Source organism: Arthrobacter terricola (assembly GCF_004354015.1).
GTDB lineage: Bacteria > Actinomycetota > Actinomycetes > Actinomycetales > Micrococcaceae > Arthrobacter > Arthrobacter terricola.
Genome location: NZ_SMRU01000032.1, coordinates 1 through 57,671, shown reverse-complemented (window position 1 = coordinate 57,671; position 57,671 = coordinate 1). Strand labels below are relative to the sequence as shown.

General features: G+C 61.7%; 51 protein-coding genes and 2 pseudogenes (1 of these 53 running past the window's edge). 27 read left to right on the top strand and 26 right to left on the bottom strand.

Going from position 1 to position 57,671, the window contains the following annotated elements; all coding sequences use genetic code 11:
* Window positions 1-467, bottom strand: the 5' portion of a protein-coding gene (locus tag E1809_RS21615) for a TIGR04255 family protein (protein ID WP_165962448.1). The gene continues 301 nt to the left of window position 1, outside the view; only the first 467 of its 768 coding nucleotides appear in the window; the start codon lies at window positions 465-467; the stop codon falls past the left edge of the window.
* A gap of 447 nt (window positions 468-914) precedes the next feature.
* Between E1809_RS21615 and E1809_RS21610 the strand changes: the two genes are divergently transcribed.
* The gene (locus tag E1809_RS21610) at window positions 915-1,205 is read left to right on the top strand and encodes a hypothetical protein (RefSeq protein ID WP_133206305.1); all 291 of its coding nucleotides are present in this window, start codon (window positions 915-917) and stop codon (window positions 1,203-1,205) included.
* Between the two features lie 168 nt (window positions 1,206-1,373).
* On the opposite strand, the gene E1809_RS21605 is transcribed toward E1809_RS21610, so the two are convergent.
* Window positions 1,374-1,877 carry a tyrosine-type recombinase/integrase gene (locus tag E1809_RS21605; RefSeq protein ID WP_235835715.1) on the bottom strand — a complete coding sequence of 168 codons (504 nt, stop codon included), beginning with the start codon at window positions 1,875-1,877 and terminating at the stop codon, window positions 1,374-1,376.
* Window positions 1,878-1,883: 6 nt separating this feature from the next.
* On the opposite strand from E1809_RS21605, the gene E1809_RS27525 reads away from it, so the two are divergent.
* A complete protein-coding gene (locus tag E1809_RS27525; RefSeq protein WP_235835714.1) occupies window positions 1,884-2,591 on the top strand; it encodes a hypothetical protein in 708 nt (235 codons plus the stop codon).
* Between the two features lie 1,608 nt (window positions 2,592-4,199).
* Here the strand turns inward: E1809_RS27525 and E1809_RS21595 are convergent.
* From E1809_RS21595 to E1809_RS21570, 6 genes are all read right to left on the bottom strand, one after another.
* Complete coding sequence (locus E1809_RS21595; protein ID WP_205754292.1) at window positions 4,200-4,769, bottom strand: hypothetical protein; 570 nt, start codon at window positions 4,767-4,769, stop codon at window positions 4,200-4,202.
* Between the two features lie 640 nt (window positions 4,770-5,409).
* Entirely contained in the window at window positions 5,410-6,981 is a 1,572-nt protein-coding gene (locus tag E1809_RS21590; protein ID WP_133206302.1) for a glycoside hydrolase family 32 protein, read from the bottom strand.
* Window positions 6,982-7,106: 125 nt separating this feature from the next.
* Window positions 7,107-9,281 (bottom strand): glycoside hydrolase family 36 protein, encoded by a 2,175-nt coding sequence (locus E1809_RS21585; protein ID WP_133206301.1) that lies wholly within the window; start codon window positions 9,279-9,281, stop codon window positions 7,107-7,109.
* A 109-nt stretch (window positions 9,282-9,390) separates the two neighbouring features.
* Window positions 9,391-10,257, bottom strand: a complete 867-nt coding sequence (locus tag E1809_RS21580; protein WP_133206300.1) for a carbohydrate ABC transporter permease — start codon at window positions 10,255-10,257, stop codon at window positions 9,391-9,393.
* On the bottom strand, window positions 10,254-11,228 hold the full coding sequence (locus E1809_RS21575) for a carbohydrate ABC transporter permease (RefSeq protein WP_235835713.1): 975 nt from the start codon (window positions 11,226-11,228) through the stop codon (window positions 10,254-10,256). The genes E1809_RS21580 and E1809_RS21575 overlap by 4 nt, the downstream gene beginning before the upstream one ends.
* Before the next feature lie 59 nt (window positions 11,229-11,287).
* Window positions 11,288-12,616: a sugar ABC transporter substrate-binding protein gene (locus E1809_RS21570; protein WP_133206299.1), complete on the bottom strand. Its 1,329-nt coding sequence runs from the start codon at window positions 12,614-12,616 to the stop codon at window positions 11,288-11,290.
* 427 nt (window positions 12,617-13,043) lie between these two features.
* Between E1809_RS21570 and E1809_RS21565 the strand changes: the two genes are divergently transcribed.
* Window positions 13,044-14,072: a LacI family DNA-binding transcriptional regulator gene (locus E1809_RS21565; protein WP_133206298.1), complete on the top strand. Its 1,029-nt coding sequence runs from the start codon at window positions 13,044-13,046 to the stop codon at window positions 14,070-14,072.
* A 36-nt stretch (window positions 14,073-14,108) separates the two neighbouring features.
* Here E1809_RS21565 and E1809_RS26875 read toward each other — a convergent pair whose 3' ends face one another.
* Entirely contained in the window at window positions 14,109-14,282 is a 174-nt protein-coding gene (locus tag E1809_RS26875; RefSeq protein WP_165962446.1) for a hypothetical protein, read from the bottom strand.
* 522 nt (window positions 14,283-14,804) lie between these two features.
* Here E1809_RS26875 and E1809_RS21560 point away from each other — a divergent pair.
* From E1809_RS21560 to E1809_RS21545, 4 genes and pseudogenes are all read left to right on the top strand, one after another.
* Window positions 14,805-15,046, top strand: a pseudogene (locus tag E1809_RS21560) (recombinase family protein); the annotation flags it as partial.
* A gap of 44 nt (window positions 15,047-15,090) precedes the next feature.
* Window positions 15,091-15,822, top strand: coding sequence for an arsenate reductase ArsC (locus E1809_RS21555; RefSeq protein ID WP_235835711.1), 732 nt, complete (start codon window positions 15,091-15,093; stop codon window positions 15,820-15,822).
* The gene (locus tag E1809_RS21550) at window positions 15,819-16,241 is read left to right on the top strand and encodes an arsenate-mycothiol transferase ArsC (protein WP_133206297.1); all 423 of its coding nucleotides are present in this window, start codon (window positions 15,819-15,821) and stop codon (window positions 16,239-16,241) included. The genes E1809_RS21555 and E1809_RS21550 overlap by 4 nt, the downstream gene beginning before the upstream one ends.
* 38 nt (window positions 16,242-16,279) lie before the next feature.
* Window positions 16,280-16,615 carry a hypothetical protein gene (locus tag E1809_RS21545; protein ID WP_133206296.1) on the top strand — a complete coding sequence of 112 codons (336 nt, stop codon included), beginning with the start codon at window positions 16,280-16,282 and terminating at the stop codon, window positions 16,613-16,615.
* 569 nt (window positions 16,616-17,184) lie between these two features.
* On the opposite strand, the gene E1809_RS21540 is transcribed toward E1809_RS21545, so the two are convergent.
* From E1809_RS21540 to E1809_RS21505, 8 genes are all read right to left on the bottom strand, one after another.
* Window positions 17,185-18,735 (bottom strand): sigma-54-dependent Fis family transcriptional regulator, encoded by a 1,551-nt coding sequence (locus E1809_RS21540; protein WP_165962445.1) that lies wholly within the window; start codon window positions 18,733-18,735, stop codon window positions 17,185-17,187.
* A 106-nt stretch (window positions 18,736-18,841) separates the two neighbouring features.
* Window positions 18,842-19,057: a hypothetical protein gene (locus E1809_RS21535; protein ID WP_133206294.1), complete on the bottom strand. Its 216-nt coding sequence runs from the start codon at window positions 19,055-19,057 to the stop codon at window positions 18,842-18,844.
* A 299-nt stretch (window positions 19,058-19,356) separates the two neighbouring features.
* Complete coding sequence (locus E1809_RS21530; RefSeq protein ID WP_133206293.1) at window positions 19,357-19,833, bottom strand: hypothetical protein; 477 nt, start codon at window positions 19,831-19,833, stop codon at window positions 19,357-19,359.
* Between the two features lie 251 nt (window positions 19,834-20,084).
* Window positions 20,085-20,330, bottom strand: a complete 246-nt coding sequence (locus tag E1809_RS21525) for a hypothetical protein (RefSeq protein ID WP_133206292.1) — start codon at window positions 20,328-20,330, stop codon at window positions 20,085-20,087.
* A gap of 142 nt (window positions 20,331-20,472) precedes the next feature.
* Window positions 20,473-21,786 carry an MFS transporter gene (locus tag E1809_RS21520; RefSeq protein ID WP_133206291.1) on the bottom strand — a complete coding sequence of 438 codons (1,314 nt, stop codon included), beginning with the start codon at window positions 21,784-21,786 and terminating at the stop codon, window positions 20,473-20,475.
* Between the two features lie 229 nt (window positions 21,787-22,015).
* Complete coding sequence (locus E1809_RS21515; protein WP_133206290.1) at window positions 22,016-22,783, bottom strand: glucose 1-dehydrogenase; 768 nt, start codon at window positions 22,781-22,783, stop codon at window positions 22,016-22,018.
* Window positions 22,780-24,567, bottom strand: a complete 1,788-nt coding sequence (locus E1809_RS21510) for an oxidoreductase (protein ID WP_133206289.1) — start codon at window positions 24,565-24,567, stop codon at window positions 22,780-22,782. Before E1809_RS21510 ends, E1809_RS21515 begins: the two co-directional genes overlap by 4 nt.
* Window positions 24,560-25,498, bottom strand: coding sequence for a dihydrodipicolinate synthase family protein (locus tag E1809_RS21505; RefSeq protein WP_165962444.1), 939 nt, complete (start codon window positions 25,496-25,498; stop codon window positions 24,560-24,562). The genes E1809_RS21510 and E1809_RS21505 overlap by 8 nt, the downstream gene beginning before the upstream one ends.
* A gap of 111 nt (window positions 25,499-25,609) precedes the next feature.
* Here E1809_RS21505 and E1809_RS21500 point away from each other — a divergent pair, with 111 nt between their 5' ends.
* Window positions 25,610-26,479 (top strand): LysR family transcriptional regulator, encoded by an 870-nt coding sequence (locus E1809_RS21500; RefSeq protein WP_133206287.1) that lies wholly within the window; start codon window positions 25,610-25,612, stop codon window positions 26,477-26,479.
* A 116-nt stretch (window positions 26,480-26,595) separates the two neighbouring features.
* Here the strand turns inward: E1809_RS21500 and E1809_RS21495 are convergent, their stop codons facing one another.
* On the bottom strand, window positions 26,596-26,895 hold the full coding sequence (locus E1809_RS21495; protein ID WP_133206286.1) for a YciI family protein: 300 nt from the start codon (window positions 26,893-26,895) through the stop codon (window positions 26,596-26,598).
* Between the two features lie 346 nt (window positions 26,896-27,241).
* Between E1809_RS21495 and E1809_RS21490 the strand changes: the two genes are divergently transcribed.
* The 9 genes from E1809_RS21490 (at window position 27,242) to E1809_RS21450 (ending at window position 38,471) form a co-directional block, all read left to right on the top strand.
* Window positions 27,242-28,705: an aldehyde dehydrogenase family protein gene (locus E1809_RS21490; RefSeq protein WP_133206285.1), complete on the top strand. Its 1,464-nt coding sequence runs from the start codon at window positions 27,242-27,244 to the stop codon at window positions 28,703-28,705.
* 88 nt (window positions 28,706-28,793) lie between these two features.
* The gene (locus tag E1809_RS21485; RefSeq protein WP_133206284.1) at window positions 28,794-29,141 is read left to right on the top strand and encodes a cupin domain-containing protein; all 348 of its coding nucleotides are present in this window, start codon (window positions 28,794-28,796) and stop codon (window positions 29,139-29,141) included.
* A gap of 17 nt (window positions 29,142-29,158) precedes the next feature.
* Window positions 29,159-30,487: a flavin monoamine oxidase family protein gene (locus E1809_RS21480; RefSeq protein WP_133206283.1), complete on the top strand. Its 1,329-nt coding sequence runs from the start codon at window positions 29,159-29,161 to the stop codon at window positions 30,485-30,487.
* A gap of 40 nt (window positions 30,488-30,527) precedes the next feature.
* Entirely contained in the window at window positions 30,528-32,039 is a 1,512-nt protein-coding gene (locus E1809_RS21475) for an APC family permease (protein WP_133206282.1), read from the top strand.
* A 911-nt stretch (window positions 32,040-32,950) separates the two neighbouring features.
* A complete protein-coding gene (locus E1809_RS21470) occupies window positions 32,951-33,721 on the top strand; it encodes an SDR family NAD(P)-dependent oxidoreductase (RefSeq protein WP_165962443.1) in 771 nt (256 codons plus the stop codon).
* 577 nt (window positions 33,722-34,298) lie between these two features.
* Window positions 34,299-35,453: a PucR family transcriptional regulator gene (locus E1809_RS21465; RefSeq protein WP_165962442.1), complete on the top strand. Its 1,155-nt coding sequence runs from the start codon at window positions 34,299-34,301 to the stop codon at window positions 35,451-35,453.
* The gene (locus E1809_RS21460) at window positions 35,446-36,201 is read left to right on the top strand and encodes a VOC family protein (RefSeq protein WP_133206279.1); all 756 of its coding nucleotides are present in this window, start codon (window positions 35,446-35,448) and stop codon (window positions 36,199-36,201) included. The genes E1809_RS21465 and E1809_RS21460 overlap by 8 nt, the downstream gene beginning before the upstream one ends.
* A 115-nt stretch (window positions 36,202-36,316) precedes the next feature.
* Window positions 36,317-37,519, top strand: coding sequence for an aromatic ring-hydroxylating oxygenase subunit alpha (locus E1809_RS21455; RefSeq protein ID WP_165962441.1), 1,203 nt, complete (start codon window positions 36,317-36,319; stop codon window positions 37,517-37,519).
* Window positions 37,509-38,471 carry a PDR/VanB family oxidoreductase gene (locus E1809_RS21450; RefSeq protein WP_133206277.1) on the top strand — a complete coding sequence of 321 codons (963 nt, stop codon included), beginning with the start codon at window positions 37,509-37,511 and terminating at the stop codon, window positions 38,469-38,471. Before E1809_RS21455 ends, E1809_RS21450 begins: the two co-directional genes overlap by 11 nt.
* A 287-nt stretch (window positions 38,472-38,758) precedes the next feature.
* Here E1809_RS21450 and E1809_RS21445 read toward each other — a convergent pair whose 3' ends face one another.
* The 3 genes from E1809_RS21445 to E1809_RS21435 are packed head-to-tail and all read right to left on the bottom strand — an operon-like array spanning window position 38,759 to window position 42,540.
* Window positions 38,759-40,201 carry an FGGY family carbohydrate kinase gene (locus E1809_RS21445; protein ID WP_133206308.1) on the bottom strand — a complete coding sequence of 481 codons (1,443 nt, stop codon included), beginning with the start codon at window positions 40,199-40,201 and terminating at the stop codon, window positions 38,759-38,761.
* Window positions 40,202-40,241: 40 nt separating this feature from the next.
* Window positions 40,242-41,687 (bottom strand): FGGY-family carbohydrate kinase, encoded by a 1,446-nt coding sequence (locus tag E1809_RS21440; RefSeq protein WP_133206276.1) that lies wholly within the window; start codon window positions 41,685-41,687, stop codon window positions 40,242-40,244.
* 13 nt (window positions 41,688-41,700) lie between these two features.
* Window positions 41,701-42,540, bottom strand: a complete 840-nt coding sequence (locus tag E1809_RS21435) for a class II fructose-bisphosphate aldolase (protein WP_133206275.1) — start codon at window positions 42,538-42,540, stop codon at window positions 41,701-41,703.
* A 352-nt stretch (window positions 42,541-42,892) separates the two neighbouring features.
* Between E1809_RS21435 and E1809_RS21430 the strand changes: the two genes are divergently transcribed.
* The 5 genes from E1809_RS21430 (at window position 42,893) to E1809_RS21410 (ending at window position 48,777) form a co-directional block, all read left to right on the top strand.
* Complete coding sequence (locus E1809_RS21430; protein WP_133206274.1) at window positions 42,893-44,275, top strand: ABC transporter substrate-binding protein; 1,383 nt, start codon at window positions 42,893-42,895, stop codon at window positions 44,273-44,275.
* A gap of 75 nt (window positions 44,276-44,350) precedes the next feature.
* Entirely contained in the window at window positions 44,351-45,280 is a 930-nt protein-coding gene (locus tag E1809_RS21425) for a carbohydrate ABC transporter permease (RefSeq protein ID WP_133206273.1), read from the top strand.
* Window positions 45,277-46,158: a carbohydrate ABC transporter permease gene (locus E1809_RS21420; protein ID WP_133206272.1), complete on the top strand. Its 882-nt coding sequence runs from the start codon at window positions 45,277-45,279 to the stop codon at window positions 46,156-46,158. Before E1809_RS21425 ends, E1809_RS21420 begins: the two co-directional genes overlap by 4 nt.
* Before the next feature lie 284 nt (window positions 46,159-46,442).
* Complete coding sequence (locus E1809_RS21415) at window positions 46,443-47,438, top strand: alcohol dehydrogenase catalytic domain-containing protein (protein ID WP_133206271.1); 996 nt, start codon at window positions 46,443-46,445, stop codon at window positions 47,436-47,438.
* 34 nt (window positions 47,439-47,472) lie between these two features.
* On the top strand, window positions 47,473-48,777 hold the full coding sequence (locus tag E1809_RS21410; protein ID WP_133206270.1) for an MFS transporter: 1,305 nt from the start codon (window positions 47,473-47,475) through the stop codon (window positions 48,775-48,777).
* 64 nt (window positions 48,778-48,841) lie between these two features.
* Here the strand turns inward: E1809_RS21410 and E1809_RS21405 are convergent, their stop codons facing one another.
* On the bottom strand, window positions 48,842-49,624 hold the full coding sequence (locus E1809_RS21405) for a GntR family transcriptional regulator (protein WP_133206269.1): 783 nt from the start codon (window positions 49,622-49,624) through the stop codon (window positions 48,842-48,844).
* Window positions 49,625-49,932: 308 nt separating this feature from the next.
* Between E1809_RS21405 and E1809_RS21400 the strand changes: the two genes are divergently transcribed.
* Together E1809_RS21400 and E1809_RS21395 are read left to right on the top strand one after the other, a co-directional pair.
* Entirely contained in the window at window positions 49,933-50,697 is a 765-nt protein-coding gene (locus tag E1809_RS21400) for a class I fructose-bisphosphate aldolase (RefSeq protein ID WP_205754291.1), read from the top strand.
* 44 nt (window positions 50,698-50,741) lie between these two features.
* Window positions 50,742-52,082 carry an FGGY family carbohydrate kinase gene (locus E1809_RS21395; RefSeq protein ID WP_133206267.1) on the top strand — a complete coding sequence of 447 codons (1,341 nt, stop codon included), beginning with the start codon at window positions 50,742-50,744 and terminating at the stop codon, window positions 52,080-52,082.
* Window positions 52,083-52,265: 183 nt separating this feature from the next.
* Here E1809_RS21395 and E1809_RS27800 read toward each other — a convergent pair whose 3' ends face one another.
* On the bottom strand, window positions 52,266-52,397 hold the full coding sequence (locus E1809_RS27800; protein WP_268908730.1) for a hypothetical protein: 132 nt from the start codon (window positions 52,395-52,397) through the stop codon (window positions 52,266-52,268).
* A 243-nt stretch (window positions 52,398-52,640) separates the two neighbouring features.
* On the opposite strand from E1809_RS27800, the gene E1809_RS21385 reads away from it, so the two are divergent.
* Complete coding sequence (locus E1809_RS21385) at window positions 52,641-53,615, top strand: hypothetical protein (protein WP_133206265.1); 975 nt, start codon at window positions 52,641-52,643, stop codon at window positions 53,613-53,615.
* On the opposite strand, the gene E1809_RS21380 is transcribed toward E1809_RS21385, so the two are convergent.
* A complete protein-coding gene (locus tag E1809_RS21380; RefSeq protein ID WP_133206264.1) occupies window positions 53,616-54,128 on the bottom strand; it encodes a VOC family protein in 513 nt (170 codons plus the stop codon).
* Between the two features lie 65 nt (window positions 54,129-54,193).
* Between E1809_RS21380 and E1809_RS21375 the strand changes: the two genes are divergently transcribed.
* A complete protein-coding gene (locus E1809_RS21375; RefSeq protein WP_133206263.1) occupies window positions 54,194-54,985 on the top strand; it encodes a helix-turn-helix domain-containing protein in 792 nt (263 codons plus the stop codon).
* A 226-nt stretch (window positions 54,986-55,211) separates the two neighbouring features.
* Here E1809_RS21375 and E1809_RS21370 read toward each other — a convergent pair.
* Window positions 55,212-55,322, bottom strand: a pseudogene (locus E1809_RS21370) (antibiotic biosynthesis monooxygenase); the annotation flags it as partial.
* Window positions 55,323-55,939: 617 nt separating this feature from the next.
* On the opposite strand from E1809_RS21370, the gene E1809_RS21365 reads away from it, so the two are divergent.
* The gene (locus tag E1809_RS21365; protein ID WP_133206262.1) at window positions 55,940-56,245 is read left to right on the top strand and encodes a hypothetical protein; all 306 of its coding nucleotides are present in this window, start codon (window positions 55,940-55,942) and stop codon (window positions 56,243-56,245) included.
* A 175-nt stretch (window positions 56,246-56,420) separates the two neighbouring features.
* Here the strand turns inward: E1809_RS21365 and E1809_RS21360 are convergent.
* A partial coding sequence (locus E1809_RS21360) for an HNH endonuclease (protein WP_133206261.1) occupies window positions 56,421-57,671 on the bottom strand: 1,251 nt, incomplete at its 5' end.

Below are 57,671 nucleotides of genomic sequence, written 5' to 3'. Positions count from 1 at the left end.
CCAGGCATTGCATTTATGTAACTAACGTCGATCAGTTGAGCAGAAACCGACTCCCCTTCAACTGACATTAATTGCCGCAGATCGTCCCAAGCCTCAACGAAGCGAGCGCGGATTGCCGGGTACCGGGGGTATTCGAATCCGTCCAGCGTTCGCCAGTTGACGACAAGCCGGTCATTCTGCAGTTGCACAAGAAATTGCCGGTCGTTCGATTCGAGCCAAATCCTGTTTCCCGGAAGCCCTCCAAACTGCACCATAAAACCACCGGAACCATCGTTGGGAAGTGGCCACGGAGGCATTGGAGGCTGTTCGGAGACGACGGGATATTTCGATTTCCATTTATCAAGTAAACGCGAGGCGCGGAAAGTGCTTAGGCCTGAGACCGGAGCGAACTGAACGCCGATGGCCACTTCCGCCACCGGAGGCTTGGCGAAGCTAACGCCCGGCGTCGCCATCTGATCGGAAGTCATGCTCTCCACCATATGAGGCTTTTTCAGATCGCGCGATAGACGCACCGTCATACACGGCAACCTCAAAGGTTCAGGGTAATGGCTGAACGCGCCTTTTCGGTCTTCAAAGCTTCAGTAGAGGTCAGCCCCGCGTCGCCCCAGACATCTGCCGGGGGACCTTCCTTCAGGCCTCAGAGCTTACTGATCAGCCTGGCGGCGCTTGGCATTAAACTCTTCCGTGCTGGTGAGCCCTTGGCTCTTCAGCCGTGACTAGTCCTTCAGCTGAGCTGGCACCGAACGGGCAGGAGACGCTGTGAATGCAACCAGCCGGTTGTTTACGGCCGTCCGGTTAATGATACCGGTTAGGATCAGGACGATACCGAGTGCCTCTTCTAAGCTGGACGGACTTGTGGCAAGCTCTGAGGATTGCCGCCGCTTGGCGCAGAAACTATCCGATTGGGGCCTATCGTGGATTTTTCAGACGCAATACAGAATCGAAATCTTGTCGCATTCAATTACGATGGGCACCCTCGCGTGGTGGTTCCTGCAGCCTTCGGACTTCATGCCACGACTGGCAACGAGGTCTTGCGCGGCTATCAAGTCGACGGCAGTGGCAATTCGCGGCCCGTGCCATTTTGGGATCTCTTCTTGACTGAAAAAATGTCCAAAGTCGAGATTTTGGATGGTCAGTTCATCGAAGATCCTCCCCACTACAGTCGCAACGACAAGCACATTGACCCGATTCGAGCCCAGCTCTAGTTAGCCGCCCACATGCTGCCCACACTTTGCCCACATTGAGTGTGAAATGGCGTGAATTCAGGTAACGAAAATCCCCGGAATCTAGCGGTTTTTGATGCCCACACTGAGGCAGAAAAGGTTTCAAATCCCACCGTCACCGCCATTTGAAAGGCCCCTGCTTCCCTTTGTTTACAAGGGAACGGGGGCCTTTTGCTTTGGGGGAATCAGGGTTTTGGGCACATTTGCCTGAGACACTGCAAGGTCCAGGGCGTCCGCGACGCTGTCCAGGTCCCCGTCAAACAGGTCCGCATAGATGTCCAGGGTCATGGCCGCCGAGCTGTGACCGGGCATTCTTTGCACCGCTTTGACGTTCGCGCCGGCTGATACGGCAAAGCTCGCGGCTGAATGCCGGAGGTCGTGAGGCGTGATTCGTGGCACTCCTGCTCTCTTCACGGCCCCTGCGAACCAGCTCATGTTGTCATCGTGCACGCGTGCGAGGCGGAGGTGATGGCCATTCTCGCCGGGAAACACGAGATCATTTCTGTCCTTGTTCTCACACTGCTGTGCCAGGGGCTCAGCGAGGAATCGCGGGAACGGCTCGGTTCGCTTCTTGTGGTTCTTTGGCGTACGTACTTCGATCACCGAACCGACCTGAACCGCGTTTTCCTCAATCACGAATCGCCGGCGCAACATGTCCAGATGTTTGACTCGCAGTCCAGTCGCCTCTCCCCACCGCAACCCGCAGTAGGCAACAGGAGCGAGGAGCTTCGGCGCCAGCTCGTGGAGATGACCGTGGCGCCGGCGCGGACATCGGCAAGGGCGCGCGCGGCAACGCACCGGTCAGGTTTTGTTCATGCTGCGCCAGCGATGCCGTCGGTCTCGAGCCGGACGCGCCGGGCAGTCGTTACGCTGCGCAAGCTACCAGCCAAGATCAAGGCAGTGTTTCTTGGGTTGGTTCTTGTGGGCGCTGCCGGAGGTGCGGCCGCCCTGGTTCTGGCCCCGGCGGATAATTCCCTGGATGCGTCGAGGATCATCGAGTCGCTGTCCAGACCACAACAAGAAACGGACAAGCTTCCAGCCCCGGCACTGGCCATCCTGCCCAAGGATCTGATCGACCCCTCGCAGACCCGGCTCCTGGGAAAGAGCGACGACTACACGTATTACGGGGCGCCCGCCGGCGACAAGATCTACATTGTCCCGGTCGACTCCGCTGGGCAGGGCCGATCCCTGGGATGCGCGCTCCTGAAAAGCTTCGAAGCCTACGGATTGAAGACGGAATCACCAGACCGGACCGAAGCCGGCTGGTTGGTCGTTCCTGCCGGTGCGAAAAGGGCCTTGGAGTCGGTCAAGGGTGAGGGCGGGTGGAGCCAGCAGGCACCGAACTTCCTAGTGCGAACGAACCACTAACCAATCGCTCTTATCCACACAAATGGATCCGGGGCCTCCGAATGGCCGCTGCCGCTGGGTTGTTGAGCGGACCCTGGCGCCTGGATCGCCAGGCACCGCCGCTGCCTGCGCGACCACGAACGGCTGCCGGCCCGCCACGGAACCATGGTCCGCTGGACCATGATCAGAATCACCAGCAAACGCCTGGCCAACAAGGTTTAGGAAACAGGATCTCAGCTAAAAGTCTTGGAAATGGGTCGGGTTCTTAGCGAAAGCCTCCTGCTGGCCGACCCTTTTCGTCGGCTAATGTCAGGCGTGAAAATCTGATTAGAGCAAGACTAAAACTCGGTGTCTTGTTCGCCAATATGGCACTCAAAGTGAATTTCCCAAGGCTCCACGCAATAATGGCAGTTGTCGACGCAGATCGAATGAGACCATTCCAGACACCCCAATATTTCTCGCGCCAAAGAATAATCCAGGCACTCTTCATTTTGAATACAGGAGAATCATCCACCCTCGAATCTACCAATACAAGATCTCAGGTGAAGGAAGGTCATGGATTCCGGGAGCGGCGAGGGGCTTCTCAGGGGGTCAGGCCTCGGGCGTGACAAGCTTGGCCCGTTCGGACGGTCGATGATGGCAAAGAGGCCAAGGCGCATCGCGCCATGTCAGACGTGCAATATCCTCGGCTTTGAATCTCAGAGTTTGGCAACTGGCCGAACAAGTAAAACCTTTGCATTGACTGGACAGTTTACTGAAACTATCAACAGGATGAATGTTCCGTGAAACGCCTAATCTCCACTTTCGGATGATTTGAGACCGACTTGAGACCGAACATTCCGCTTCATGCATATATTTTATTTGTGCTCAATAAGCCCCACCCGGGATTGCTTGACAGTGATTCGGGCTTATGTGTTACTTGGTTCGGCTGCTGATGCAGTCACTGTTTCAACGGACAATATACATAGGGGGATTTATGTCTTTGTGTCGCTTCAAAGTATTCGGACGGGCATCAAGGGTTTGGTTTTCCGCAGTAATGGTGACCGTGATCGCAACCCTCGGGCTAATGGCAGGACGAGCTTCCGCGAGCCCGGTAAACCCTCACTCCCCATCATCGCCGTCGACGCCGGTCGCTGCGATCCACGCCAAGATGACATTGAACTGCACTGACATGACAGCGCGGGCGCGTGCTTACGCCGAGTCTCATAACTACTGCCCCAAGCCTTCGGGCGGAGGTGTAACACCCAATGCCACGGCTGTTGGGAACTGTGGTGACAGCTGGATCTATATCTGGGACGTTACGGGCGGTTATGCAGACGTCTCCTACGGTTTCGACTCTTCGCTCGGCTGGGTCGTTTATCGGAGCCTGGCAGTCGGTTACGCGGGGCCTGACAACTCCGGGGGATTCCCGGACGGCGGTTCCATGGCCTCGTCTAGCTTCTCGAGTGGCCGTTCGGACCTTTGGGTGGGCCGATATGGTGAGGCATACGCGACCGTCGGCGGAACCGTGTATCTCTGGTGGGGTGGACAGTGCACACTGCTCGAACCTACCGATTGGACATACATGGGCAGCTAACTAGTCAAATCTGCCCCAGAGAGATTCAGGCTGGCGTCCGGTGGTGAGGTTACTTACCGGCGCCACCCAAGGGCATCCCGGAGGGCCGTGTCGTATGCGTTGGGGTCTTTGTAGGTGTTCAGGCTGATGACAACGTGGTGCTCAGACCGTGACTGCCTGAAATCTCCGTACACAGGGAGCTGCGTCACCCGGAGCGATACGTCGCGTGCCTTCCGCCCCTTCAAGAAGGCTGGGCGCGCCTCCCGCAAAATCTGGAACTGGACCTTATTCAGTATGTTTTCTCGCCTGAGATCGGCTGCCTCTCGCTTCCGATCGTTGCTGTATGCCAGGGCGTCGGGCTGTACCCGTGCTGTTAACCGCCCTAGGGCCGGGTACCTTGAAGGTTCTGGGAGGCTGGACTCGTCACTTGCCATCCCGGGTCGCTGGCGTTCCTCGCGAAGCATTAGCTCGCCCCACCAACTGTCCCACTCGGCACAAGCTGCATCGACGTCAACAACGACGTCCGCCTTGGTACCCGCCACAGGAGGTGAAAGCGGTGGGATGTCGGCGGCTACCGGCAGGGCTGCTACATCACGCAAGTACAGGGCGATGACGGCGGGCTGCGGCTCGCTCACGGTAATCATTAGCTCATTCGGGTTCCACATGTGGGCAGTATAGGCCGACCCTGACCGGTCGAAAATAGTGGATCTACGGCGCACTCACTCAGATCAGCACCGCTGTGGGCCGGCGGCGACCGGGGGATGAATCTCAAAGCGATCCACAGTGGGGACAGCGCAACGGGACATACGGTGGCAATGGAAGCTGGCGCCAGAAGTCCGGCTTTGTCTTGGACTGTTGTTAGAGTCTGCGCCCGGCTCCTGGCACCAATCAGATCTTCGATCGACGACGTGTGACCATCGCTTGTTGGACGGCCCCACCACAGTAGCGGCCAACCCGGTTGGTTGTACGTCCCGGCAAATATAGGCCGCTCGGCAAAACGTTTATCGCCGGATATTTCACTTTTCACAAGCCTATTTGGAGGAAACCTACACGGAGGCCCACCAATATTCTCCACCATCTTGCATCTGGTGGCTTGTTTGTCCGCTCCACAAATTCAAACGGATTTGCCGGGTTGGATCACGTGTGAGCGAACCTTCCCGGATCAAAACCTCGGGGTGGTGAATCGATGGTTGGGGCTCCCTCGCCGGATCGGGCGGGCATCGTCGGCTTTGACGCACCGTCGTGGTGCTGCGCACGGCCAGTGCGGCACCGCGAGTAGTCGAATCAGTCGTCTTCGCTGGCGGTCCTAGGCGACGCGCTGCGTCCTTGGATGGCACTCTCAACCCGTGCGATGGGTGCCTCCTTGAGCGGAGTGAATTTTAGGCTGATGAGCTGTGCTGTGCCGTTGGCCGAGTAGAGTGATAGGCCCGTGCTCGACGGGCTAGCGAATATCTGTTCCGTGACGGTCACGAGGCCGCCCTGTGCGAACGCTTCGATCGAGGCGACGTCCACGTAGAGCTGGAGGGCCAATCGTCCTCCGATGAGTTGGACGGGAGCGGTTTCCTTGGATGGGAAGCTCTGTCCGAACGAGCCGTGGCCGGATGACCTTCTGTCGACGACGAGTTGCTCGCGTACCGTGTCGTAGACGACGCGGGTCTCCTCCCGGCCGCCCTGGCGGAGGACGAGTCCGAACTCCGCCGAGGATCCTGCGTCGAAGACCGCTTCTATAAGGACGGGGTCCTCGCCGACAGAGAGGTTGAGCGGATGGAGTCCGTCCGGAACGTCCCTCAGGCCGTGCGTCTGGGTGGCGCCGGCTGGCTCAAGGCCTTCGACGACGCGCTGGCGCAGAGTGAACCGGCTGCCATGGCTGTGGAGGGTCACTTCGCGGGGAAGGGCCATGGCGCCGCGCCATGGTGTTGTCGGGACGCTGCCCGAATAGTCGGAGTTGTTCATCCAGCCTATGAGGATGCGGCGACCGTCGGGGGCGTCGTTGTATGAGACGGTCGCGTAGTAGTCCCGCCCGTGGTCGAGCCATTCCCATTCGGGCTGGTCAGGGTTGGCCGTTCCGGGGCCGCCGTCCGGGGTGAATACGAGGCCGTCGAAGTCGCCGACGAAGAAGATCACCGCGGAACCGCCTTCGCCGGGTTCACGGTTGAGGCTGACGATCAGGACCCATTTCGTGTTGGCAGGGTCGCCGTCGACGGGGAGCGGGAACAGGTCCGGGCATTCCCACATCGTCACTACCGGCGACGTAGAGGTGAACTCGCTCAGGTAGGTCCAGTCCTTGAGGTTGTCGGAACGGTAGAGGACGACCTTGCGGTCGATGGCCTCGACAGCGGCCATGACCCAGTACTCCCCGGAAGGGCCCTTGTAGCGGAAGACCTTGGGATCCCGGAAATGCGGGGAGCTGCGGTCCAGGACGGGGTTGCCGTCGTATTTGGTCCACGTCTCGCCGCCGTCGAGGCTGAAGGCGAGCGACTGAGCCTGGATTCCGTGCCTGGCCGAGGCCTGCGAATAGGCGCTCGTGTATACCGCCACGAGCGGGGATGAGCCGGGAGAACCGAGGCCGCTCGTGTTGGCCTTGTCGAGGACAGCGCTCCCGGAGTAGACCTGCTCGTCCTGGTCGCAGGGGATGGCGATGGGACGGTCCTGCCAGTGGATCAGATCGCGGGAGACTGCGTGCCCCCACGACATGTTCCCCCAGTCCTTCCCGAAAGGATTGTTCTGAAAGAAGAGATGATAGATGCCGTCGATGTGGACGAGCCCGTTCGGGTCGTTGATCCAGGTATCGGCTGCTGTGTAGTGGATCCGGGGACGGTACGCCTCGGCGGCGAATGATGACGGTGGTTGGTTCATAATCTTCCCCGATTCCCGGGCCCCGTGGGCAAGCTTCCGGCAACAGTCCCGGCGACGCCTTTATACGTGTGTTTCAAGTTGGTTGTCCTTGTTGGGCGGAGTATCCGAAAGTGTAGTGGTTGTGTTCACGCGGTCGGCGCCGACGGGGTGAGTATGAGCGTCCGGGCCGTCGGGGCACTGACGGTTGATCGGACGGTAAGGGTGCCGGTTTCAGGATTCCACTGGGTCTCCCAGGCAGGCAGTGAACGGGGGAAAACGGTGTCGACGCTGATGGGCCGGCCTGCGAGGGCGGGGAAGCGGAGGATGGCCTTTCCGGAGTCGCCGCCGCGGTCCCACAACGACAGAACGATATGTGTGGGTCCATGGAGGGCGGAGGCGATCCATCGGTCGTCCCAGCCGGGAAGTCCGATAGGCCACGATGGTACTGCTTCGACCAGGATTGGCCTGAGGGCCCGGGCGGCGTCGACGGCTTCACGGACGAGGGCGAGCTGGGCGGTGCTCATCCGGTTGAGGTGTCCGGAGAGGTAGAAGCGGCCGGCAAGGCCTGTGGCGAGGGTGAATGCACATTCTTCCGGGCTCATCTCCGGCTGGGGGTAGGCCCAGTTGGCGGCCGTCTCAGGGAGCATCGACAGCGGCGCCGAGGCAGCAATGGGCGGGTAGAGGAGCGGGTCCTGCTGATCTGAGGTGGACTGGACATGCATCCTGGCCAATAGGTCTCCTGCCGCGCGCAGACCGCCTGAGGCGCAGTTCTCGAGTATGAGGTGCGGGTGGCGCTGGAGCACACCGTCGATCCATGCAAGGTGGGCCCGGTTGTGTCCTAGCAGGCCTGCGCCGACGCTTGGTGCGTCGCGGTCGGTTCCGGGTCCGCCGTCGATGTTGTAGTCGAACTTGAAGTAGCCGATCCCGAACTCGGCGACGAGCCGATCGACGGCCCTGTCCAGGTGTGCGCGGGCGGCGGGATGCCTGAGGTCGAGGTGGTGGCGTCGGTCCTCTTCGACACGGATGCCTCCGCGCCGGAGGAAGGCCTCATCCGGGAGGGCCGTTGCCGCCGGACTGTTGACTCCGACGACCTCGGGTTCGAGCCAGAGGCCGGGCACCATGGCATGGGAGCGGATCGCCGCGATGACCTCGCCCAGACCGTTGGGGAAACGGGTCACGGACGGGGTCCAGGCCCCGACGCCGTCCCACCAGTCGGTGGAGTCGGAGTACCAGCCGGCGTCGATGCAGTAGATCTCGGCACCGACGGCGGCTGCGGCGTCGATGAGCGGGAGGAGCTTTTCGGTGGAGGGGTCGCCGTTGAGGGTGTTCATGTAGTCGTTGAAGACGATGGAGGGCCGTGCGTTGTCCGGATGTGCCCGGCGGGCCTGGCGGCGCCAGGACGTCAGGGCGGCGGCCGCCTCCGGCAGGTCCCGGCCGACGCAGAGCAGTGCCGGGACGGTCGTGAAGGACTCGTCCGGCGCGAGGATCTGCATCCATTGGTGGTCCCGGTCGGTAGGACCGGACAGTGCGAGATAGCAGTCGCCGAGATGCTCGCCGACCTCCCAGCGCCACGGGCCGTTGCGTGGGATCTCCCACAACCACGCCAGGCCCCGTGACCGGGAAACGGCGCCGGCTGTTGGAAGCGCTCCTGCGGTCGACCATGTGCCGTCGGCCGTCCGGACCACCCCGGAACGCGGAGTGGTCCTGCCGCCGGTGAGGGCGTGGTGCACCCCTGGCAAGAGCCCGCGGAGCGGGGTCTGGGTCCAGCGTCCCTCGCCGAGCCACTCGTTGGCGCCCTCGATGAGGAGCCAGTCTGCCGTTGAGTCCGTCGACGGCCCGCTCGCGGCTGTCCCGAGCGGGGACACCAGACTCGCCACCGCCGTGAGCGCGAGGCTCCGACCAGTCCCGTTGGTCACTGTCACGGATGCCCGGATGGCCCCGTCCTGGCCGGAGACTGTCAGTTCGGCCAGGATGCCGTCGGGCGTGCCCAGGCGGAAACGAATGGATTGCTGCTGCTCGTCGGTCTCGTGCGAGAGGTAGCGCAGGGCGGCGCCGACAGAGGTCTGGACGAGCCGTCCGCTGGCCAGGGTGTGGCCTCGTCCGACGGCCAGGATCTCGACGAGCGGCAACGGCGCGGGGAAAGCGGCGCTGACGTTGGGTGCAGCGAAGGCGAGCAGGTGCAGAGGCATAGCCTCCGAATGGCCGAAGCTCAGACTCAGTCCAGGCGCGGACCACTCGATGATCTCCGGATTCGCGGTCGCGGCAGACGTGGATTCCGGTGTCCTCTGCGGGCGCAACGGATTGATCGCGGTGTTAGACAAGGGTTTGGCTCTCTATTGACGAAGGGTCGGGAATGCGGTTCCTCTGCGAGGAGCTATTGGCGCGGGTGTTGGGTTGATGGTTGGCCTGGGCCGGAGTGCCCGGGCGGTTCTATCCTTTTACGGCGGATCCCGCGACGCTCTGGACGAAGAAGCGCTGGAAGGCCAGGAAAACGACCAGGATGGGCAGCACCAGGAGAGTGCCGAAGGCAAAGACGCTTCCCCAGTCCACGGGAGACTGGCCTGAGAACACGCTCATCTCCAGGGGAAGCGGTCTGACTGCGGGGTCCGAGGTTGTCAGGGAAGGCCAGAGGAACTGGCCCCAGGAGCTGAGGAACGTCAGGATCGCGACCGTGGCGAAGACCGGCCGGGAGATGGGCACCACGATCCGGAAAAACGTCCCTGCAGGTCCAAGGCCATCGAGCCTCGCGGCCTCTTCGATGCTGGTCGGGAGGCCTAGGAAGAAGGTGTAGAAGAGGTAGATGGAGAAGGCATTGGCGATGAACGGGATGATCTGGACGAAGAGGGTGTCGCGCATGCCCGCCAGCAGGTAGACGAGAGGGATTGCTACGGCTTGGAACGGGACGATGACCAGCAGGATGACAACCACAAAGACGCGGTCTCTCCCGCGCCACCTGAGCCGGGCAAAGGAGTATGCGGCCATCGAGTTCACGATCAGGCCTCCTGCGACGATTGCCGCAGAGATCAGGAACGAGTTCAGCATGAATTGGTAGAAATAGCCAGTGCTGTCCGAAGAGAGCGAAGCGATCACCGATCCATAGTTGGCGAAGGACAGATCTGTGGGCAGGAATCCGCTGAACCCGGCGAGGACTTCCTGAGAGGGCTTGAAGCTGCCGATGATGAGGTAGTAGATCGGGGCGATGAAGACAAGGGCCAGTACCGTCAGGATGATGTAGTCCCGGATTCTGCGGGCGGTCCGTTGCGCATTTCTGCGGGCGGTCGTGGGGGCGGTGCTCATTCTTCGGTCCTTTGCTTCAGCAGCGAACGCTGGACGAGGGCAATCACGAGGACGATGGCGAAGAAGACAACCGTGACTGCGGCGGCGCGGCCGAGGTTGTTCTCGTCAAACAGGCTCGAGGTGCCTTGGTATAGCACTGTCTGGAGTGCCGTCTGGTTTCCTCCGGCCGTTTTGATGAGGATGTAGACCTGGTCGTAGAGCTGGAAGGCCATGATGGTCGTGTAAAGGGTGACGAAGATCAGTGTGTTCCTCAGGCCGGGCAGCGTGATGTGGATGAACTGCTGCCAGGCATTGGCACGGTCGAGGGAGGCGGCCTCAAAGCGCTCGGTGGGTATCTCCTGCAATCCTGCGAGGATGATCACCATCTGGAAGCCGGCGCCCTGCCAGATTGAGAGCAGGATGACTGCACCCAGTGCCGTGCCGGCGGAGCCGAGCCAGTCCTGCGGCACGAAATGTCCGGCCGTGACGAAGCCCGTGAACGCGTTCAGGAGCCCGTTGCCGCTACGGTCCAGGATCAGCCGCCAGATCACGGCGACAAGCGCCATGGGGAAGACCACGGGCATGAAGAAGATCGTCCGGAACACGGGGATGCCTTTGAGCTTGCTGTTGAGCAGGATGGCGAGGCCCAGCGCAATCGCGGTCTGGACCGGGATCACGACGATGGCGAAAACAAGGTTGTTCAGGAGGGACCTGAAAAAAGGCCCTGCAACGACCGGGTCGGTGAATAGCCGGACGTACTGGGTGAAGCCGAAGAATTTCGGTGTGCGGACCTGGTTCAGCTGGGCGTCGTAGAAGGACAATACGATCGCGACGATGAACGGCACGGCTACGAATGCGGCGAGCCCTAGCACGGCAGGGGCGGCCATGAGCATGGCCGGTCCGCCGTCGCGCTGACGGCGTGCCCTCATCCTGCTGTTTCCCGGGCCGGCGCCCGTGCGTCGTGCGGTGTGCGCGCTGGTGGTGGTTGTCATGGTGGTTCCCTTCGGGAAGGGCGTGCCGCGTCGGCCCGCCCTTCCCTGTGATCCGTCGGCTACTGGTAGTTGCTGTTGTCCGTGTAGGCCTGGTCGATCGCCTTGGCGGCATTGTCTAGCTGGGTCTTCGCGTCGGAGCCGCCCCAGATGGCCGAAAGTGCACCGGCGAATTTCGCCGTGATCGTCGGGTAACCGGGAGTGACCGGCCGGTACACAGCGATGCAGGAGGGCGTGACGGCGGTGGCTGGGCAGGCGTGGTTGAGCTGATCCCCCCAGAGGGCAAGAGCCCCGCCGGGTTGGTACAACTTGTCCGCAGCGAGGGCAGACTTGGTGGCCGGAGGGGCCCCATTGGCGTCCGTCATCGCCTTGACGTTCCGGTCGCTCAGGAGGGCGTCGAGGAATGCCCCGGCCGCCTTGCCGTTCTTTGTGCCGGAGCTGATGCCAAAGGTCCAGGAGCCCGCATCGGTTTTGGTGCCGCCGCCGAAGTTAGGCAGTGGCAGGGCGACGAGGTCCGAGCCCAGGGCCTTGGAATAGGTGGGGTAGTTCCAGTGCCCGCCCCAGGCAAGGGCCACCCGGCCGTTGGGGAACGCGTTGCCGTCGGCGTTGGAGTCGACGTATGGCTTCCAGCCCTGGACCGTGGTGAGCGCCTTGACGCTGGCACTCGAGTTCAGTGTTCCGTCGGCCTTGTTGTCCTTGATCAGGCCTCCGCCGGCGGACTCGACGAGGGGCGAGAAGGCATACGTGGCCCATTCATTGCCGAGTGAAGACTCGTTGACGTCAAGGGACTTTCCGGCGGGACTCTTCGAGGCGAGGGCTTTCACTGCGGTGGTGAACTGGTCAGCAGTCCAGGCATCGGCTGCGCTCTTGGGGTAGGCGACGCCCGCCGCGTCGAGAAGTTTCTTGTTCCCGTAAAGGCCGAGCCCGGAATCGTACATGGCAAGGCCGTACAGGTCTCCGTTGTAGGTGCCCTCCGCGGTACTGCCGTCCGTGGCGTTGCTGACAGTGCTGGCGGAGACATACTGCTTCAGCGGGGAGAGCTTTTGGTTGTAGACATAGCTGGCCAGGGTCGGCCCGTCCATCTCCATCACGTCCGGGAGCTTGTCCTTCGGCGTGTTGGTGATGGTGGAGGTGTAGGTGTCGGACGAGATGAGCCGGAGGTTCACCTTGATCTTCGACTGTGATGAATTGAAGCTGCTTACTGCCGCCTGCATAACGGCGATCTCGCTGTCCTGCCCCTGATGGGCCCACACATTGATGGTGCCGGTGCCGTCTCCGGTCTGCGAGCTGCCGGCACTGCTGTTCTGCGAGCACGCGCTCAAGGCACCGGCTGCGAGGCCGGCAGCCAGTATCGCCGTGCCCGTCCGGGCAAGGGATCGCTTGCGGTTCATATGTTTCTCCTCGGATGAAAGGGGTGCCTGGCTGGCTGCAACGACGCATCTCCTGGGGTTCTCGAGTGTGGAGGGTGCTGGGGGCTCAGATGCAGCACGGCATCCCTCCCTTCGGCGGGTCTTCATTGATCCCAATGTGATGCCCGTAACAACTGAGAGCAAATCTATACGATTAGATTCGCGAATTGCAAGATCTTTTCCATGTTTTCTAAGGTTTTCGCGGTGAAGGCTCTCGTGTTGATTGACGCGTTTAGATTTTCTTGGAAGACTCGGACTATGCCGTCTCCGATGCAGTCAGGAACCACTAGCCTGGATCCCAGGTGCCTTAGGCGGCGGCTGCGATTCCATGCGTGCGTCGGCTGGCTGTCTTCCTGCAGGGTGATTGTTGCGCCTGCTGCGGACGCTGGTATGGGGAAGGTGAACTAGCATGGTCGCCATGTCCCAACGTTCTGCGCCCGCGAAACCAAGCGCCACGCTCAAGGACGTGGCCAAACTCGCCGGGGTCAGTACCGCCGTGGTGAGCTATGTCGTCAACGGCGGACCTAAGAACGTTTCTCCCTTGAGCGAAGCCAAGGTGCGTGAAGCCATCCGAATGCTCGGGTACCGCCCCAACGCTGCAGCTCGGGCACTCCGAAGCGGATCGGCCGAGATGCTAGGCATCGTGGTCCCGGACATCACCAACCCATTCTTCGCTTCCCTCGCCCACGCGGTCGAGGAGGCGGCTGCCGCACGAGGCTACGCCTTGACGATCGCCAACTCGGGCCACTCGCTCGCCGTCGAACGCCGGCTCGTCGAGAACCTCGCCAGCCGCCGTGTGGACGGGGTCTTCCTGTGCAGCATTGTCGCTGAACCTGACCTCAGGGACCTCGAATCAGCGGAGATCCCGGCGGTCTTGCTCAGTTACACGGGAGAAGAGAGCGACCACTGCTCGGTCGGCGTCGGGCTCGAAGACGGCGGGCGGCTCGCTGTCGAACACCTCATAGGACACGGCCACGGTGACATCGGCCTAATCATGGGTTCCCTCGTCGGAGGAGTGCTCGACGGCCGGGAAACCGGGTGGCGGGCTGCTCTGGAGGATGCGGGGCTCCGACCCGGCCCGATCATGCGCATCCCGTTTACCAGAGAGGGCGGATACCAGGCCGGAGAATGGTTTTTGAACGCCACGAGCCGCCCGAGCGCAGTCTTCGTCAGCTCCGACCTGCAAGCTGTCGGCTTCCTCAGGGCCCTCCACGACTCAGGGGTGCAGGTGCCGTCAGACCTCGCCGTCGTGTCCTTTGACGGGTCAAAGGAGGCCGAGTACAGCATCCCCCGCCTCACGACGGTGGCCCAACCCGTCGAAGAGATGGCCCTTGCCGCCGTCGAAGCCCTCCTGGGGAACGGCGGACCGCAGCACAGCAGGACCTTTCCCGTGACCCTTATACGCCGCGCGTCCTGCGGCTGCGTCTCTGAGCGTTAAATCGGTCAGGTTCAGGAGGCCGCCAAGCCGCGATCTTCAGCAGGTTCTCGCCAGCAGGTTCTTCGCGTAGCCGATCACTGCCAGGTCGGCCATGTGGCAATTGTTCTTCGCCTCGATACAGTCGGGTCCCTGCGCCTGAAGAAATACCGGCAGAAGACCAAGATCCTCACCGCTTTCGTCGACGTCAGCTTCTACAACGCCCCACGACAAGAGAGATTCCCGTCCGTTCTAGTGTCGCTGCCGGCACCGACGTCAGATCCGGTCGTACTGACGAAAGGCGCGCCAGGAGCTCCTGCACCGACTGGCCGAAGGTGTGAAAAGGTCTGTGCCGGGATCATGCCTCACAGCCTTCTCCCCTGCTACCGGGCAGGAGGCGTTCGCGCCGTTCTTCGCCCACAAAGAGCAGTGCATCAGATCCCTGATGGAGAACGTGAACCGCACGCATGGAAGGGGACTCGTCGGGCGCGGCCACGGCGGCCTACGCCCCGGGCCGTCATGGCAAGTGGGTTCGCCCAGGCCACCACATATTGACGAATTGACCATTGTCACAAATTAACATTTCTGCCCTTTGCGTGACCTAGAATAAATGACGGCTTAAGTGACAAAATTCCATTCCAACTTTGTGACTGTTAGTTCAGTTTGGCGGTTGATTCGCCACTGGGAATGGCGGTTTCGGTGTCGCCGGAGGCAGTCTCTCGTGCTTATGGTGCCGGGGTCCAGTTGGCCCCGCCGTCGATCGTGGCCGCCCTCGCGCAAATGGAACACGAGATCAAACGTGAACGCATCATCGATTCCATCAGCAAACGCAGGGAAGCCGGAAAGACCTCGGCGGCTGGCCTCGCCTAATCACCGACAGCCAGATTCGAAACGCTATCCGCCTGGTCGAAGGCGGCGAGCCTGCCGCGCTGGTTGCCCGTGATCTCGGCATGTCCCGGGCGACGTTCCACAGGCGATCGCGGGCTCTTCCCCGCTGACTTGGCGGCCTGTCCTCCGGAATGGCGGCACCGTTGCGCCGGCATTGACCGGGCCCGCGTTGTCAGCCCACGCGGATGTCATTGTCAGCGAGGAACTCGCGGGAGCGGCCCATCTGGCGGTCGGTGGGGAAGGCGTACCAGTCTTCGCTGAGGTTCTCGCCGTGGACGAGGTCGCGGAACCGGGCGAAGGCACCTTTGCCCTCGATCGCGTGCTCACGCCGCTCCCGGAGGGCCTTATCGTGGCCCTGGCCAGGACCGCGAAGATCAGCGCCTACCTGCCCGCAACCACCGAACACTTCGCCAACGACCGGCTGGCTGCCCTGGCCACATCAAAAGGCGCCATCGTCTCCGAAGTCCCCGAGGTGCTCTTCGTCTGCGTGCACAACGCCGGACGTTCCCAGATGGCGGCGGCCCTGCTCAACGTTGAGGCCAAAGGCAGGATCCGGGTCCGCTCCGCGGGGTCCATGCCCACCTCGGAACTGGACCCCACCGTCCTCACGGCCATGTCCGAGATGGGACTGGACCTGAGCAAGGACTACCCCAAACCCCTCACCGACGACGTCGTCCGTGCCTCCGACGTCGTGATCACCATGGGCTGCGGGGACTCCTGCCCGATCTACCCCGGCAAACGCTACGAAGACTGGGACCTCACCGACCCTGCCGGCCAGCCCCTGGAGACCGTCCGCGAAATCCGCGACCAGATCCACCACCGCATCAAAACCCTCGTAGGATCACTCCTGAGCGCACCGGACCAGAAGGAAGAACCACAAGCATGACCGAAACCACCCACACCCCCGCCGTCCTGTTCGTCTGCAGCAAGAACGGCGGCAAATCCCAACTCGCCGCCGGACTCATGCGAGACCTCGCCGGAGACGCCGTCACCGTCTACTCCGCAGGCACCAAACCCGGAAACTCCCTGAACCCGGAATCCGTGGAATCCCTGAACGAACTCGGCATCGACATCACCGGCGAACACCCCAAACCCGTCACGGACGAGGTCCTCGACGCCGTCGACGTCGTCGTTGTCCTGGGCACCGAAGCCAAACTCGAACCCCACGGCGGCCCCCGGTTCGAGACCTGGGAGACCGACGAGCCCTCCACTTGCGGCATCGAAGGCATGGAACGCATGCGCCTGGTCCGCGACGACATCAAGGCCCGCGTCCAAAAGCTCTACGCCGAACTCGCCGAGAGCTAAACCGCGGACATTTCTTCCGTCACGAAGGAGACTGCACCATGGCTCCGACCCGGAAAGAGACCCTAGCCCGATACTGCCACGCCATCATGGAGCTGACACGCTGGCTGGAGACCGCGACCCCGTCGGACCTGCGGCGCAAGAGCAACGGAACCCGCTGGCCCAACGAGGAACTCCTCTTCCACATGGTCTTCGGATACATGATCGCCCGGGCACTCCTGCCGCTGGTCCGGGTCACCAGCCGCCTGCCCGGCTCTTGGGGCACGGGTTTCGCCGCCGCACTCAACTCTGCGACAGTCCCGTTCGACTGGGTGAACCACCGGGGATCCGGGGTTCGAGGGTTTCCAATTGCAGGTGGAGCGGACGTCGGTATCTGAGATCTCCCCACCCCCGCCTACGCATTCTGATTGGTGGCATCCTGTGTAGCGCTGTTGCCAAGTTCATTGCCGTTCCGAACTATTTCCAGGACTGTCAGGGAAACTCGACAGGAGCAGAGTGATAGTTCCCTCCCCATTCAAGGGCAGAGTTATGGTGCCCTTGAGGTCGTGCAGGAAAGGGACGGGCGTTGCCAGTCCGAAAGCCAAGGCTGTCGTTTGGGGCAACTCTATGGGGAGTAGGTATCCGGCCACCCTGGAAAATCGTCATCCGGCTTGTTCGGATTACGTGGCTGCGTGTATCGCACTGGGGGCCGTACGAAGTTGGTTTCCTCCGCGCACGCAGGTTGCCTCGTGACATGCAGCAGTGTTGATTCAAAAGATGTTTGCCGACGTTTCATCACGCCCTCCTTGGAATGCTGGGCCACGCCCAGATGCTGATATTTCGGGTCTGGCCAGCCCTCCATGAGCGACCAACGATGATACTCCCGTGCTTAGCTTCAATTTTTTGTTTGGCATTTCCGTTAGCTAGATCACGTTTTTGATCAGCCTCCGGGCATGCAGCGTGTGGGCTACTGGAGTCCGAGTGCCTTCATTCGCGTATATAACGTGGAGCGGCTGATGCCCAGCAATCCGGCCGCTTGAACCTTGTTACCTCTCACTTGGGACAGCACTTTGCGTATCGTGTCGAACTCTGCTTGTTCCAGGAGTCCAAGGTTTCTCCGGCGGACAGGCACCCGATACCGCAGCGGGAGATCGGTCAGAGCCACATCGCCACTGGATCTGACGGTCAGAACCTCGTCAAGCATGCCCTGCACTTCCCGATAGTTGCCGGGCCAATCGTGAGCTAACAGGACCGCTAAAGCCGGGGGTGAGAACCTAACGTTCCGGACCCCACGATCCGCCAGCATGGCCCCGATTATCGAAGCCAACTCGGGACGCCGTCCCCGTAGGGTCGGCAACTCGATAATCGAACGACAGCGTGTGGCGACTGCAGTGATGGAGTCCGGTGCTGCATCGGCCGTCATCACGACGCGTGCGCTCGTTTGGTCCATAACGTCGATGAGGATTTGCATCAACCGGGGATCAAGCAGGTGGATCGACTCTACGATCAGACTAGATGGTGACCGTTCGGCTAACGTCTGGAGGTCGGATGCCCATTTTTTCGCCCCTTCGACTATGGCAGCGCTGGCGTCAATTACGCGTGTGGGGCTGTCAGCCGTCACGCCGCGAGTTGCGGTGGTGCGGCCTGTCCCTGGTTCCCCGGTGATAAGCACGTGACCGGAGGCATCACGTGCACGGTTGAGCATCTCTGCTAGTTCGTCCGCGACGGTTTTGTAACGGACCGTTGCTCGGGGCACGGTTGGCGTTCCTTCTTCGTCTGCTAAGACACGAAACACCGCGCCTTGATCAGAAATCCGCTCGATGAGAACTGTTCGCTGGCCAATGCTCAGGTCCATCCGTACCCTGTCTCCGAAGACGACGCCGCGCTGCGTGGCAAATTCTTTGAGCACGGCAAGGTCACTGTTTCGTAGCTCCGTGGCCGCGGCACCATTCGTAAAAGTCTCACTTGGTTCGACCGCGACTACCGGCATCCGGCGGTGGGTTTCACATGCGGCGCGGAACGCGAGCAGCAGCGCAACTTGCGCATCAGAGTACGTGTTCAGTAGCCTCTGCTGGATCTCCCGGACTGCAGAGGTGAGGACTGGTTTCATCAGGGCTGGACTTTCACGTCCCGGGCCCATGATGTTGATCACACCTTCGAGACGCTTGGTGCCGGGCTGAAAGATGGGCAGACCGAAACAGATCTGGTCTCGCAAGCACTCTAGAAAGTGTTGCTCGCCGAGCACGAATACACCGCGTCTGGTCTCGATGGGTGTTGAGATTGCGTTGGTGCCGCTTGTCTGCTCCGTAAATTGGGCACCAACTACCACGCCCAACCGATCGGAGGCGGTGGCAAGATGTGCAGTGCCAAAAGTCCGGTGCAGGATGTAACCCTCATTGTCGGCAAGCAGCAGCCCAAAATTGGAATCGTGTAGCTGGTTTTCGAGGCCTTCAAGAATTGGCGTTGCTGCTCGCATAAGCCGGGACTGGAGATTCATTTCGGCGAGTTTGTCAATCACAATCCCGCTTCCTGGGTCCAGTCCGGCCAAGCTCGATCGATACCACGACTGGCGGATTTCCGGATCTGCGGGGGATCCCCCGTCACTCACGCGACTGCCGATGAGATCACGGATGGACATAGCCGCTCACCACCGGAAGATCGGTCCTCCACGAGACGGTATCCCGAGCGCAACCGTGCGAGGGAACAGGTCGCTGGAACATCTTTGCCGGGTCCATGAGGTCGTAGTCGACGGAGGGCGGTTTCCGGAGCGAGGACGCAAATGACCTAGCCGGGTAGTGCACGTGGCCGCCTGTGAGGTCGCCGGGAAGCGCATCGGTCATTTTGTGATCTCCGTCATGTGATCCGAAACTGGTAGTGACCAACGTTAGTCAGGCGGAGGGCAGGACAACATATGCATACGCCCCGTATATGCCCTGTCGCCTGTGCACGGCTACATCGTCGAGGCCACGGGGTGGCTCGCTGCTAAATGCGGGGCCGCCACGGGAGGGCCCACCGGCGGCAGAACACAGGTGGATGGAACCCGTACCGTTGTCATAGCCAACTGCTCAATGCCGTGCGGGTCTCTGGCCCCTTCCGTGAAACTCGAGGAACCCACTTTGGGTGCAGAGACGAAACTGTCCTAGTTGTCGAACAGCCGATGGATCCAACGCTGCTGTTTAGCTGGCGAAGCCGATGTAGCCTGCTGCTCAGACTGGGGCTCGTGGGTCCCGAAACCGGGTACGTGGATACCGCCGATCAAAATCCACCAGTAGGGGTCGTTCGCTCGGAGTTTCCGTGTGAGGTCAAAATCGCGGTTGCTTTTCCTACGTCCCAGCTTCGCACCGGCACGTCGTCGCAAGCAGATGGTCATTGCGAGGATTGCTTTTATTTCTTCCGGTATCGACGAGGTCAGACCCGTTCCCGTGGCTCCTTCCAAAGATTCATGCCGAACGTGGAGCAATGACTCGTGTCGGTAGTTTAGACCTGCCCAGGGTGTCGCAATGTAGCTGTCGATGTCGATGCCCTGATGCCAAATTGGGTGTCCCGACGCGTCGTTAGGTACGCGACGAGTATTCGGGGCGGCTTTGAAACCAGAAACGGCGGGGAGCTTGAACATAGTTCTCCTGCATCGGGATCGATATGACCGGGACACATCACGATTCATCGATCCGGGTCAGTGGGGGCCCGACTAATGAAAATGAGGGCTGTCTTCGCGCTGTGTGCATGGATGGTATCGGGAGGGCGCCTACCTGTACCGGCGAAGGCACCCGTAAAGAAGGCAGCCTTAAAGCGGTCGTCCGCGACGGGGCCGCCCGGAAGTTGCTTTGCAAATGGTCCGACTCAACTTAACCGCCGGTGTGTGTCCGTCTACGGTGCCGTAGCTCCTCTTGGACGCTTCGGTGGTTTTTCCCACTTGTAGTCGATCCAGATTTCGTAGCCGTCCCATCTTTGCACCATGGTGCGCGGGTTCACGCCATCTATGGCGAGCCACAGGATTGAGTTGTCGTCGGTGACGGCATCGACAACGCCGTTGCGGACGAACTCGTTGTGGAGTCGCACCTCGACGGCTTCACCTACCAAGGGCAGCCAGTCCGACTGAATGTGAAAACCCATTTGTCTTCCTCGAATCTATACGTCCTGTTGTGACGGAACTCCCCGTCCGCCCTGGCCTCGGGTTCTGTGAACGCCGGCGGCAGAGAACGATCGCGGGGACTGACTCCGACTAATAGAGCTTCGTTACCAAGACGCGTGTTGATCAGTTTCCGATGTGCACTTGGCCCTTTCGGGCGGCAAGGCTGTAAAGCCAAATGCTGATGATCGAAAGGGCGGCTGCATAGCTTGAGAACGCCCAGAGCATGTTCTGTTGTTGCGCCCATACCAAGATGTAGGAGGACGTCCCACCGAATATTGCTACTCCCAGGCCATAGGCCACAGCCATCCCGGTCGTCCTGCAGCCGGCCGGCATCAGTGTGGAGATGATGAAATTGAAAAGTGTCTGGTTAAGGGCGACAGCGATTCCACCGATCAGCATGACTGTCGCGAACGCCAGGATGTTTCGTTCGTTGTACAAGGTGATCAGAAACACGGCTGGTATCAGGGTGAAGCGGATGATGGTGAATACCTTCAGGTTGCCGTACTTGTCACACAAGGCCCCCACGTATGTTCCGGCGACAATCATGAGTATGCCGAGCATCGTTGTGACGGCGAAGATATGAGTCGGGTCTTCGTTGTATGCGGCGCGTGCCAGCCCCGGGAGGCCGACGGTCCACGCATAATTGGCGGTCTGCGTACCGGCAACCACAAAGAGGATCGCAAGGAAACCACCGCGGCTCTTCCAGACTTGTTTCCATACGTCTGCTGTCGACGGCGGCGTGTCCCCTTCGTGGTTTGCTGCTCCGGTTTCGGGCAGCGAACGACGAAGGTAGATGACAAAGATCCCGGCGATACCACCCACCAGGAAAGGTATCCGCCAACCCCACTCCGCCATGGCGGCCCCTCCGATGCTGGCACTGACGATGAACGACACGAGCGAGGCCAGCATGATGCCCGCTTGGAGGATCGAGCCGGAGACGATGGTAGTGAATCTCCCCTCGTGTCCAGGCGTGGCCATCTCCACAGCGGCCGAGTTGCCTACTGCTTGTTCGATACCGGTCGACAGACCTTGAATCAGGCGTGCACAGACCAGGGCTACTGCAGCCCATACTCCGATTTGTGAATAGGTGGGTAGCAGTCCCATGAGCAGGCTGCTGCCGGAAATGGCGGCGATGGAAATAACCAGGATCTTCTTGTGCCCGGCCCGGTCGGCAATGGGGCCTACGAAAATTCCAGCCAATGGCCGGGCAATGAACCCGACGGCAAAGACCATGAGGGCTGACAGAGTTGACGCGACGGGGTCATTGCCTGGGAAGAAGTGAGGCGCGAGGAGAGCTGCCATGAGGCCGTAGACGGTGAAGTCAAACCATTCGAGGGCCATGCCGCCGCCCAGGGCCATGGCGTGTCGTTTGTTGATTTTTCGGGTGCTTCCCCTGGCCTGGGTGACGGTTGGTATCGTCGTTTTTTGGCTCGTCATTGTGCCTCTTCCTTGGGTGGGTGTTGGGTGCGAGTGGACACGGAACCGGGATGGTTCGGCTGGTTCGTGCTTCAGACCAGGCTGCCCGTTTATGGAGCAGCCGGTGAGTGGCCCAGATACGGTGGTTATCCCCGGCCAGGTGACTCTGTCGAGAACTCAGCCGCTGAGCGGCCGGTGGCAAGAATGTGACCGCCGGCAAGGTCCCCGTCCTCTGTTTGCGCGGTGATCGTCAGATTGTTTGCCCGCCGTCGACATACCAGGATTGGCCGGTTACGAAGCCGGAAGCGTCTGATGCGAGGAAACTCACCGCGTTGGCGATGTCCTGGGGTTGGGCGAGTCTGCCCAACGGAATTCCTGTGCGGAAGACGCTGAGATCGCCCTCGATTTGACGTTCGGGTCCTACTCCCAGCCGTGCCCATTGTTCGCGTTGCATGTCGGTCTCTGTGGATCCGGGGTTGACAGTGTTCACCCTGATACCCTGTCCCGCTACTTCCAGCGCGAGGCACTGGGCCATCATCTGGGTGGCAGCTTTGGACGCGCAGTATGCGGCAAGGTCCAGGCGGGGTTTACTCGCGCAGTTGGATGTGATGATCACGATCGATCCTTGGGTTTCGTTTGCGATCATGGTGCGTGCGGCAGCGGCGCTGCAGAGGTAGGCCGCCCGGGTGTTCACTGCAAACTGCTTGTCCCAAAGGGCAATGTCGCCCGAGAGTAGTTCCCCGGGGTTGCAGACTCCGGCGTTGTTGACGAAGACGTCAAGGCCACCGAGTTGGCGCGAGGCGGCGTCGACTGCTTCGTTCACCGAGACAGGGTCTGTGAGGTCGGCTGCGACGCTGTAACCTCCGATTTCTGCTGCCGTGTCGGCCGCCGTCGCGGCGTCGATGTCGATGATCGCGACTTTTGCGCCTTGAGCGACGAGATGTGTGGCGATTGCTTTGCCGATGCCGCGGCCGGCGCCTGTCACGACGGCGGTTTTTCCTTTGAGTGAGGTACTCATTGTTGTGCTCCGATGTTTCGTTCGAATTGAAGTGAGTCGAGGTTTGCCTCCGCGACGGGGCCCAGGGCTGCTTCGAAGGCGCTGGTGATCGCTTCGCGTGCTTTGCCGGCCCGGGCTGCGTCACCGATGATGATGAGTCTGTCGTTCGGAAGGCCTGTCAGCCCCAGTGATCGGACGAGGGATCTGCCCCTGCCGACGCGGAACCTGTAGTAAAAGAAATCGCGAACCTTGTGGTTGCTGAAGATTCTTTTGACGGCCCCCGTCTGCATGAGGCGGGTGTTTAGGACTTTCTCCACCAACGGACCGATTCCTCCGCGGTATCTGGCGCCGGCGGCGATCACAATGAGATCGGCGTCCAGAAGATGGGCTGTTCTGGCATGGGCGGGTTCACCAAGGTGGAACGTGACCCCTGCCTGCCTGCATTCGTTTTCCAGATTCGAGATGTAGACGGCAAAGCTCGGTTCGGCGGCCTCAACGTCGTTGAAGATGGGTGCCTTCCCGGTGAGCAGAAAATTCCCGCCTACCCGGTCTCTTTTGTCGAGAATGCTGACTGTATTGCCGGCGGCGGTGAGCGCCGCGTATGACAGACCAGCCGGCCCGGCACCGATGACGACGATCTTGCGTCCGGTGGTCGGCTGGCTGGAGGCGAATTCCAGTTCCCGGCCGGTGGTCGGATTGACGACGCAGGAAAGGTTGTTGCCTCCGCGCATGTTGTTCACACAGTGATTGCACGCCAGGCAGCTTCGAACCGGTTTCCCTGCTTGGGCTTTGTTGACCCATTCGGCGTCGGCCAGCAGGGGACGGCCGATGGCCGTCATGTCCAGCTTCCCTTCGCTGATAGCCCTGCTGGCGACCTCTGGATCGCCCAGTCTCCCGACACCTATGACCGGGACCTTGACGCGTGCCTTGACCGCGGCGGCCATGTCCAGGAAGATCCCTTCCTTGTACTTCATGGGAGGGATCATGACTTCGGCGCCCGGAAGGGACCTGTAGTGTCCGGCCGTGACGCTGATCGCGTCGGCACCGGATTCGACGGCCCATTCAGCTACGGCGTAGGCATCCTCGGTGTGCAGGCCTTCGGCGTAGAAGTCCTCTGCGCCGAGCCGGTAAATCACCGGTAGTCCCGGAACCGAGGCTTTGATGCCTTCGATGATTCGAAGACCGAACCGGGCTCGGTTGCGCAACGATCCGCCGAATTCATCTGTGCGGACGTTCTCCGACGGAGAGAGGAACTGGGAGATCAGGTAGCCGTGCGCGCCGTGAAGTTCAACCATGTCGAAGCCGGCCCGTTTGGCGCGTGCGGCCGCGGACACGAAGGCGCGGATCGTTTCCTCGATTCGTTCCTTTGTCATCGCTTCGGGATGGGCTATTTCCTTTTCGATTTCAAAGACGGGAGTCGGTATGGCAGAGGGTGCGACGGGCTGTACTTGGGAGACCGCGCGGCGTGCCCTGCTGCCACCGTGCCCGAGCTGGATGGACGCCCGTGCGCCTTCGTCATGGATTGCCTTGACAATCGTTTCCAGTCCCGGCAGGAACTTGTCGTCGTAGTTGCCCAGCTCGTGGAAGCGGTGACGTCCTGCGACCTCGGGTGCTGCCATTTCGACCGTAACCAGCCCGACGCCCCCGCGGGCCCGGGCCTGGTAGTAGGCGACGGTAGCGGAGGTTGCAAAGCCGGCATTCGTCGAGTATCTGGTGGTCATGGGCGGCATGACCACCCTGTTTCTGATCTCGACGCCGCCGATCGAGATCGGCGTAAACAATGCCGAGGTCTGCAGGTCAGGCATGGACTAGCCCGGATTCGGCAATCGCCGTGCGCAGACCGGCCAGTTCATCGTCGCTGAGCGGCTGCAACGGTGAACGGACGTGGGCCTCATCGATGCCACCGGTGAGAGCAAGGATGTTCTTCATCCGGTTGTGTCCGTCGAGAAGCGGTTCCTTGTAGCATTCCTCGGCCAGCGGCCAGATCCTGTCCCACACCCTGCGGGCCTCGGCAAGGTCCAACTTGTTGACAGCCTCCCAAAGGCTGACGTGAAGACTGGCCACGATGCTGCCATGACCGGAAAGGATCCCGTCGGCCCCCACGCAGAGTGAGCTGAACAAGGACCGGCTGAAACTGGACAAGACGGCCACGTCCCTGTCGAGGGATTTCAGCGCCCGCCATGTCCGCTCGTAAATGACGATGTCGTTGGACCATTCCTTGACGGCTGCGATCGTTTCGATTTCCGAACAAAGCTGCATGATGCCATCGACGGTGAACCGCAAAGCCGAGAAGTGGGGGTAGATGAAGGCAACCAGGGGCAGATCCGTGGCCGACGCGATTTCGGCAAAGTGGCTGCGCGCCATTTCAGGCCGCTGATAGCCGCCACCATCCAGTACCGCCGACGGGAAGATCAACAGGCCATCCGCGCCGGCACGTTGGGCCCGAATCGCAGCTGCCGCGGCTTTCGCTGATCCATCTTCGTAGATGCCGGCGATGACGGGCACCTTCCCGTTTGTTTCCTCAAGCACGATATCTAGCTGACGCGAGCGTTCATCGTCTGTCAGTGTTGCCGTCTCCGAAGCATGGGCGTTGGTTGTCATGCCGGAGATGCCGGGTACATCCAAGAGCGACCGGAGATGCTTCCGCAGGTTTGCCTCGTCGAGGCGGCCTTCGGCCGTGAACGGCTGGAGATGCGCCGGAATGACGCCTGAAATCGAAAGGGGTGATAGTGCCATGGGAGTCTTCCTCTGCATCTGATGGGGTTCTGAGGTGACTCACGTTACGGTTGGCACAAATTGCTTGTGAAATGCCGTTTCCACATCCCTTATGCGTGGTACGTATAAGGGATGGATCTCGAAAATCGGCTCGTCAACATTGAGTTCCGCCATCTCCGGGCTCTGATTGCAGTCGCCGAAGACTTGAACTTCACGCGGGCGGCGGAGCGTCTTCGAACTACTCAGCCGTCGCTTAGCCGTACCATTGCCAGCCTTGAGCAAACCCTGGGAACGGTTCTTGTGCGGCGTGATCGTCAGTCCGTGGACTTGACCGCGGCCGGGACGCGCTTCCTCCCTTACGCGAGGCTCGCACTCGGCGCCTTGCAAGAAGGTGTTGAAGCGGTCACCGGACCGCCGCTGGTGCTGCGCATTTGTTTCGCCGGGGTCCTTGCCGAGATAACAGGGCCGGCAGTGAAGACATTTGAGAGAATGCAACCGGGCATTCAAGTGGACATCCGTCGATACGACGACCCCATGGCCAGGCTCTTGGAGGGACGCTGCCATCTGGCTTTCCTTCTCGGAGCTCCTAACAGCCCGGCCCTTCAAACCCTTGTACTGACTGAGGAAGTCAGGATGGTAGCGCTTCCTGCCGGTCATCGACTCGCGCGCCAGGACACCATCACCTTGAGGGAGCTTTCCCACGAGACGTTGGTAGTCAATGTCCTCGCGGGCACCACCAGCGTCACCTTATGGGATGAATCCGACAGGCCCACGAAATCCGTGCGGGTGCGGAACATCGACGAGTGGATGGAAGCAATTGCCCTTGGCCGGGGTATCGGTGTTACTCCCGCGTCGACCGCACGGTTTTACAGTCACCCGCAGATTGAATTCCGCGCTCTGTCGGATGCACCGCGCGTACCCGTTGTTCTGGCATGGCGGAAAGGGGACCCCCACCCGAACATCCCTGATTTCACTGAGGCCGTCAAGGCGTCGTTGATGTGACTTACGACCGGACGATCGATTTGCCGGGCTCGGGCGACGAACGCGCCGGTAACGTGGTTGATGCCCGGCTCAACGGGCCGGGCTGATCCTTGGGCACTAGTACATGCATGGACCAGTCACGCTGAGTGCCGGTAACGCCCAAGTTCGGATGAAGTCTTCGTTGGCAGGAATTCAGTCACCGAGTATTCAGCCAGCCCGTGCTCCTTGAACGGGTCATCCTCCAGAACCGCCAGAATCTCCGAGCGGTTTCCAGCTGCCAGAATGACGCCACCGGTCCATGGCTCTTTCCGGCCAGACGCCAAGAACATCCCGGCCCCGTACTGCCGTTCGAGGAAGGCCCGATGGTCATTCAGGTGCCGCTCTACCTCCACGGGATCCGCGGTGTAAATCAGGTCAATCACAAATAGGCTGGTCATCCGGTAGACCGTACCAGAGCTTTTCGCCGCAAAGTCCGCCCACCAGTCCACCACTCCCCCAGGCTGCCGTCGACCAGTCCGTCGCCGCCGCTACCAGAGACCAAGTCCTCCGGGCGGCCGAATTTCCAAGTCGACGGTAGGTGGGTTACGCCACAGCAGGCCGGGAAATTCCAAGGACTTCCTGGGCCTTTCCGGGTTGTCCCTGCATCCAGGTTTCCAGCGATCAACGCCAAGATGTCCGGTTCCTGAACAGTTACGGGTCCCGGTCTTGTTGGACGATAACGCTATCGCCGATCGGGGGATCGGCCACCAAGCAAAATCAGAACTCAATGGAGAGGGAGCCCAGATGACGCTCCAGACGGATCCCGCACTGACCACGATCGACCTGTCCACAAGGACCTTCAAGCAACTGATTGACGGGCAGCTGCTCGAGGGCGCATCCAGCCAGTCCGTCATCGATCCGGCGACTGGTGAGGCGTTTGCCGTCGCGCCTGTCGCGGACGAGCAGCAGGCAAATGAAGCCTGCCTCGCGGCGGCACGGGCATACATTGGGTGGCAAAAAACCGCTTACAGTGACCGCACGCACATCCTTGAGCAGATCGCCGTGCGGATTGAAGAACGCCGCCAGGAGATCGCCGAGATCATCACCCTTGAGAACGGCAAGCCGATTGCTGAAGCGGAAGGAGACGTCGACGCTGCAGTGACGTGGCTTCGGTACTTCAACAGCCTGCGCCTCGACCCCGAAGTCCTGCGCGAGGATGAGGAATCGCGCATCGAGGTCCACCGCAAGCCGCTGGGCGTGGTCCTCGGGATCATTCCGTGGAATTTCCCGTTCTTTCAGACCATCTACAAGCTGGCCCCGGCGCTGCTCGCGGGCAACACCATCGTTCTCAAGCCCGCACCAACCACTCCCCTCAACGCGATGATTGTCGCTGAAATCGTCCATGATCTCGTACCGGCAGGCGTCGTGAACGTGGTGGGCGACGGCGGCGAAATCGGACCGTACCTGAGCGCCCACCCCTCGATCGCAAAGGTCTCCTTCACCGGATCAACCACCGTGGGCAAAAAGGTCTTGGCCAGTGGTGACACCGTCAAGCGCGTGGTCCTTGAACTTGGCGGCAACGATGCTGCGGTGGTGCTCGCCGACGCAGACATCCCCGCCGTCGCGAAGGGAATCTTCGAGAAGGCCTTCTGGAACACGGGCCAGGTATGCATCAACATCAAACGGATCTACGTACACGCTTCGCAGTACGAGGAGTTCTGCAGCGAGCTCGCCCGGCATGCTGCGAAGGCCAAGATCGGCCCCGGCATGAACAGGGACAACGAATTCGGGCCTCTGCAGAACGCCCGCCAGCTGCAGGCCGCCAAGGCCGCACTGGACACCGCTGCCCGCGACGGGAAAATCATTGCCGGCGGAAACGTGATCGATGGGCCCGGGTACTTTGTCGAACTGACCGTAGTCCGCGACATCGACGAGTCCAGTCCGCTGGTCTCTGAAGAGACCTTTGCCCCCATCCGCAGTGTCCTGAAGTACGAGGACATTGACGAGGTCATTGAACGGGCCAACCGGACCGACTACGGCCTGGGCAACTCCGTCTGGGGCAGCGATGTGGAGCGTGCGACGACCGTCGCCCGGCAACTTGAAAGCGGAACGGTGTGGGTGAACACCCACTCGGCAGTCGCGCCGGACGTCCCGTTCGGCGGACGCAAGCAGTCAGGCCTGGGCGTTGAATTCGGTATCGAAGGACTTCTGGAGTTCACAGACAGCTCCATAATCCATATCGCCAAACGTGCGAACCCGGGTACCTGAACCAGCCACCGAACCGCGCAATTTCGCCGGCCGGTCTGGTGACCGGAAGCCTGGCGAATCAGAATGAAGAGGAAGGTAAGAAATACAAATGATTGAGCTTTCAGTCGCAACAGAAGACCTCAGTCTTCCCGAGGACTACCCCTTGGAGAACGTTCTCTACGGAACACCGGCCGCCAAGGTCCAGTGGCTCCGCACGTCCACTCAGGGCGAAGGCCAACTGTATGTCGGTGTTTTTACATGCGAACCGTGCGGGGTCGAAGATGAGCTCCTCGGTGACGAATCTGTCTACATGTTGGAGGGCCGCATGACCGTCGAGGTCATAGGTGGCGAATCGGTCTCCTTGGGCGCCGGCGACATGGCTTCGTTCCCGAAGGGAACGAAGACCGTTGTCCACGTTCATGAGCCCATCAAGAAGTTCTTTGTAATCAGCGGATAAAGGGTAGAAGAAAGAAAATGAGCAACAAGTCTTACGACGTTATTGTCATCGGCGGCGGATTTGCCGGTGTCACCGCCTCCCGCGAACTCGGGCGCCAGGGCTACAAAGTCGCGCTACTTGAGGGCCGCGACCGCCTCGGGGGACGCACGTGGTACAAGGATGACGCACTTCCCGGTTACTCGCTGGAGCTGGGCGGAACATGGGTGCACTGGTTCCAGCCGCACGTGTACTCCGAAATCACCCGGTACGGCCTCGAACTGGTCGAAACCGTTGGCGTTTCGGCTCCGGAACTGGCCGCCACGGTGAGCGGCGGCAAACAGAGCATCCGGAAGTTCGACGAGGTGGGCGACACCATTAACTCCGTCATGGAGAAAGTGGTCGAAGGCGCCCGCGAGGTGTTCGACCAGCCATTCAGGCCGTTCCTGCATCCTGAAGCCCTCGCAGAGGTGGACAAGCTGTCCATCCAGGACCGCATCGACTCGCTGGACATCTCCCAGGAAGACAAAGACCTCGCCAACGGTCTCTGGGGTGCCATGGGGTCAGCCCCTTGCAAGGACGTCGGCGTCGTGGCCGCCATGCGCTGGTACGCACTGAGCGATTTCAACATCCAGACCATGTTCGACGCGGTAGGCCGTTACAAGTTCAAAAACGGCACACGCTCCTTGATTGACGCAATCGCCAACGACTCGCTGGCGGACATCCGGCTCAGCACCCCCGTTGCTTCAGTCGAACAAAACGAAAATGGCGTCAACGTCACCACCCGGGACGGAGAAGTCCTGACCGCTGCCGGGGTCGTCGTTGCAGTTCCAATCAACACCCTTGGTTCCATCAAATTCACCCCCGAGCTCTCGTCCGGCAAACAAACGGTCGCCGCGGAACGCCAGGCCGGCCGAGGATCAAAGGTATGGGTGCGCGTCCGCGGGGACCTGCCCAAGCCGTTTTTCGCCGTAGCCCCTGACAACCATCTAATCAACTACGTGGTCACGGACAAGATCTTCGACGACGGCCAGATCCTGATAGCGTTCGGTCCCGACGGGGCCAATACCGACGCCGACAACGTCGAAATGGTGCGCGAGGAGCTGGGCAAAATCTTCGGGGATCTCGAAATCGTCGAGACCGTCGGACACAACTGGGCCAACGATGAATTCTCCCAAGGCACCTGGTCCATGTTCCGCCCCGGCCAGACGATCGAGCACCTGTCAGAACTCCAAAAGGCCGAAGGCCGGGTCTTCTTCGCGGGATCGGACATCGCCAACGGCTGGAACGGCTTCATCGACGGCGCCATCGAGTCCGGCATCCGCGCCGGCCGCGAAATCCGCGGCCAGCTTTTAGGACAGCAGATCTAGGCAACTCCGCCTCGGAAACAGCACAGAGAAAGACTACAAAATGATCGAGATCGACACCGTCGTCGGTACCGAGAGCCGTCGTCTCGCCAAGACTCTTACTTGGCGAGACGGGATGGCGCTTGCAATGACCTTGCCCACCGGCCTGTTCGTAACCTTCGGATACCTCATGGGTGTCGTCGGGGCATGGACTGCCATCACCGTGTGGTGCGTGGGAGCAGTCATCAGCCTGCTCCAATGTTTCGTGTTCGCCGAGATGGCGGCAATGTTCCCTCGAGACTCAGGCGGCGTAGCACGCTATGCCATCGAGGGCTGGAAAAGGTACTTCGCACCGCTCGGCGCCATGGCCGCCTTCGGTTATTGGATCGGCTGGTCGCTGTCAATCTCGATGGCATCAGTTGTCCTCGGGCAACTCGTCAAAGACACCTGGTTTCCAGGCAACGACCTGAGCTTCACCATCTTCGGAAACCACCTCGGCCTTGAGCACATCATTGCCCTGGGCGCCATGCTGTTCGCTTGGGCGTTCAACTATTTTGGCCTGAAATTCGGCTCAGCTGTGAACAAGTTCCTGGGACTCTTCGTCATCATCGGCCTGGGTGTGGTGACGGTCGGGTGCCTTGTTAGCCAACCGTTGGACTTTTCCGCCAAGAACATGACCTGGTACGTCAACGGGGACTGGCGCACAGTCGTAGTGGTCTTGTACGTGACCGCATGGGCGGTTTACGCCAGCGAAATCGTCGCGTCCTTCGCCCCCGAGTACAAGAACACCTCAAGCGATACATCCAAGGCCATGACTCGCATCTCGATGTTCATGATCGTGCTGTTCTGCGTGGTCCCAACCGTGCTCGCCGGCACCCTCGGCGAGGGCACGGTGCGCGACAACCCGGTTACGTACGTATCGGTGGCGTTCGGCAGAGTCTTCGGCGGTGCAAGCTGGATCGGCACGATCGTGATCGGCGCATCCTTGCTGATCGCCATCATCTCCACGACGGCCGACGGCGGCAGGGCACTTTACGGCCTGGCCGAAGAAGGGATGACCATCAAGCAACTCCACTGGGTGAACCGCTGGGGCGTGCCCGGACGCTCGCTCACGCTCGACGTACTCCTGAACGCCACAGTCATGGTTCTCGTCGGAGCACCGGTAAGCATCCTGCTCGCGAGTAATCTCGGGTACTTGCTGTCGATCATCCTCGGCCTGTCCGCCTTCCTCCTGCTGCGCAAGGACCGCCCGGGCTGGCCGCGTCCAATCCGTCGCGGTCGCGGCTGGATTCCGGTAGTCGTCGTCCTGGTGGCATTCAACGTCTTCATTACCGCCGTCGGCGTCGCCAACCCCGAGCTCCTAGGCTACGGCGACTTCCGCGACACCCTGGTCGCCGTCGGCATTTTGTTGCTGTCCGTCGTGCTCTACATCTACCGACGCGTCGTCCAGGACAAGAAACCGATGCTGTGGCGCCTCCCCGCCCCTGCCTTGCCGGAAGGCGAAGACGCGATCGCTCTCCAAGAGGAAATGCGCCAGGTCCAAGCGGAGCGTGCGACCCGGCGTCGACCACAATGAGCATGATGCCACGCATGATGTGAGTTTCATCGAAACCCCGTGAAGGGCGGCCTGACCGCATGCACAAGGCAGCGCCGCGCAGGCAGGCGCGTTGCAACTGTCAGGCCGCCCTCCAGGTCAGGCTGTCACGCCCAGCGCCGGGCTGGGGGCGAATGGGAGCATCGGCCCCAGTCGCGGTTCGCCCCCTTCTTGCCGCACCAGGGTCCGGCGAGCGGCGCGACCCGAACCCGCGAACTTTTCAGGGCCAGGCCGCCGGAACGAGTCCTTACCCTTCGCCGGTACCGGCGCGGTCCGTGGTCCGGAGCGGGTTGGCCAAGGAATTCCAGGAAGCGGGTAGCGAAATGTAACGGCCTGCCGCGCGGCGTGGACCTGTTCTTCCCAGCCACCAGACAGGAGTCGAACATGGCATTACTCAAGTTCCTGAGGTGGCGCCTGCCCGCCAGGATACGTGCGGACATGCGCCGAAACAGCGAACCTGCCGGAGCGGACCCGGCTCGGAGCATGCAGCACATCCCGGGCATGTCACCGAAGCCCGGCAGCAGGCACGGCAGCACCGTGGGTGAAACCACAGATGGCCCCGGCCTTCGGAACAATGGCCAACAACTTCAGAGCAAAGCGTGCGGGAATTTCAATCCGATCATTCTTTACCCGATGCCGTGATCCCAATGCGGTGGTGCTCCTGGCCAACAAGGGCCTCACCGTCGAGTCGAAGCGGGACACGATCTGCCCGGAACACCAGGACGGATGACTCACCCTCCATTCCATCTCACCGCAGGTGTGCCCCGTGCTGGACGGCACATCCACAACAGCGCAAAGGCTCGTGCTGTCAACTGAACCGGGCTCCCCTGCGACACGGCAGGAGTTTTGCCCGGCGCCCTACACAAAGACACGCAGTTCGAAAGGAAGCAGACGTGACCGACACGGAAAATCAAGCAAGCCGGCGTGTGATAGTCACCGGAGGGACCAGAGGGATTGGGCGGGCATGTGCGGAACACTTCGCTCGAGCCGGTGATCGCGTCCTGGTGTGTTCGCGGACCGCTTCTGAGGCGGCGGCCGTCGCTGCCGAACTTCGGCGGTTCGGCGGAACCGTCGAAGGAGTCGCTGCAGACCTCGCCGACCCGGAGGTTGGCAACAAGGTGGTCGGGCGATGCGTGGACCTGTTTGGCGGCATCGACGCGCTCATCAACAACGCCGGGATATTCGAGTCCACTTCCCTGGTTGACGTCACCGCCGAAGACTGGGACTCAACGATGCACACAAACCTTCGCGGGCCAGCCCTTACCTCTGCTGCAGCAGCAAGAGTCATGCGGACGGCCGGCAGCGGCCGCATCGTCAACATCGCCTCCATCAATGGACTGGCGCCCGAGGCGAATTTCGCTGCCTACAATGCCTCCAAGGCCGGACTGATCTCACTCACGAGGACATCGGCCATTGAGCTCGCCGATGCGGGAATCCGAGTCAACTGCATTGCGCCCGGCCTGATCCGAACCCCGATGGCCGAGCCCTGGATCACCGGCCTGTCGGATGACGTGGTCGCCCGCTGGGCGCCGATGCGCCGCTTCGGTTTGCCCGAGGAGATCGCGACAGTTGTCGACTTCCTGATCTCCGACGCTTCAGCGTACATGACAGGCGAAACGCTGACGGTTGATGGCGGGACCCTCGCACGCCAGCCCGTTCTCTAGGCCGGCAGGATATGGCGTCGAGCAGAAACCGATCGTCGAACACTATCGGCTCGAAGCCGACCAGGACTCAGCGGCCGTGCGAGTCTGTTTGGGTCAGACCGGTGCCGCCAAGGCCCACGCCGAAGACTGCAGCACCAATATCAGACAAAACAGCACGGAGCCCTGAATGACGCAAGATCACAAGCCCCACGATCCCGCCTCGGCACGGCGGTTGTACTTAACCGCGAAATACCGCCAGATCAATCGAAAGTCCGGTTCGATACCGACATTGGACGATGCCAATGACGACCCTCTCGAGCTACCTTTTGGTGTGGTCCATCTGCGACGAGACGGTTCCACAGATACGGTCTGCGGAACACCCGCCCAAGCCTGGCCAGTCTTTGTCCACCTTGCCATCGCGGAGGCCGAAACGCTTTGCCCGGAGTGCGCGAACGCGGTTCAATGACGTCCTGGCTGCACGCTTTTGACGACGGCACCGCTGGGCCGGGACTGCCGTAGCCCATGACACCGCAACCCGGCGTCGGCGGTACCGGACCTGGCAACTCCCAGAAAGCGTCCGGAAGGTATGATTCCAGTCATGACGGCGGCTGATTCCAATTTTGCCGACCACCGAGCATTAGCCGACGCACTTACCGCGGAAAGGCCTTTACACGCCCTGGTCAGAGCGCTACATCGCATCTCGTCCGCGCCAGTGGCCGTGATCGACCTGCGCGGCGGTGTGCTGGTCAGTGTGCCCGAGCGGGCGGAATGGGAAGCGGAAGAACTGGTTGCCGTGTCTCCCCCGGCAGACAGTCCGGTGGCTGGATGCATCCTTCGCTCCGTTGAGTTGGAAGGAGAACCGGTTGCCGTGCTGGCGATGCGTGGACAAAGCGCGCCAGCCGAACTGCTGTCCTTCGCTGCCACCTTGGCCGGTATTGAGCTCTCACGCCGGCATGCCATCTTGAGTGGACGAAGAGAACTTCTAGGTCAGGTACTTGAAGACGTCATTGCCGGCTATCTTGGCGAGCGAGAAGGCGCACGACGACTCCTTGACCATGGCCTTGATGTGAGTAAGCCGCATGAGGTGGTCGTCGGCTCGGCCGAAGGTTCGCCCCGCCGGCTCCGCTCGTATCCGTGGAACCTGCACACCCTTCTTACCCAACAGAACGATCCACACCTTCGCACGATCGTGGACGAGAGATTGGTCTTGATCGTCCCGGAAAAAGCCGGCCTGTTCGTGGCGAAGCTCTGCCACGAACATTTGGCCAGCTTCGGATCGAATGCGCGTGTCGGGGTCAGTAAACCCCGCCTTGGGGTACGAGGTTTGAGACTGGGCTACTTCGAAGCGCGCAACGCGCTCAGTGAAGGGTACGGTGTTCATGTGCACCGGACCCAGGATCTGCCGACGGCCCTGCTTATTGCCAGTCTGGAAGCGGGGGCGCCGCTTGGCGACTTGTCGGCCGAAGCCCTGGCGCCCCTACTGGAGTATGACCAAAAAAACGACACCTCATTGGTCGATTCACTCCGCTGCTACCTGGGAAAAGACGGCGACATGAGCGCGACTGCCGCTGAGCTGTTCGTACACAGAAACACTCTCCGCAATCGTCTGCGGCTCGTCGAAGAACTCACCGGGCGCGACGTGTCATTGCCGAGCAACTACGCCCATTTCTGGCTGGCCACTTCCGGTCTGGACCTCAGCACCGGAGCCAACCTATCCTCACTTTTCGAACGAGGCACGGCACAGGATGTCTGATAATGCCCGGATAGCCATCGAGAAGGTCCTGTTCCTGGGCGGCGAATCAGATGCCGCCCGCGCATTTTTCGACCTGGTAGCGCATCAGGAAAACGAAGAATCCGGTCCTGACCCGAAAGTGCTTTTTGTTCCCTCGGCCGGCCCGAGGACACCACAGGAAGGTGCGTGGGTTCCGTGTTTCGGAAGCAACGACAAAAACGCCTTGATCCGCCAGGTCTTGAATTTCGGCGCTCAGCTTGTTTCCACCCTGACTGTCGACGGAAGAGAGCTCAGCCTGTATTCCGCGCCCGATCAAGGGCTTTTCGGAATCACTGCCCTGGCCGACCCGAGACCGCATTCAGAGGCTCTTGGGGAGGTCGCGTTCATCGACCTCTACACTCCGTTAGCGGAAAAAGCCGCCAATTACTACGCAAACGCGCTGTCGTGCCGTGTGATTCATGAGCAGGTTCCGACCCCGGGCGACTACCGGTTCCTGGTCTGGGGCGTCGAGCCCGTTGCCGGGGTGGTCGACATGCTCGACGTCCTTCCTGCAGCCGTTCCACCCCACTGGATTCCATACTGGCGCGTGCTTGATCTGGAAGCCGAAGTAGCGCGCCTGAGCGACCTCGGAGCCCGCGTCCGTGTACCGGTCACCGATTCCGCCTTGGGTCCTTTCGCCCTGCTCGCAGACCCCTTCGGCGTTACCTTCGGCCTGCAGACGCCCGCCTCGGACACACTTCTCCTCGAACACGGCAGATCCCACACATGAATGTCGGCACGCACAGGTAGGGCCTCTTTCACGGTGCGCATGCCTATGTTTCCGCGCAACCCTCATGAATAGCGTTAACCATTGTCAGTTTGAGTATCGACAATGGAGACGAAACGTGAACACTTCACTGCCACCGGCACCCCTCACCAAATCCGAGCTGGACATCGTGCTGGAAGAACGACTTTCCGATGCCCGGACGTTGCCCGCGGATGCCTACCTGTCCCAGGAAATTCTGGACTGGGAACGAAAGAATCTCCTCGAAGCCGCGTGGGTCTGCGTCGGTCGCAGCAGCGACGTCGCCAAAGCCGGTGACCAGAAGGCGGTCCGCGTCGGAACCCAAGGCGTTCTGCTGACGCGCGACGAGTCCGGCGACCTTCACGCCTTCTACAACGCTTGTCGCCACCGCGGCCACGAATTGCTCGCCGTCGGCCAATGCGCGAACAAGAAGCTGGTGCAATGCCCGTACCATGCCTGGGTTTTCGGGCTCAATGGCGAGCTGCGGTCGGCGACCCAGTTTATGGACACCGAAAACTTCAACAAGGAAGAATGGCCCCTCATTGAGGTCCGATCTGTCGAATGGTTCGGTTGGATCTTCATCAATGCCTCAGGAGATGCCCCCGAATTCAGCGAATGGGTCGGGAACCTGACCGAGGTGGTGGCTCCATGGGACCCCACGGACATGGTCATCGGAGAGTCGCACAGCTACACCCTCAAGACCAACTGGAAGACGGTCATCGAGAACTACCTCGAGTGCTACCACTGCCCCTCGATCCACCCTGAGCTTTGCCGCGTAGCGCCTCCCGAATCCGCAATGGGCCTGCACCAGACCGGCATGTGGCTCGGCGGCGGACTGGAATTCCGTGACGACGCGGACACAAACAGCCTCGACGGACGCAGCGGCGGCGACCGCATCGCCGGAATCAGCGACGAACAAGCCCGCTGGACGCTCTACTTCATGCTCGCCCCAAACCTGCTGCTGACCTTGCAGCCGGACTACGTGATGACCCACCGGCTCGTCCCCCTTTCCCCGGGCGAGACATGGGTGGAGTGCACCTGGTACTTCCCGCGCGAAGTTGCAGAACGGCCTGGGTTCGACCCGTCCTTCGCCGCAGACTTCTGGGACATCACCAACAAGCAGGACTTCGCCGCATGTGAGTCCGTGTACCAGGGCATGCTCACTGACGGTTACCGCCCCGGACCATTCGACGAGCGCGAGGACGGCGTCCGTGCTTTCCAGGCCCAACTCGCCACCGCCTATCTGACAGGTCGTTGGGAAAAACCACTCCAAATCAGCCTGGGCGCCTCCCATGTCGTCTGATCCGGAGCTCACTCTCGAGATCACCGGGGCTGCCCTTGTAGCCGATGGTGTGCGGTCGCTGCGCCTTGCGCGCGGCGACCGTGCCGCCCTCCCCGGCTGGGAACCAGGAGCACACCTGGAATTCGACCTGCCTAACGGTCAGATCCGCCACTACTCGCTCTGCAACGAGACCACGGACGCCAACTCATATGAGGTCGCAGTGCTCCTGGCTCCCGAAAGCCGCGGGGGCTCGGAATACATCCACAATGACCTCCAGGTCGGCGACCTGGTCACCGTGCGCGGACCCCGGAACAACTTCCCCTTCGCAATCGGCAGCCGTGAACGTGCGCTCTTCATCGCAGGCGGTATCGGCATCACCCCGATTCTGCCAATGATCAGGCGCGCCCACGCGGAAGGCATCGAATGGAGCCTCGTCTACGGCGGCCGGTCCCGCGAGTCGATGGCTTACCTTGAACAGCTCCAGCATTTCGGGTCGCGGGTCCAAATAGTACCCCAAGACGAACTCGGGCATATCGACCTGCAGACACTCTTGGGCGTTCCTCAGCCCGACACGAAAGTCTTCTGCTGCGGCCCCTCGGGACTTCTGGACGCCGTCCAGCAACTCTGCAGGACCTGGCCGGATGGCACACTCCATCTGGAGAGATTTGCTGCCGGAAGCCTGGATGCAAGCGTCCAGGCGGACGCAGGCACCTTTACCGTAGTGGCCGAACGCAGTGGCGTAACGTGCGAAGTGGGTGTTGGTGAGTCGATCACAGATGCACTCGGAAGAGCCGGCATCATCGTGCCGACCTCTTGCAGGGAAGGTATCTGCGGCACATGCGAAACCAAGGTGATTGCCGGCATTCCTGACCACCGCGACTTCCTCTTGGGCGATGCCGACCGCGAATCCGGGGCGACAATGCTGATCTGTGTATCGAGAGCAAAAACCCCTGAACTTATTCTCGACGTCTAACGATCCAGAAACGGCGGTGCGGAACAGAATCACCATTCCCGCTCGTCACAGACCGTGAGCCAGCCGGACCAGAGCAACCCCCGATCCACGACCTTCCCGGAAGGGGTAGGAAGAACCTAAGCTTCCTACCCCTGCCTCCTGTCCAATGCAGAGATCCTGAAGCATCGTCGAGCGGGTCCCCGACCGTCCCACGCGCGCCGAAAACCATGCCCGAAGGTGCCCAGTCTTCCAAAGAGGGACCGCTAACAGCGCCTAATTGCTGACGCCGGGGCCTGAAAGGACGGGAATCACCGCGTCAGTTGGTCCGACTTTGCCTCGGTGTAGCCCAGCATCGTTTTGGCGGCGGCATGCTGTTCCACGATTTGTGCTTCCACTGGGGCCGGGGGAAGTTCGGCCACGGCGACCTGCCAGGTCGGGAGGGAACCGGTCAGGGCGACGGCGGCTTGCATTGCCGCACCCTTGGTCACGTATTCGTCGAATTCGGGTACGACGACGGGTATGTCCACCATCTGGTTGAGGATTCTCTGTACCGCAGGACTTTCTGCGGCACCACCGATGAGCAGGAGCCGGTGCGAGTTGACGTTGCAGTCGCGCAGGGTATCAAGCATGGCTACTTGGCTGGCGAGAGTTCCTTCGATGACGGCGCGGGCGAAGTTGGGCCGGTTGAAGTTCGTCAGGGAGGCCCCGTGCAGGGACCCTCGGGCGTTGGGCAGGTCGGGTGTGCGTTCGCCTTCGAAGTAGGGCAGCAACGTCAGACCGTTGGCTCCGGGGGTGGCTTGCAGGGCGAGGTTGGATAGTTCTGTGTAGCTGCAGCCCAGCAACGCCGCGCCCAGGTCGAAGTTGCGTGCCGCGTTCAGTGTGGCGACCAGTGGAAGGTGGACACCGGTAGCGTCGGCGTAGCTGCAGACGTACCCGGCATAGTCGTGCGTCGGGGTTGACGATTTGGCGTAGACAACGCCGGACGTCCCCAGTGACAGGACGGCGTCGCCTTCGGTGAGGCCGAGGGCGAGGGCTGCGGCGGCGTTGTCGCCGCTGCCGATACCGATCGGGATTCCGGCAGGGATCCCGGGAATCCCGGCGCCGGTTACCCCGGCGGTGTCGAGTGGGCCCAGGACGCGCGGCAGGAGCGCGGATTTGCCGAAGGCGTGTTCGAAGAGATCGAAGCAGTATTCTCCGGTCTCACTGGACCAGTATGCTGTGCCGCTGGCTTCGGAGCGGTCGGTGATGAGTTGGCCCAGTCCACCGGTACCGGGTCCGTAACCCATCAGACGCCACGTCAGCCAGTCGTGAACGACGGCGACTGCCGCCGTCCGTCCGGCCGCCTCAGGGTTGGTATCCCTCAGCCAGCGGACTTTCGTGACGGTGTCGGAGAGCGTCAGGGGCAGGCCGGTGCGGCGGATCCATTCTTCCCTGCCGAGCTCGTTGTTTAGGTCGACCATCTGGGAGTGGGACTCCGTGTCGTTCCAGAGGGGTGATTCGCAGACGACGTCGCCCGCGGCGTCGAGGAACACGGGGGTGTGCTGCTGTCCGCTGACGGAGATTGCGACGACGTCGTCCAGTCCGCCGGCGCGGCGAACGGCCGTGAGCAGCGCGTTCCACCAGGCGTCAGGGTGAACAATCGTTGAAGACGGATGGGACGCTTTGCCTTCACGGACCCGCATTCCGGTGGCGAGGTCCCGCACGGTGACCTTGCAGGTCTGGGTGGATGAATCGACTCCGGCAACCAGCATCACTGCTGCCCTCCTCGGCCTTGGTCGCTCGTTCCGGGTTTCACGCAGGAACTCCTTTCAAGTACTCCCACTGGTGCTGGATCTCCGCGGACCACTCGCCCAGTCGGTGATGGCGCTGGCTGTCGACGAGCACATCTTCGGGTTGGCAGCTCTCCCAATCGCAGGGGACGTCCGAGGCCAGCGCTTGGGCTCCCCTTGAGACGACTTCGTTGAGCTGGGAGACGCTCAGCGGCGTTCCCAGCAGATCGGCCTTCAGTTGAAGCCACAGTGGGTTGAGGCTTGCCGGTCCGATGACCTTGATGCGGTCCGGCCTGGTGGGGAAGAGCCCCAGGACGTCCCGGAATTGCAATGCCATGCCCAGGAAGCAACCTAGAACGATGTCCTCGGTTCTTGTATCGGTTCGAAGGCCGGCGATCACTCCGCGCGCGGAGGCACGTTTGGTCGGGGGCGGGCTTCCTCGGAATTGCGGGAGCACGAGCGGGACGGCACCCAAGTCCACCTGTCCTGCGAGGTAGCGTTCATGCACGGTGCTGATGCACGCGGACAGCTGTTCGGCCGTCATCCCGAGCATGGTTTGTAGCGTCGCGAAGGCCGAGCCGCCTGTAGGGATGGACGCGAACAGTGTGTAGTCCACTCCCGTGCAGGAGAACCCGTTGGCCAGTTTGGACTGCTCCGAAGACTCCTCAAGGCTGGGCGCATCGCGAAGGAACAACAATCCCTCGGTGGTACCGGTGGAGTTCAGCAGCTCTCCGTGCTGGAGGCCGGCTCCTATCGCACCCACCATATGGTCGTGTCCGGCCACATGGATGCGGACGTCCTCAGGAAGGCCGGTCTCGCGGGCGTAGTCGCTGGTGATGGGAGAACCCTCCATGGCGTTGCGCAGCTCGGGAAAAAGGCCGACATCCAGGCCAACCAGGGCGCAGACCTCGGCTGACCATTTACGCAGGTCGAGGTCCAATGCCATGGTCCGGCTGGCCAAGGAGTACTCTGACCAGCGTTCGCCGGTCATCAGCGCGGCCAGGTATTCGGCGATGTTGAGCCACTGGGCATGCTCGCCCGCATGGTTGGCCTGCCCCGCCGCCCACGCCACCTTCGACAACCCGTAATTGGCGTTCACCGGTAGCCCGGTGATCCGGTAAATCAGCGAGCGGTCGGCTGCGGTCAGCGGCGCTAGGAATTCCGCGCCGCGGTGGTCGTGCCAGAGAATCATCGGCGAGGCGAGGGAGAGGTCCGGGCGGACCAGGCCGCCGGACTCTCCCACACCGGTGATTGCTACCCTTTTCACGGCCTGACGGGAGGAAGGGTCCAGGGCGCGGATGAACCCGGCGATGGATTCCGCCACGGATTCCAGATCGTAGATCTCCCCCATTCCGTCCTGCACGGTGGGCGTGGTGTGGCGTGCCGAGGCCACGAGGCCGCCGGCAGCGCCGAACAGGCAAAGTTTGATGCTGGTCGTTCCGACGTCGACCGTGATTGTGGGTAGCACCGGTTGTTCCTCGCTATGCCACAGACGGGTTCAGGGTGCGGATGCGTGCTTCGACGACGTCTGCGATGGCGGCAACTGCGTCCGTGGAAACGCGGATGAGGGAGTTTTCGTTGGGGTTGGCTGCGTAGGCTTCGCCGAAGGAGCGGATCATGGCGTTGCGCAGGTCTGCTGCGACGTTGACCTTGACCACGCCGAATTCGTGCAGGCGGGCGAGCTGCTCGGACGGCAGACCGGATGCGCCGTGGATGACCAGCGGGACGGGACTCTCGGCCTGTACCTTGGCCAGCAGTTCGAAGTTGATGCGGGCGTTGGGTGCATAGCCGTGCTGGTTGCCGACCGAGACGGCGAGCATGTCACAGCCGACGGCTTCGACGAACTGTTTGACCTGCTCCGGGTTGGTGTAGCTGGCGTGCTCGGGTGCGACATCGTCTTCTTTGCCGCCGATGCTGCCAAGCTCTGCCTCCAGCGAGACACCGGGAGGGCACATTTCACGAGCTCTGGAGGAGACCCGGATGTTCTCTTCGAACGGGTACTCGGAGTAGTCAATCATGACCGACGTGAAATCAGCCGCCAGTGCGCCTTCAACGGATTCGAGCGACTTACCGTGGTCCAGGTGCAGCGCGACGGGTACATCGCAGCTCGCCAGGCGGCGGCTGACCATGTCATATACGTATTCGTATCCGGAGAGGGCCACGTTGGTCGGGGCCACCTGGATGAAGGTCGGGACACCTACGCGTTCGATCGCGGCAACGATCCCCATCGTGGTCTCGATGTTGGTGGTGTTGAACGATCCCGCCACCAGCCCGCGGGACGTGCATTCCTTGATGATGTCCATGCCACTGACCAAAGCCATTGAGAATCCTTTCGAAGGGGCGCCGCCACATTCAGCGCGGCGACTGGGACACGAGTGCTACGCCTGATTCCGGCGGTCGTGTCTGCGTATGGATCTGAGGGGAAACAGCTCCGCGTGCGCCAAAGCTGCTCCGTCAATCACAATAATCCGTCATGTACATATTGTCGAGCCTGTACGTACAAGATGCTTATAGAACATCAGCCTGGAAGCGCCCAGCGATTGGGGCAATGTGACCAAAATCCGGCGCTTATTGACCACTTCACCCCTCAGTCATATGCTATAGACAGTCCAGCCAATACGTCCTGTACGTACAGCTTGATAACCAAAGTTGCTTATCTAGGAAGGTTCAGACATGCACATCCCACCAGTGAGCCGGAGGTCGGCAGGCAAAATGCTGGCCGTCACCGCAGCCGGGGCGCTTCTTGCGGGCTCCTTCACTGCTTGCTCCACTACGGGGTCCGGCGATGCACAGGGTGATGTCACCATCAACGTGGCCCTCGCCGCCAATCCTCAGATGAAGACCGCGGAATCGCTGATCAGCGATTTCGAACAGAAGAACCCGGGCATCAAGGTCAAGTTCACTACCCTGCCCGAGAACGACCTCCGCCCGACGGTGACCAAGGACGTCGCCACTAAGGCCGGCCAGTTCGACGTAGCCATGATGGGCAGCTACGAGGTTCCCATCTGGGCGAAGAACAACTGGATCCTCCCGTTGGACAATTACGCCAAGAATGACCCCTCTTGGAAGCAGGACGATCTCCTGAAGCCCATTTCGGACATTGTCTCGGCTAACGGCAAGCTCTATGGCGCACCGTTCTACGGGTCGTCGTCGTTCCTGTTCTACCGCAAGGACCTTGCCCAGAAGGCAGGCGTCACCATCTCCCAGACCCCTACCTGGGACGAGATCGCTGCCGCGGCGGCAAAGATGGATGACAAGTCCGCCGGCGTCTCCGGAATCTGCCTGCGCGGGCTTCCGGGCTGGGGACAGAACCTTGCCTCCCTCACCACAGTGATCAACACCTTCGGGGGACGCTGGTTCGACGAGAACTGGCAGCCCCAGCTGACCTCGCCTGAGACCAAGAAGGCTGTCCAGTTCTACGTGGACCTCCTGCGTCAGCACGGCCAGCCCGACGCCGCCAAAGACGGCTGGGAAGGCTGCCTGCAGAAGATGAGCCAAGGCACCACGGCGATGTGGTATGACGACACGGTCTTCGCCGGCTCCGTCCTCGGCCAGGCAACGCCTGCGGTGAAAGACAACATCGGCTTCGCGATGGCACCCACGGGTCCTGCCAACATCAAGTCCGGATGGCTCTGGTCCTGGGGCCTGGGCATCACGGCAAGCAGCAAGCACCCCGACGCTGCTTGGAAGTTCATTTCCTGGGTGACGAGCCCGGACTACATCAAGCTCGCCGGCCAGAAAGCAGGCTGGGATTCGATTCCGCCCGGATCACGCAAGTCGACCTACGACCTGCCCGAATACCAGAAGGCCGCCTCACAGTACGCCGACCTGACGCTGAAGTCGATCCAGGCCGCGAACCCCACCCAGCCGACCGCCCAGAAAGTCCCCTACACCGGTGTCCAGTATGTACAGATTCCGGAGTTCGTTGATATCGGCGACTTCGTGTCCCAGCAGGTTGCCGGCGCAATCAGCGGCACGCAGTCCGTGGATGAGGCCCTCCAAAAGAGCCAGGACTTTGCCGCCAAAGCGGTAAAGACCGCAGGCTACCTCAAGTAGAACCATTGTGCCGTCCGTGGACGATCCGGCCGGACCTTCCACGGACGGCACAAACAATTGATCGGACCAACTCAATTGGCTAAGACAATCACAGCCCCCCGTCCCGCACTGCTTGCCCCCGGGTTGAGCCGGCTGGAACGCTGGAAACTGCGCGGCCCGCTTCTGCCGGCCCTGATCTTCACGATCCTCCTCACCCAGTTCCCTTTCCTTTTGACGCTCATCTACAGCGTTCAGAACTGGAACCTGCTCAGCGCCAAACCTGCCGTATTCAACGGGGGCGCCAACTTCCTCGACACCTTCGGCGATGAAGTGTTCTGGCGCTCGATCGGCAACACCGGACTCATGACGGGAGTCTCCACGGTGGCCTGCATCGTGGTCGGACTTGGACTGGCGCTGCTGCTGAACCACAAATTCCCCGGCCGCGGCATCGCCCGCACCCTGGCCATCACGCCGTTCTTCGTCATGCCGGTCGCCGTGACCCTGTTCTGGCGTTCCGCGATGTTCGATCCCGGCTTCGGCCTCTTCGGCTGGTTCTCGCGTCTCCTGGGCCTGCCGGCCGTGAATTGGCTCAGCGAATACCCCCTGGCGGCACTGATCATCCTGCTGACATGGCGTTTCACGCCGTTCGCGCTACTGATCCTGATCGCGGGGCTCCAGTCCGCCCCGCAGGAACAGTTGGAAGCAGCACGCGTCGACGGCGCGGGGCCACTGCGGCAGTTCGGCTCCATTCTGGTCCCGCATTTGAGGCCCTACATCGAACTGACCGCACTGCTCCTGGCCATGAACCTGGTCCAGACATTCGGCGAGATTGCCCTCCTGACCGCGGGCGGCCCCGCCTTCGGGACCACCAACATCACCTATTACATCTATCTCAAGGGCTTCAACTCCTTCGATCTCGGCACGGCCTCCGCTTTCGGTGTTGTGGCACTCGTGATTACCATCGCGCTCGTCTTGCCGGCGCTGCGGCTGCTCTCGGGCATCTTCCAGAAAGAAGGTCGTCGATGACCACCACAACCAGCCGACCGGCAACCATGTCCCCGGCCCGGAGGCAGATTGCCATTCGCCGGCGCCCTTCGAAGCACCTCAAGAGCGTCCTGATGGGATTGGGAGGGTGGCTGGGGAGCCTCCTGCTGTTCCTCCCCATCGCCTACATGGTCCTGAAAAGCTTCCAAACAGAACCTGACGCGGCAGCGGCCGCACCCAAGCTGATCTTCACCCCCACAATGGAGAACTACAAAGGGGTGTTCGAAGCCGGGTTCTGGCCATACGCCATCAACTCCATCATCGTCGTGCTGGTTTCAACGGCTGTGGTGATCGCCCTGGCGGTCCCCGCCGCCTATGCCCTTTCCATCAGGCCTGTCGCCAAGTCACAGGATGTCCTTTTCTTCTTCATTTCCACCAAGATGATGCCCATCGCAGCAGGAATTATCCCGATTTACGTTATTGCAACCGCGCTGGGCGTTCTGAATACCCTGGGCATCCTGATCGTCATGCATATCGGGATGAACCTACCCTTGGCCATCTGGATGATCCGCTCCTTCATGCAGGAAATCCCTGCAGAAATCATGGAAGCGGCCGCCGTTGACGGCGCCTCTCGCTGGCGTGGGCTTCGCTCGATCATCCTGCCGCTCGTGCGCCCCGGACTGGCCTCCACCGCACTGCTTTGCGGCGTCTTTTCATGGAACGAATACTTCTACGCCCTGAACCTCACCAACTCCACTTCAACGCTCCCGCTCTTCCTCCAAAAGTTCCTCAGCTTCGGCGAGCTCTACACGGCACACGTCGCTGCGGCCGCCACCCTTCTAAGCATCCCGGTCATCATCGCCGGGTGGATCGCCCAGAAGTCCCTGGTCCGCGGACTGCTGTTCGGCGCCGTCAAATAGAAGAAACGAGTCCCCCGCGTCCGTTGCGAAACGGGCCGCACCCGCCTCACAAGCAAAAGCTCCAAGGCCCCGCCGACGGCTGGGTCTTGGAGCTTTTGCCATTGCGCGCCCCCAAATGAGCGCGTCATCTTTTTCTGTACGTACAGTACGCTTCGTCTAGACATTTCAGTCCGATTTGACGTATTCTTGTGATCCAGTAGACACCGCCCCGCACGTCAGGGAGCCGGATCAACTCTCACGGTCGAGGATCGCCCTCTGCCGTAACGAAGCGGAGAGGAGCGCAGATGCGCGCAGTAGTTCTGGACGGAAAAGGATCGATTGAGGTTGCACAGATCGAGGACCCGGTCGCCGGCGCCGGCGAGATCGTCATTGCCCCTGAGGCGGTAGGCATCTGTGGCACGGATATTCATCTCGCCTCGGGCGACTACCCCACCGGCACCTTCCCAGTCGTCCCCGGGCACGAGTTCGCCGGCACCATCGTCCAGGTCGGATCCGACGTCAACGGCTTCAAAGTCGGTGACCGTGTCTGCGTTGACCCGAATGTGGCATGCGGGACCTGCGACCAGTGCCAGGCAGGGGCGACGAACCTCTGCCGGAACCTCGTCCCCATCGGAGTCACCAGCAACGGCGCCGTCGCGGAACTGGTCAAAGTCCCGGCTTCCGTGGTTTTCGCCCTGCCCGACGGCATCGACTGGACCACCGCAGCCCTCATTGAACCGCTGGCCTGCGTGCTGCATGCCCTAGGCCGGATCGCCCCGGTCACCGGCAAGCGCGTCCTGATTTATGGGGCGGGATCCATCGGTCTCCTCGCCGCGGCCTTGGTCAAGGCTCGGGGCGCCGCCAGCATCGACATCATCGAACCTAGCCCCGTACGGAGGGAAGCAGCCCTCGAATTCGGCGCGGACAACGCATACGCTCCCGGAAGGCGAACCGCCGAACGGGACATCGACCTGGTCATTGAAGCCAGCGGCCACCCGTCGGCCGTCTCAGACGCCATTGCCAAACTCGCCGAGCGGGGCACACTGCTGCAGATGGGCGTCGTCAGCCCAAACGCCAGCATCGACCTGTTCCCCTACGACCTCTTCGACCGGGAACTGTCTTTCGTCGGCTCACAGTCGCTCGCAACGTCATACCCGGCAGCGGTCGAGGCCATCAAAGAACTCCCGGACCTCGCATCCCGCATGGTGACCCACACCTTCGGCCTTGAGGACTATGCAGCCGCACTCGAAGCGGCACACTCCGAATCCGCCCGCAAAGTCCACATCCTGCCGCAGCGCTAAGCGCTGGCCCCTCTGTCTAGAAAGTTACCCATAGATGTCTGCACAACTTGCTGCAAACAGTTCCACCCGCCCGGCACTCCTGGACAGGCTTGGTCTGCCGCGGCCACTGGCCTGGGGTTTTGTCGGCCTGCTGCTCTTCATGGTGGGAGACGGCGTCGAGTCCGGCTACATCGCCCCGTTCCTCGCCTCCCACGGGGCCGGCACAGAAACCAACGCAGCCGTCATCATCACCGCCTACGGCCTCGTCGTCACACTGGGCTCCTGGCTCGCCGGAGCACTGTCCGACGTGCTGGGCCCTCGACGGGTCATGCTGTTTGGCCTCGCCATCTGGGCCGTCTTCGAGGTGCTCTTCCTGGCCATCGCAGTCCCCTCACAGAATTACACACTGATACTGCTTTGCTATGGCATCCGGGGCTTCGGCTACCCGCTGTTCGCCTACGGCTTCCTCGTCTGGATCCTCGCAGGAAGCCCCGCAAACCGCCTCGGTTCGGCAGTGGGCTGGTTCTACTTCGCCTTCACCGGAGGCCTTCCCACTCTCGGATCCCTGTTGGCCAGCGGCACCGAACCCGTCATCGGCGAATACATGACCCTGTGGGTCTCGCTGATCACGGTCATCGCCGGCGGCGTCATCTGCCTCATCGGGATCCGTAAGGCAAAGGGAGGCGGCCGCTTGGCCGCACCCGGCGTCACAGCCCGCCAAAGCATCATCAGCAGTGTCTCCATCGCTGTGAAAATTCCCCGCGTCGGCCTCGGCTGCCTCATCCGCGTCGTCAACACCGCGCCGCAGTTCGGATTCCTGGTCTTCCTTCCGACGGTCTTCGGCACGCAACTCGGCTTCGGCACCGCCGGTTGGCTGCAGCTGATCTTCACCATGGGATTCGCGAACATCTTCGCCAACCTGTTCTTCGGCGTCCTCAGCGACAAACTCGGCTGGCACCGCACGCTGCGCTGGTTCGGTTGCATCGGCTCCGCCGCCAGCTCATTGTGCTTCTACTTCGTCCCGCAAATCACTGGCTCACAGTACTGGGTCGCCGTCGTTTGTGCCGCGTTCTACGGGGTAACCCTCGCCGGCTTCACGCCGATCTCGGTGCTGATGTCCTTGATGGCCCCTGGTCAGAAGGGCAACTCCGTTGCACTGCTGAACCTGGGCGCAGGAGCGGCAACCTTCGTCGGCCCGCTGATCGTCGCCGTCTTCATCGGCCTCATCGGACCGGGAGGGGTCACGATCATCTTCGCCGCACTGTATGTCGCCGCGGGAGTGGCAGTGCGCTGGCTTCAGATCCCCGAGACTGAGGCCGACAAAAACGATACTCGCGCGTCCGAGCTTGTAGGGGTGTAGCCGCACGCAGAACATCAAAGAAGAGCCTCCGTTTCAAACTGAAACGGAGGCTCTTCCTTCGGGCCTAACGGCCCGAACCGAGGTCCAGGCTGCTCACATTCACCTCAAGGGGGACGATCTCACTGCGCACCCATGTCTCGTAAACGTCGAAGCGCTCCCCCGCCCTCGTCCAGGACGTGGAGTGGATCCGAAGAAGCGGTGAACCGTCGGTGACATTCAGCGCCTTGGCGATCTCCGGCGTCGGGTTGACCGCCCGAATAGTCCTACTGGCTCCACCAAGGCCGTAACCGGCCTCGGTCAGCAGGGCGGTCAGGGAAGCCTGCCCTGCGAGGACCCCCGTTGCCCCGGCGATGACCGGCGCCACCGCCGGCGGGCTGTAGTTGATGCTGTACACCGCGGGGATCCCATCGACCGACCGCACCCGGACCAGCTCAAAGCCCCTGGTTCCCTCCGGGAGTTCCAAGGAACGGCAGGCACTCTCAGGCAGTTCCACTGGTCCGGAACGGAGGACCTGTGTAGTGACGGGCCTGTTCTGGTGACTTAGCGCGTTCTCCAGAAATCCTTGCTCGCCCTGGATCATCCAGCCACGATCGGCTGATGGCTCGCTGGCGAAGACCCCGCGCCCGGGAATGCGGTGGGCGAGTCCCCTGGATTCCAGCAGCTTCAAGGCTTGTCGCACCGTCGCCCTGGACAAGCCGAATTCTGTGCAGAGTTCATTCTCGCTCGGCAGCCGCTCTCCGGACTCGATGTCCTTGGAAGCGATCCTCCGCTCCAGGACGTCGAACAACTGTCGGTAATACGGTGTTGGAGATTGGCGGTCGATCGCCTCAGCAGCTGCTATGGACACGATGCCCTCCTTCGTTGAGGTCTGCGCGTAGTGGCATTGTCTACATCATTATAGACGGACCGTACAGTACAGTCAGCATTGGGAAAACCGATTCTGCGTGTCGCCGGCCCTCGGCCAGCAAGAATCGGGCTTGACTGACCTCCACAGGCGCTAATAGAGTGGAAGCATTGTCCATACTGTATGTACATCCTGCAATGAGCGAAGCGGCTTCGGGGCTAGTCCTGGACGATATCAGGCACCGGCAGGCTGTTCGACAGCAATGCGGCTCGTCTCCAGAAAGCGGGGCTTCAATGTCCATGGAATACCGCATGCGGCGCACGCTCCCTAGCGACCGCGCCGCGATCATCATGCCCGTCGACCACGGCCTGATCTTCAGACGTATCGAGGGACTGGAGACCCCCGCCACACCGTTCGCGGCCTGGGCCGCGCAAGGCGTCACCGGCTTCATGATGACCCCTGGACAGGTCAAGCAGACCGAGGTCTTCTTCGCACGTAACCCGCAACTAAGCCGGGTACTCGCCATTGATACCTACTACGACTACCGGGAAATGGACGGCAATGGTTCCCATGGACTAATCACCACGGTTGAAGACGCCGTCCGGATGGGCGTGGATGCGGTAAAGATGCTGTTCCCTTGGAACATCTCCAACGCCGAAAGGACCGCCATGTGCACCCGCGTGGGACAGGTCGTATCCGCCTGCGACCGCTGGGACATACCTTTGGTTCTGGAACCGGTTCTCATCGGCGCCCCGCGTTCGGAGGAGGTCATCAATGAGGAAGAACAGGTGGCGCGCATCGCCTATGACCTCGGGGCGCACATCATCAAGATTGCTTTCCCGGGTGAGGAGCGCACCAAGCGGCTCGTCAATGAACTGGGCGTACCGCTGGTGATCGCTGGCGGGCCCCTTGCCGGCGAGCCCGCGGATACCATCGAAGCAGTTGCGGAAACCATCCGCGCCGGCGCCCGAGGTGTGATCGTGGGCCGGAACATCTGGCAGCGTGAACGCGCCATCGCCGAGAAGACTCTCGCGGAGATTGCTTCCCTCACCCGGACCGCGTCCTTCAACGACTAGAACTGGCATCCTCTTGCACCGCGTAGATCAAAGGACGGCGAAATATGGGCGGAACGAGCGAACGTACACAGGTTGTCTGTGGGATCGACATCGGCAGCACGAACCTCAAAATCGTCGCCCTTGACCGCACCGGCCGCGTCGTCGCACGTGCCAAACAGACAACGGCCCGCAACCCTGCCGACCTTTCCATCGATGCCCAGGCGATTCTGGACGCCATTGAGGACATGATCATCAAGGCATGCGGCTCCGAGTACATCGTTACCGGGGTGGCATCTGCCGGGGTGGGAGAAGACGGTGTCCTGGTCGACGGCAACCGCAAACCCCTTGGCCCCGCCCTGGCTTGGTTCGACCCACGTAGGACCCGGCTCTTCGAGGCCTTGGAACCACGTCTTCGCGCCTCGGAAGGAATCGGCGTCACCACCAACCCCTCCCACACCCTCATCGGCTGGCTCTGGTCGAGCCAGCCGGACCAGAGCCGCAACGCCTCCGCTTGGTCGGCCATCACCGACTTCGCCGCATGCTACTGGGCCCGCAAGTCCTTCATCAGCGACACGCTTGCCGCGCGAACCGCAGCCTGGGACGTGCAGACCCGAACCTGGTTGATTGACCGCGTCGAAATGACGCTCGGTTCATCCGAACTGCTCCCGGAAGTTGTCCGGACCGGGGAAGCGGTCGGCCCGCTGCATTCGCGTCGTCTAAGCGACGCAGGTGTCCTGGCAAACAATGCCATGGTCGTCGCGGGCGGCCACGACCATCCCATCGGCGGGTGGGGCGTCGACCAACTCCACCCCGGCGCGATCCTTGACTCCATGGGCACCGCCGAAGTTGTCGTCGCACAATCCCCGACGATAAACGTGCCCCACTTCCCCGGTTGCGATGTCGCCCCGGGCATACTCAACCAAGGAAGCACCCTCCTGGCTGTCACGGAGTTCGCGCGCAACGTCCAATGGATTTCACAGGACCCGGCCGTCGCCGCCGCATTTGAGGCAATTGTCTCCGGAAGGCAACGACCTGACGGTTACCTTCATTCAGATACCTTCATTCCAGGCGGACAAGGAGGAGCCCGGCCACGGTACGCTGCCGACGCTCCTGCCGCCCCGTTGTCCCGGGCCTCAGCCGTAGCAGGCGCACTAGCCAGGGCAGGCGGAGCCGCGATCCTGTCCGTAGCATCCAGGATGCCCACCGGCGCCCCAATTTATGTTGCCGGCGGCTGGGCACGGTCACAAGGCTGGATCGACATCAAGAAAACCATCATTGGCACTGACGTCCAAGTCATACCAGAACCGGAAGTCACCGCCGTGGGAGCCGCACTGCTCGCAGCCCATGCCCTCAACTGGAACCTCCCCGCACGGATAGCCCTGTCGTCGCCGGCCGGAATCCCCTGATATCCAGCTGCACCCAGCCCTCAACGAACAGCATGCCTCGTTCCTCGTGGGCGTTATCGAAAATCTCCGGGGGTCTCTGGTTGCCGGTGGGGCGCAGGTCGGTGACCATGATCCCGACGCGGACGCATTTCACCCCGGCCACCTACGTGGGCACATTTTGGGCACATCCGATGTAAAAACGGGCTATTTGAGGTAGCCAAAATCCTTGAATTCCAGGGATTTTTCATGCCCTGATTGGGGCCGAAAAGTTTTCAAATCCCACGTCACCGCCACGTGAAAATTCCCCCAGCCAATCGCCTGGGGGAATTTTTTCATTCGCGAGCCTTTATGCTGAGCCTGCAATCAACTTACGCAGCTCGATTCGATTCCACGGTCCTGGAAGGCTCCATGTCGCTACCATCCCCGTCTGAACCTAACCCGCCTTTCCAGCCCGTCCCCGGACCGTGGCAACAAGCGACTCCCACCCCCTCCCCGCCCACACCGTTGACGCCGGGTGGTCCTTTTACACCCGGTGGTCCCCCGCCGTCGTGGCGGCCCCCGTTGCCGCCGGGAGTTCGGGTGCCGAACCTTTTCTCGTGGTTGCTGGTGGCCTCGGTTGGAGCGAAGATCCTCCTCTTCCTATGGCAGTCCAGCCTCGGTTCGGCCCTCCTGGACGCAAGCGCCTCGGCGGATACGAAGGCGCTGCAGTCACTTGCACACCAAATGCTTCTGCCCGCGGGAGTAAGCCTGACCTTGACGGTAGTGACGATTCTTTTCGGGTTCTTCGACTGGCGCCAGTTAAAGAAAGCTGGAGTCGTTCGCCCATTCCACTGGGCGTGGGTCTTCCTTGGCGGAGTGGTGTACATGATCGGCCGGGCAGTCGTCTTGTCAAAGGTGGTCCGGACTCGATACCTGGCCCCCACCATCGCGTTCTCCGTCGCCTGGGCTGTCCTCATGGGCGCCATCCCCGCCGTGGCGTTCGCGGAAGTCTTGAACCACGAAACGGACTTCTCGAATCGCACGCTACCGTCGCCGTCGGGCCCTGGTGACGACCGCGCCGTCGCCAGCGCCACGGACGGTTTCACGGCGTCCTTCAGCGCCGTACCGAAGTTGACCACCAAAACCCCGAGAACCGTGTACGGGGCCACCGTCACCGAGAGGACCTGGTCCGTTGCCGGGAAGGGCTATACCGCGCAAGAGGTGACCGCGGCACGGTTCTCCTGCAGACCATCAGCAACAAGCAAGGCGGCAACAGCGGAGACGATACAGCAGACTATCCTTAGCCGCTTCGCCGCCCAGGCAACCGGAAGCCCATCCGTGGACGGTACCGAGGTAACAAGCAATAGCTTCGCCACCACCCGCAGGGTGTTGATCTCCTTCACCAACAAGGCGACCGGCGAAAAGCTGACCGCCCGCGCTGTGATCGTCGCCCGGGAGGCGGGGTACGTCGTCGCGATCGCCCTAGACCCTACGGGTAGTGACGACACCTCTTTCATCGATTCTTTCCACCCCACGGACAGGACAGTGGCGCCTCAACGTTGCGCCACCACCTGATCAGCCCTGCTTCGCCGCCCATTCTTCGACACGGCGGTTGCTTTCCTCTTCGGATAGATCCTCCACGCGGGTCATGATCGACCACCGGACACCGAATGGATCCCGAATGCTGCCGTAGCGGTCGCCCGAGACGAAGGTGGACAGCGGTTCGCGGATCGTGGCCCCGGCCTGCTCCGCGCGTCGAACCAGGCCGTCCGCGTCCTGGCAGTACAGGCCGAGGGAGTAACAGTCGTCGTCGCCCTGTGGTGCAGGAACCAGGTGGTATTCGGGGTTTGGTTCGCCGAGCTGGAGGTGGCCGTTCCCGAAGTCGAGTTCAGCGTGGACCACCACTCCGCCCATCTCCGTGCTGCCGACAACGCGCGCGCCGAACACGTCCTTGTAAAAAGCGATCGCGTCCTTGGCATTCGGTACGGCGAGGAACGGTGTGAGGCTCGTCAGGCCGTTCGGGATTCCGTGCGTTGTGTGCTTTCCGTGGGCGGCCGTCGTTGCTTCGGTGCTTGTAGTATCTGTCATGTTCACGACGCTACGCGACGGGGTTTCAGCGTGCTTGGAGATTCGCGACAGGAATGAAGAGAACCATGGAGAGTTCGTTCAAAGGGATCCTGTACCCCGCCCGGCTGCCTGCTTTCCACCGGTTCCCTGCGCCGGCGTCCGTTGCGGAACTAGTCCAGTGGTTCTGGATTCCCGAGTGGGACATCGAGCCCGGTCGCACGTCCCGGCAACACCTCATCGCATACCCGAGCTGTAACTTGGTGGTCCAGCCCGACGGCGTCGCCTTCTCGGGTCCGACCACTCGTGCCGCCCATCGAGACCTGCACGGTAAGGGTTGGGCGGTCGGCGCACTGTTGCGTCCGGCTGCCGTGCCCCTGTTCACCGATGAACCCGGGAGCCTCCGGGACACCGAAGTGGATTTCCCTGCGGAAGAGCTGCGCCTTTCCGTATCGGACGCAATGAACGCGTACGACGGCGGCACTCACCGCGAGCGGGCAGTGGAGGCCTTCGTCGGGTGGCTGGCTTCCGTTGCGGGGCCGGCGATGTCTGAGGAAGCACTGTTGGCGAACCGGCTCATGGACGTGGTCGCGTCGGATGTCTCCCTCGTCCGGGTTGAGGACGCTGCCTCTGCGTTGGCGGTTTCGACGCGCACTTTGCAGCGGGTGGCCAAGAAGTTCATCGGCCTCAGCCCCGCCGCGCTGATCCGCCGTCGAAGGCTCCAAGACGCCGCCGAACGGGCGCGACTTGATCCCGGCGTCGATTTGTCCGTCCTCGCCGCCGAGCTAGGCTACGCCGATCACGCGCACCTGACGAACGACTTCCGGAAATACCTCGGGTTTACGCCAAGCACCTACCGCCAAGCCGTGGCCGGAGACTAATTTTCCGTACGCTTCGGCCTCTCCGCCGCCCCGTCCGTCTGGTCCCGCCCCCGGTCCCCGGAGTTTGTGTACAGATGACACCCTTTAAAGACGCGTTTAAGGGGTGTCATCTGTCCACAAACGCCTCGCGCGGCGCTCCTTGTGGATATTCGATAGCTTGGTATTGTGTAGCTGTCCCGCCAGTTACCCCCAATGCTGGCGGGACACTTTCGTTTCATGACGCCTGTTAGATGGTCAATTCACCCATTTGGTCCCAGCTATCGCCGTCGAGTTGGCGGCTAATGATCCGCGGCGTCTCGGCCAGTGCCTGGGGCATGTCCTGCATGGCTTTCTTGAAAACGGCCGCCTCGCTAGATCACGAGTACCACTGCCACTCTGGCGGCGCCCAGCCGGAAGGGACTTGGTGGTTGTCAGTCAGGCCGCATTTTGCGCAGCTATAGCTCACCGAAGGCGGCTTCAGTCCACTGCCGTCGACGGCGTAAACCTCCGGAATGTATTCATGGAAGATCAAGGAAAACCCGGGACCGCACTGGCCGCAGGCAGGAATCCGGGGCTTGTTGGCCGTAACAGAAGAATGATGAGCGGTACTTCGATGTCCAGTCCGTGCAAGTGGCATGTTTCTCCTTCACGTTTTCGTCATCCAGGAATCGGCATTGACCCCATGTTGCAAAAGTCCGCGGCTAAGCGCCTACGTCGTGCGGGAATCCGACGGGCAGCCGGGAGGTAATGGCTAAAACTGTATGTCAGCTTTCCCGGAAGAGCCATGGTTAACGAAGAAGCGATGGTCCACGCTCAGTTATCCTCAAAAGCGCCCGTGAGCGGGCAAAATGCTGCGATTGAAGCACCTAACACCCGAAAAGAACACCGCCCGTAATGACTGTTGCCTCCGTCACATCTTCCACTTAGTGTTGTCCCCGGGCCGCAGCGTCGCGGTTCCTGATCGGAAGAGGACTCATGACTGAAAAAATCCGGCTTCTCGTAAACATGGACATCGATTGTGCCCAGGTCCGCATCACCGCCCATGGGCACCTAACCTCCCGGAGCCTCGACGCCCTCTATGTCGTCATGAGGCGGGCAAATGCCCTCATGGATGGTCTCGCCCTGGAAGTGGACGTCACCAGCGCGGATGTGGACCCCGCCGCCTTGGACGCGCTTCAGCTCTGCTCTCAGTCCCATCATCTTCCGACCCTCATCGACCCGCAGCAATGTGAGGTCAACGTCTCCGTACTTTCCGCGGCCGACCTCGCAATGGCGGCCTAAGTCCACTTACGGTAGTTGGGTTTCCACCTGCGCTGAAAAGCGCTTAGCATCCGGTCCTTTTGGATGGTGCTTTGTAGCTCGGCAGTGTTTGTCGCGAGCCAGTTTGAAATAGCACAGGGGATCTAGTGTCGGCCGTGTTTGGGCGTGCTGGTTGTTTACCCGCTGCCCTGTTGTCTTAGGCGGGTTTGCGGAGTTGTGGTCGGTGGTTCCAGTCGTCCCAGTTGTAGAGGGCGGCGGCTTCGAAGGGTGAGATTTGGACGTCCGGGTCCGGGTCCGGGGTGTGGGGCGTGCCGGGCAGGGGCGGGGCTGTTGATTCGTAGCTGTGCCCGGTGGGGGTAACGAGTTCGAAGGCATGCCTGCGGCCGGGCCGTGGTTTTCGGGTGCGGGTTGACCAGCCGGGGAGTTCTTTGGTGTGGTTGCAGGCTTCGCACAGTCCTGCGCCGTTGTTTTGGCTGGTGGTTCCGCCCAGGTGCCAGGCGAGGATGTGGTCCAGGTGCCTGATGGGCGCGTCGCAGTAGGGGGTGCGGCAGGTGTTGTCCCGGACCTGGATGAGGCGCCTCAGCCCGGGCGGGAAGAGCCTGGCCTTCGAATCGGCGGCGGCGAGTTCCCCGCTGCCGGGCGCAGTGAACAGCCGCCGCAACCACACGTTGAAAGCCGCCTCGTCTGATGGAGAATCCTTTAGCCCGCGGCGCCGCGCACCGACGACCGCGGAGTGCACGGCCCCCTGGTCGCGTTGCCGGCTGCGTCTGGTCTGGCGGGCCTGACCGTCTTTGCCGGTTCCGGATCGGCTTCTCCGTCCGGGACCGGGTTTCTGCCCAGTCTGGCCGGAAGCGTCACCGGATTCTTGCCCGTCTCCGGTTCCGTCGTCGTGTCCGGTTTCGCCGTTGTGTCCGGTTTCGGGGTGGTGTTCGGTGGGTCCGGGGTTGGTGGTGAGGAGGGTTCTGGCCCAGGTGGCGGGGACGATGCCGTAGCCGGGGATCCTTGCCGGTTCGCTGTGGCCTTGCAGGAGGGTGCGGTCGGTCATGACGAGTTGGAGGTCGATGCCGGTGATCCCCGCCCGGGTCCCGGTGGTGCGTTCGACCAGGGTGTCGGCCATGACTTGTCCGCGGGAACGGGTCTCCCCGCCGGAGCGGAGGGTGTCTGCGTGGCGGGACAGGGCGGCGTGCACGGCCACGCCCTGGGCCACGGGCAGCAGCGCTGTCAAATAGGTCATGGTGTCCGGGGCCGGGCGCAGGCTGACGTGCCGTTCGGTCACGGCGCGGGCGGCGCGGCGGGTGACGGAGGCCGGGTCACGTCGGTACGCGGCCGCCCGGGCGGCGGCGATGACCGCACGGTCTCCGGCACCGTTGAGGGTTCCGGTGTCGGGGGCCAGTTCGGCGTCGACACCGGCGCGGTCCACGGCAGTGAGGCAGGCGGTTTCCTTCAC

Coding starts and splice junctions, on each gene's coding strand:
- E1809_RS21605 (WP_235835715.1), bottom strand. CDS start 1,877: ATGTTGCGCCGGCGATTCGTGATTGAGGAAAACGCGGTTCAGGTCGGT.
- E1809_RS21485 (WP_133206284.1), top strand. CDS start 28,794: ATGATTGAGCTTTCAGTCGCAACAGAAGACCTCAGTCTTCCCGAGGAC.
- E1809_RS21365 (WP_133206262.1), top strand. CDS start 55,940: ATGACTGAAAAAATCCGGCTTCTCGTAAACATGGACATCGATTGTGCC.
- E1809_RS21430 (WP_133206274.1), top strand. CDS start 42,893: ATGCACATCCCACCAGTGAGCCGGAGGTCGGCAGGCAAAATGCTGGCC.
- E1809_RS27800 (WP_268908730.1), bottom strand. CDS start 52,397: ATGAAAAAATTCCCCCAGGCGATTGGCTGGGGGAATTTTCACGTGGCG.
- E1809_RS21400 (WP_205754291.1), top strand. CDS start 49,933: ATGCGGCGCACGCTCCCTAGCGACCGCGCCGCGATCATCATGCCCGTC.
- E1809_RS21450 (WP_133206277.1), top strand. CDS start 37,509: ATGTCGTCTGATCCGGAGCTCACTCTCGAGATCACCGGGGCTGCCCTT.
- E1809_RS21395 (WP_133206267.1), top strand. CDS start 50,742: ATGGGCGGAACGAGCGAACGTACACAGGTTGTCTGTGGGATCGACATC.
- E1809_RS21525 (WP_133206292.1), bottom strand. CDS start 20,330: ATGGGTTTTCACATTCAGTCGGACTGGCTGCCCTTGGTAGGTGAAGCC.
- E1809_RS21420 (WP_133206272.1), top strand. CDS start 45,277: ATGACCACCACAACCAGCCGACCGGCAACCATGTCCCCGGCCCGGAGG.
- E1809_RS21535 (WP_133206294.1), bottom strand. CDS start 19,057: ATGACCGATGCGCTTCCCGGCGACCTCACAGGCGGCCACGTGCACTAC.
- E1809_RS21410 (WP_133206270.1), top strand. CDS start 47,473: ATGTCTGCACAACTTGCTGCAAACAGTTCCACCCGCCCGGCACTCCTG.
- E1809_RS21435 (WP_133206275.1), bottom strand. CDS start 42,540: ATGGCTTTGGTCAGTGGCATGGACATCATCAAGGAATGCACGTCCCGC.
- E1809_RS21530 (WP_133206293.1), bottom strand. CDS start 19,833: ATGTTCAAGCTCCCCGCCGTTTCTGGTTTCAAAGCCGCCCCGAATACT.
- E1809_RS21545 (WP_133206296.1), top strand. CDS start 16,280: ATGGCTCCGACCCGGAAAGAGACCCTAGCCCGATACTGCCACGCCATC.
- E1809_RS21580 (WP_133206300.1), bottom strand. CDS start 10,257: ATGAGCACCGCCCCCACGACCGCCCGCAGAAATGCGCAACGGACCGCC.
- E1809_RS21490 (WP_133206285.1), top strand. CDS start 27,242: ATGACGCTCCAGACGGATCCCGCACTGACCACGATCGACCTGTCCACA.
- E1809_RS21550 (WP_133206297.1), top strand. CDS start 15,819: ATGACCGAAACCACCCACACCCCCGCCGTCCTGTTCGTCTGCAGCAAG.
- E1809_RS21575 (WP_235835713.1), bottom strand. CDS start 11,228: ATGACAACCACCACCAGCGCGCACACCGCACGACGCACGGGCGCCGGC.
- E1809_RS21465 (WP_165962442.1), top strand. CDS start 34,299: ATGACGGCGGCTGATTCCAATTTTGCCGACCACCGAGCATTAGCCGAC.
- E1809_RS21380 (WP_133206264.1), bottom strand. CDS start 54,128: ATGACAGATACTACAAGCACCGAAGCAACGACGGCCGCCCACGGAAAG.
- E1809_RS21475 (WP_133206282.1), top strand. CDS start 30,528: ATGATCGAGATCGACACCGTCGTCGGTACCGAGAGCCGTCGTCTCGCC.
- E1809_RS21590 (WP_133206302.1), bottom strand. CDS start 6,981: ATGAACCAACCACCGTCATCATTCGCCGCCGAGGCGTACCGTCCCCGG.
- E1809_RS21565 (WP_133206298.1), top strand. CDS start 13,044: ATGGTCGCCATGTCCCAACGTTCTGCGCCCGCGAAACCAAGCGCCACG.
- E1809_RS21515 (WP_133206290.1), bottom strand. CDS start 22,783: ATGAGTACCTCACTCAAAGGAAAAACCGCCGTCGTGACAGGCGCCGGC.
- E1809_RS21595 (WP_205754292.1), bottom strand. CDS start 4,769: ATGATTACCGTGAGCGAGCCGCAGCCCGCCGTCATCGCCCTGTACTTG.
- E1809_RS21500 (WP_133206287.1), top strand. CDS start 25,610: ATGGATCTCGAAAATCGGCTCGTCAACATTGAGTTCCGCCATCTCCGG.
- E1809_RS21375 (WP_133206263.1), top strand. CDS start 54,194: ATGGAGAGTTCGTTCAAAGGGATCCTGTACCCCGCCCGGCTGCCTGCT.
- E1809_RS27525 (WP_235835714.1), top strand. CDS start 1,884: ATGTTTGACTCGCAGTCCAGTCGCCTCTCCCCACCGCAACCCGCAGTA.
- E1809_RS21520 (WP_133206291.1), bottom strand. CDS start 21,786: ATGACGAGCCAAAAAACGACGATACCAACCGTCACCCAGGCCAGGGGA.
- E1809_RS21460 (WP_133206279.1), top strand. CDS start 35,446: ATGTCTGATAATGCCCGGATAGCCATCGAGAAGGTCCTGTTCCTGGGC.
- E1809_RS21445 (WP_133206308.1), bottom strand. CDS start 40,201: ATGCTGGTTGCCGGAGTCGATTCATCCACCCAGACCTGCAAGGTCACC.
- E1809_RS21495 (WP_133206286.1), bottom strand. CDS start 26,895: ATGACCAGCCTATTTGTGATTGACCTGATTTACACCGCGGATCCCGTG.
- E1809_RS21570 (WP_133206299.1), bottom strand. CDS start 12,616: ATGAACCGCAAGCGATCCCTTGCCCGGACGGGCACGGCGATACTGGCT.
- E1809_RS21480 (WP_133206283.1), top strand. CDS start 29,159: ATGAGCAACAAGTCTTACGACGTTATTGTCATCGGCGGCGGATTTGCC.
- E1809_RS21510 (WP_133206289.1), bottom strand. CDS start 24,567: ATGCCTGACCTGCAGACCTCGGCATTGTTTACGCCGATCTCGATCGGC.
- E1809_RS21505 (WP_165962444.1), bottom strand. CDS start 25,498: ATGGCACTATCACCCCTTTCGATTTCAGGCGTCATTCCGGCGCATCTC.
- E1809_RS21415 (WP_133206271.1), top strand. CDS start 46,443: ATGCGCGCAGTAGTTCTGGACGGAAAAGGATCGATTGAGGTTGCACAG.